The organism is Streptomyces cylindrosporus, assembly GCF_022698165.1.
Taxonomy (GTDB): domain Bacteria; phylum Actinomycetota; class Actinomycetes; order Streptomycetales; family Streptomycetaceae; genus Streptomyces; species Streptomyces cylindrosporus.
The window spans coordinates 57,008-112,233 of the sequence record NZ_JALDAY010000017.1; the positions used below are offsets into that span (position 1 = coordinate 57,008).

Annotated in this window: 54 protein-coding genes (2 of these 54 running past the window's edge); 21 read left to right on the forward strand and 33 right to left on the reverse strand. The window is 71.4% G+C overall.

Annotated features, from left to right (window positions below; translation table 11 throughout):
* Positions 1 to 479, reverse strand: partial view of an extracellular solute-binding protein gene (locus MQP27_RS43635; RefSeq protein ID WP_242776141.1) — the 5' portion only. 778 nt of this gene lie to the left of the window's left edge; the window shows 479 of its 1,257 coding nt (coding positions 1-479); the start codon lies at positions 477 to 479; its stop codon lies beyond the left edge, outside the window.
* 230 nt (positions 480 to 709) lie between these two features.
* On the opposite strand from MQP27_RS43635, the gene MQP27_RS43640 reads away from it, so the two are divergent.
* Positions 710 to 925, forward strand: coding sequence for a dodecin (locus MQP27_RS43640; protein ID WP_242776144.1), 216 nt, complete (start codon positions 710 to 712; stop codon positions 923 to 925).
* 18 nt (positions 926 to 943) lie between these two features.
* Here the strand turns inward: MQP27_RS43640 and MQP27_RS43645 are convergent, their stop codons facing one another.
* Complete coding sequence (locus MQP27_RS43645; RefSeq protein ID WP_242776147.1) at positions 944 to 1,435, reverse strand: phosphatase domain-containing protein; 492 nt, start codon at positions 1,433 to 1,435, stop codon at positions 944 to 946.
* 112 nt (positions 1,436 to 1,547) lie between these two features.
* Between MQP27_RS43645 and MQP27_RS43650 the strand changes: the two genes are divergently transcribed.
* The 3 genes from MQP27_RS43650 (at position 1,548) to MQP27_RS43660 (ending at position 5,491) form a co-directional block, all read left to right on the forward strand.
* Complete coding sequence (locus MQP27_RS43650) at positions 1,548 to 1,970, forward strand: (2Fe-2S) ferredoxin domain-containing protein (protein WP_242776150.1); 423 nt, start codon at positions 1,548 to 1,550, stop codon at positions 1,968 to 1,970.
* 55 nt (positions 1,971 to 2,025) lie between these two features.
* On the forward strand, positions 2,026 to 3,027 hold the full coding sequence (locus tag MQP27_RS43655) for an LLM class flavin-dependent oxidoreductase (protein ID WP_242776153.1): 1,002 nt from the start codon (positions 2,026 to 2,028) through the stop codon (positions 3,025 to 3,027).
* Between the two features lie 109 nt (positions 3,028 to 3,136).
* A complete protein-coding gene (locus tag MQP27_RS43660; RefSeq protein WP_242776156.1) occupies positions 3,137 to 5,491 on the forward strand; it encodes an ATP-binding cassette domain-containing protein in 2,355 nt (784 codons plus the stop codon).
* Here the strand turns inward: MQP27_RS43660 and MQP27_RS43665 are convergent, their stop codons facing one another.
* Positions 5,492 to 5,695: a hypothetical protein gene (locus MQP27_RS43665; RefSeq protein ID WP_242776159.1), complete on the reverse strand. Its 204-nt coding sequence runs from the start codon at positions 5,693 to 5,695 to the stop codon at positions 5,492 to 5,494. It lies immediately after the preceding gene.
* 76 nt (positions 5,696 to 5,771) lie between these two features.
* On the opposite strand from MQP27_RS43665, the gene MQP27_RS43670 reads away from it, so the two are divergent.
* Positions 5,772 to 5,957: a hypothetical protein gene (locus MQP27_RS43670; RefSeq protein ID WP_242776161.1), complete on the forward strand. Its 186-nt coding sequence runs from the start codon at positions 5,772 to 5,774 to the stop codon at positions 5,955 to 5,957.
* 49 nt (positions 5,958 to 6,006) lie between these two features.
* Positions 6,007 to 8,355, forward strand: coding sequence for an ATP-binding cassette domain-containing protein (locus MQP27_RS43675; RefSeq protein WP_242776164.1), 2,349 nt, complete (start codon positions 6,007 to 6,009; stop codon positions 8,353 to 8,355).
* A 9-nt stretch (positions 8,356 to 8,364) separates the two neighbouring features.
* On the opposite strand, the gene MQP27_RS43680 is transcribed toward MQP27_RS43675, so the two are convergent.
* A complete protein-coding gene (locus MQP27_RS43680; protein WP_242776167.1) occupies positions 8,365 to 9,132 on the reverse strand; it encodes an SAM-dependent methyltransferase in 768 nt (255 codons plus the stop codon).
* A gap of 167 nt (positions 9,133 to 9,299) precedes the next feature.
* On the opposite strand from MQP27_RS43680, the gene MQP27_RS43685 reads away from it, so the two are divergent.
* On the forward strand, positions 9,300 to 10,640 hold the full coding sequence (locus tag MQP27_RS43685; protein ID WP_242776170.1) for a jacalin-like lectin: 1,341 nt from the start codon (positions 9,300 to 9,302) through the stop codon (positions 10,638 to 10,640).
* An 18-nt stretch (positions 10,641 to 10,658) separates the two neighbouring features.
* On the opposite strand, the gene MQP27_RS43690 is transcribed toward MQP27_RS43685, so the two are convergent.
* The 9 genes from MQP27_RS43690 to MQP27_RS43730 form a co-directional block, all read right to left on the reverse strand.
* A complete protein-coding gene (locus MQP27_RS43690; protein ID WP_242776173.1) occupies positions 10,659 to 11,831 on the reverse strand; it encodes an alanine--tRNA ligase-related protein in 1,173 nt (390 codons plus the stop codon).
* A 231-nt stretch (positions 11,832 to 12,062) separates the two neighbouring features.
* The gene (locus MQP27_RS43695; protein WP_242776176.1) at positions 12,063 to 12,440 is read right to left on the reverse strand and encodes a peptidase inhibitor family I36 protein; all 378 of its coding nucleotides are present in this window, start codon (positions 12,438 to 12,440) and stop codon (positions 12,063 to 12,065) included.
* A gap of 58 nt (positions 12,441 to 12,498) precedes the next feature.
* A complete protein-coding gene (locus MQP27_RS43700; protein ID WP_242776179.1) occupies positions 12,499 to 13,392 on the reverse strand; it encodes a hypothetical protein in 894 nt (297 codons plus the stop codon).
* 135 nt (positions 13,393 to 13,527) lie between these two features.
* The gene (locus MQP27_RS43705; RefSeq protein WP_242776182.1) at positions 13,528 to 14,337 is read right to left on the reverse strand and encodes a lysophospholipid acyltransferase family protein; all 810 of its coding nucleotides are present in this window, start codon (positions 14,335 to 14,337) and stop codon (positions 13,528 to 13,530) included.
* A complete protein-coding gene (locus MQP27_RS43710; RefSeq protein WP_242776185.1) occupies positions 14,337 to 15,110 on the reverse strand; it encodes a GNAT family N-acetyltransferase in 774 nt (257 codons plus the stop codon). The genes MQP27_RS43705 and MQP27_RS43710 overlap by 1 nt, the downstream gene beginning before the upstream one ends.
* Before the next feature lie 137 nt (positions 15,111 to 15,247).
* Entirely contained in the window at positions 15,248 to 15,664 is a 417-nt protein-coding gene (locus MQP27_RS43715) for a protease complex subunit PrcB family protein (RefSeq protein ID WP_242776188.1), read from the reverse strand.
* Between the two features lie 15 nt (positions 15,665 to 15,679).
* Positions 15,680 to 16,429 carry a succinate dehydrogenase/fumarate reductase iron-sulfur subunit gene (locus MQP27_RS43720; RefSeq protein WP_242776191.1) on the reverse strand — a complete coding sequence of 250 codons (750 nt, stop codon included), beginning with the start codon at positions 16,427 to 16,429 and terminating at the stop codon, positions 15,680 to 15,682.
* Complete coding sequence (locus MQP27_RS43725) at positions 16,426 to 18,375, reverse strand: fumarate reductase/succinate dehydrogenase flavoprotein subunit (protein ID WP_242776194.1); 1,950 nt, start codon at positions 18,373 to 18,375, stop codon at positions 16,426 to 16,428. Before MQP27_RS43725 ends, MQP27_RS43720 begins: the two co-directional genes overlap by 4 nt.
* Before the next feature lie 2 nt (positions 18,376 to 18,377).
* Positions 18,378 to 19,049 carry a succinate dehydrogenase gene (locus MQP27_RS43730; RefSeq protein ID WP_242776491.1) on the reverse strand — a complete coding sequence of 224 codons (672 nt, stop codon included), beginning with the start codon at positions 19,047 to 19,049 and terminating at the stop codon, positions 18,378 to 18,380.
* Positions 19,050 to 19,169: 120 nt separating this feature from the next.
* Between MQP27_RS43730 and MQP27_RS43735 the strand changes: the two genes are divergently transcribed.
* Entirely contained in the window at positions 19,170 to 20,057 is an 888-nt protein-coding gene (locus tag MQP27_RS43735) for a LysR family transcriptional regulator (RefSeq protein ID WP_242776197.1), read from the forward strand.
* 4 nt (positions 20,058 to 20,061) lie between these two features.
* Here the strand turns inward: MQP27_RS43735 and MQP27_RS43740 are convergent, their stop codons facing one another.
* The 4 genes from MQP27_RS43740 to MQP27_RS43755 form a co-directional block, all read right to left on the reverse strand.
* Positions 20,062 to 20,841, reverse strand: a complete 780-nt coding sequence (locus MQP27_RS43740) for an SDR family NAD(P)-dependent oxidoreductase (RefSeq protein ID WP_242776200.1) — start codon at positions 20,839 to 20,841, stop codon at positions 20,062 to 20,064.
* Between the two features lie 45 nt (positions 20,842 to 20,886).
* Entirely contained in the window at positions 20,887 to 23,022 is a 2,136-nt protein-coding gene (locus tag MQP27_RS43745) for a putative bifunctional diguanylate cyclase/phosphodiesterase (protein WP_242776203.1), read from the reverse strand.
* A complete protein-coding gene (locus tag MQP27_RS43750; RefSeq protein WP_242776206.1) occupies positions 23,019 to 23,831 on the reverse strand; it encodes an SAM-dependent methyltransferase in 813 nt (270 codons plus the stop codon). The genes MQP27_RS43745 and MQP27_RS43750 overlap by 4 nt, the downstream gene beginning before the upstream one ends.
* A 251-nt stretch (positions 23,832 to 24,082) precedes the next feature.
* Complete coding sequence (locus MQP27_RS43755) at positions 24,083 to 25,039, reverse strand: SCO0930 family lipoprotein (RefSeq protein ID WP_242776209.1); 957 nt, start codon at positions 25,037 to 25,039, stop codon at positions 24,083 to 24,085.
* A 316-nt stretch (positions 25,040 to 25,355) separates the two neighbouring features.
* Between MQP27_RS43755 and MQP27_RS43760 the strand changes: the two genes are divergently transcribed.
* The 3 genes from MQP27_RS43760 (at position 25,356) to MQP27_RS43770 (ending at position 27,416) form a co-directional block, all read left to right on the forward strand.
* Complete coding sequence (locus MQP27_RS43760) at positions 25,356 to 25,904, forward strand: hypothetical protein (RefSeq protein WP_242776493.1); 549 nt, start codon at positions 25,356 to 25,358, stop codon at positions 25,902 to 25,904.
* Positions 25,905 to 25,921: 17 nt separating this feature from the next.
* On the forward strand, positions 25,922 to 26,686 hold the full coding sequence (locus tag MQP27_RS43765; protein WP_242776212.1) for a bestrophin-like domain: 765 nt from the start codon (positions 25,922 to 25,924) through the stop codon (positions 26,684 to 26,686).
* A gap of 199 nt (positions 26,687 to 26,885) precedes the next feature.
* Positions 26,886 to 27,416: a hypothetical protein gene (locus tag MQP27_RS43770; RefSeq protein ID WP_242776215.1), complete on the forward strand. Its 531-nt coding sequence runs from the start codon at positions 26,886 to 26,888 to the stop codon at positions 27,414 to 27,416.
* 102 nt (positions 27,417 to 27,518) lie between these two features.
* On the opposite strand, the gene MQP27_RS43775 is transcribed toward MQP27_RS43770, so the two are convergent.
* Entirely contained in the window at positions 27,519 to 28,007 is a 489-nt protein-coding gene (locus MQP27_RS43775; RefSeq protein WP_242776218.1) for a hypothetical protein, read from the reverse strand.
* A 331-nt stretch (positions 28,008 to 28,338) separates the two neighbouring features.
* On the opposite strand from MQP27_RS43775, the gene MQP27_RS43780 reads away from it, so the two are divergent.
* The gene (locus tag MQP27_RS43780) at positions 28,339 to 28,998 is read left to right on the forward strand and encodes a class F sortase (RefSeq protein ID WP_242776220.1); all 660 of its coding nucleotides are present in this window, start codon (positions 28,339 to 28,341) and stop codon (positions 28,996 to 28,998) included.
* A 29-nt stretch (positions 28,999 to 29,027) separates the two neighbouring features.
* On the opposite strand, the gene MQP27_RS43785 is transcribed toward MQP27_RS43780, so the two are convergent.
* Positions 29,028 to 29,867 carry a polysaccharide deacetylase family protein gene (locus MQP27_RS43785; protein ID WP_242776223.1) on the reverse strand — a complete coding sequence of 280 codons (840 nt, stop codon included), beginning with the start codon at positions 29,865 to 29,867 and terminating at the stop codon, positions 29,028 to 29,030.
* 138 nt (positions 29,868 to 30,005) lie between these two features.
* Here MQP27_RS43785 and MQP27_RS43790 point away from each other — a divergent pair, with 138 nt between their 5' ends.
* Positions 30,006 to 30,842 carry a hypothetical protein gene (locus MQP27_RS43790; protein ID WP_242776226.1) on the forward strand — a complete coding sequence of 279 codons (837 nt, stop codon included), beginning with the start codon at positions 30,006 to 30,008 and terminating at the stop codon, positions 30,840 to 30,842.
* Here the strand turns inward: MQP27_RS43790 and lysX are convergent.
* Positions 30,787 to 34,065 (reverse strand): bifunctional lysylphosphatidylglycerol synthetase/lysine--tRNA ligase LysX, encoded by a 3,279-nt coding sequence (lysX, locus tag MQP27_RS43795; RefSeq protein ID WP_242776229.1) that lies wholly within the window; start codon positions 34,063 to 34,065, stop codon positions 30,787 to 30,789. The two genes, MQP27_RS43790 and lysX, sit on opposite strands and share 56 nt — an antisense overlap.
* 89 nt (positions 34,066 to 34,154) lie before the next feature.
* Here lysX and MQP27_RS43800 point away from each other — a divergent pair, with 89 nt between their 5' ends.
* Positions 34,155 to 34,616: a universal stress protein gene (locus MQP27_RS43800; protein ID WP_242776231.1), complete on the forward strand. Its 462-nt coding sequence runs from the start codon at positions 34,155 to 34,157 to the stop codon at positions 34,614 to 34,616.
* On the opposite strand, the gene MQP27_RS43805 is transcribed toward MQP27_RS43800, so the two are convergent.
* Positions 34,600 to 35,439 (reverse strand): alpha/beta fold hydrolase, encoded by an 840-nt coding sequence (locus MQP27_RS43805; protein WP_242776233.1) that lies wholly within the window; start codon positions 35,437 to 35,439, stop codon positions 34,600 to 34,602. The genes MQP27_RS43800 and MQP27_RS43805 overlap by 17 nt on opposite strands.
* Positions 35,440 to 35,511: 72 nt before the next feature.
* Here MQP27_RS43805 and MQP27_RS43810 point away from each other — a divergent pair, with 72 nt between their 5' ends.
* Positions 35,512 to 35,982 (forward strand): MarR family winged helix-turn-helix transcriptional regulator, encoded by a 471-nt coding sequence (locus MQP27_RS43810; RefSeq protein ID WP_242776234.1) that lies wholly within the window; start codon positions 35,512 to 35,514, stop codon positions 35,980 to 35,982.
* A 3-nt stretch (positions 35,983 to 35,985) separates the two neighbouring features.
* Here the strand turns inward: MQP27_RS43810 and MQP27_RS43815 are convergent, their stop codons facing one another.
* Positions 35,986 to 37,131: a CapA family protein gene (locus tag MQP27_RS43815; protein ID WP_242776236.1), complete on the reverse strand. Its 1,146-nt coding sequence runs from the start codon at positions 37,129 to 37,131 to the stop codon at positions 35,986 to 35,988.
* 190 nt (positions 37,132 to 37,321) lie between these two features.
* Here MQP27_RS43815 and MQP27_RS43820 point away from each other — a divergent pair, with 190 nt between their 5' ends.
* The 4 genes from MQP27_RS43820 (at position 37,322) to MQP27_RS43835 (ending at position 40,766) form a co-directional block, all read left to right on the forward strand.
* Positions 37,322 to 37,867 carry a sigma-70 family RNA polymerase sigma factor gene (locus MQP27_RS43820; RefSeq protein WP_242776238.1) on the forward strand — a complete coding sequence of 182 codons (546 nt, stop codon included), beginning with the start codon at positions 37,322 to 37,324 and terminating at the stop codon, positions 37,865 to 37,867.
* A gap of 158 nt (positions 37,868 to 38,025) precedes the next feature.
* Entirely contained in the window at positions 38,026 to 38,541 is a 516-nt protein-coding gene (locus MQP27_RS43825; protein ID WP_242776240.1) for a hypothetical protein, read from the forward strand.
* A 151-nt stretch (positions 38,542 to 38,692) separates the two neighbouring features.
* Positions 38,693 to 39,349 (forward strand): zf-HC2 domain-containing protein, encoded by a 657-nt coding sequence (locus tag MQP27_RS43830; protein WP_242776242.1) that lies wholly within the window; start codon positions 38,693 to 38,695, stop codon positions 39,347 to 39,349.
* Positions 39,350 to 39,482: 133 nt separating this feature from the next.
* A complete protein-coding gene (locus MQP27_RS43835; RefSeq protein WP_242776244.1) occupies positions 39,483 to 40,766 on the forward strand; it encodes a serine/threonine-protein kinase in 1,284 nt (427 codons plus the stop codon).
* Positions 40,767 to 40,780: 14 nt separating this feature from the next.
* On the opposite strand, the gene MQP27_RS43840 is transcribed toward MQP27_RS43835, so the two are convergent.
* From MQP27_RS43840 to MQP27_RS43850, 3 genes are all read right to left on the reverse strand, one after another.
* Positions 40,781 to 41,644 (reverse strand): Fpg/Nei family DNA glycosylase, encoded by an 864-nt coding sequence (locus MQP27_RS43840; protein ID WP_242776246.1) that lies wholly within the window; start codon positions 41,642 to 41,644, stop codon positions 40,781 to 40,783.
* A 41-nt stretch (positions 41,645 to 41,685) separates the two neighbouring features.
* Positions 41,686 to 43,773, reverse strand: a complete 2,088-nt coding sequence (locus tag MQP27_RS43845) for a SpoIIE family protein phosphatase (RefSeq protein ID WP_242776248.1) — start codon at positions 43,771 to 43,773, stop codon at positions 41,686 to 41,688.
* 75 nt (positions 43,774 to 43,848) lie between these two features.
* The gene (locus MQP27_RS43850; protein ID WP_242776250.1) at positions 43,849 to 45,054 is read right to left on the reverse strand and encodes a DUF6777 domain-containing protein; all 1,206 of its coding nucleotides are present in this window, start codon (positions 45,052 to 45,054) and stop codon (positions 43,849 to 43,851) included.
* A gap of 135 nt (positions 45,055 to 45,189) precedes the next feature.
* On the opposite strand from MQP27_RS43850, the gene MQP27_RS43855 reads away from it, so the two are divergent.
* Positions 45,190 to 46,611 carry a lipase maturation factor family protein gene (locus MQP27_RS43855; RefSeq protein ID WP_242776252.1) on the forward strand — a complete coding sequence of 474 codons (1,422 nt, stop codon included), beginning with the start codon at positions 45,190 to 45,192 and terminating at the stop codon, positions 46,609 to 46,611.
* Here the strand turns inward: MQP27_RS43855 and MQP27_RS43860 are convergent.
* The 8 genes from MQP27_RS43860 to MQP27_RS43895 are packed head-to-tail and all read right to left on the reverse strand — an operon-like array spanning position 46,599 to position 54,487.
* Positions 46,599 to 47,435 carry an amidohydrolase family protein gene (locus MQP27_RS43860; protein WP_242776254.1) on the reverse strand — a complete coding sequence of 279 codons (837 nt, stop codon included), beginning with the start codon at positions 47,433 to 47,435 and terminating at the stop codon, positions 46,599 to 46,601. The genes MQP27_RS43855 and MQP27_RS43860 overlap by 13 nt on opposite strands.
* Positions 47,432 to 47,746 (reverse strand): L-rhamnose mutarotase, encoded by a 315-nt coding sequence (locus tag MQP27_RS43865; RefSeq protein WP_242776256.1) that lies wholly within the window; start codon positions 47,744 to 47,746, stop codon positions 47,432 to 47,434. Before MQP27_RS43865 ends, MQP27_RS43860 begins: the two co-directional genes overlap by 4 nt.
* Entirely contained in the window at positions 47,743 to 48,690 is a 948-nt protein-coding gene (locus MQP27_RS43870; protein WP_242776258.1) for an aldo/keto reductase, read from the reverse strand. The genes MQP27_RS43865 and MQP27_RS43870 overlap by 4 nt, the downstream gene beginning before the upstream one ends.
* Positions 48,687 to 49,442, reverse strand: coding sequence for an SDR family NAD(P)-dependent oxidoreductase (locus MQP27_RS43875; RefSeq protein ID WP_242776260.1), 756 nt, complete (start codon positions 49,440 to 49,442; stop codon positions 48,687 to 48,689). Before MQP27_RS43875 ends, MQP27_RS43870 begins: the two co-directional genes overlap by 4 nt.
* Positions 49,439 to 50,779 carry an L-fuconate dehydratase gene (locus MQP27_RS43880; protein ID WP_242776262.1) on the reverse strand — a complete coding sequence of 447 codons (1,341 nt, stop codon included), beginning with the start codon at positions 50,777 to 50,779 and terminating at the stop codon, positions 49,439 to 49,441. Before MQP27_RS43880 ends, MQP27_RS43875 begins: the two co-directional genes overlap by 4 nt.
* Positions 50,780 to 50,815: 36 nt before the next feature.
* Positions 50,816 to 51,841 carry an ABC transporter permease gene (locus MQP27_RS43885; RefSeq protein WP_242776264.1) on the reverse strand — a complete coding sequence of 342 codons (1,026 nt, stop codon included), beginning with the start codon at positions 51,839 to 51,841 and terminating at the stop codon, positions 50,816 to 50,818.
* The gene (locus MQP27_RS43890) at positions 51,834 to 53,420 is read right to left on the reverse strand and encodes a sugar ABC transporter ATP-binding protein (RefSeq protein WP_242776265.1); all 1,587 of its coding nucleotides are present in this window, start codon (positions 53,418 to 53,420) and stop codon (positions 51,834 to 51,836) included. The genes MQP27_RS43885 and MQP27_RS43890 overlap by 8 nt, the downstream gene beginning before the upstream one ends.
* Positions 53,417 to 54,487 carry a sugar ABC transporter substrate-binding protein gene (locus tag MQP27_RS43895; protein WP_242776267.1) on the reverse strand — a complete coding sequence of 357 codons (1,071 nt, stop codon included), beginning with the start codon at positions 54,485 to 54,487 and terminating at the stop codon, positions 53,417 to 53,419. The genes MQP27_RS43890 and MQP27_RS43895 overlap by 4 nt, the downstream gene beginning before the upstream one ends.
* 165 nt (positions 54,488 to 54,652) lie before the next feature.
* Between MQP27_RS43895 and MQP27_RS43900 the strand changes: the two genes are divergently transcribed.
* Positions 54,653 to 55,226, forward strand: partial view of a FadR/GntR family transcriptional regulator gene (locus tag MQP27_RS43900; protein WP_242776269.1) — the 5' portion only. 128 nt of this gene lie beyond the right edge of the window; 574 of the gene's 702 nt are visible here — the first part of the coding sequence; it begins with the start codon at positions 54,653 to 54,655; its stop codon lies beyond the right edge, outside the window.

Genomic DNA, 55,226 nt, shown 5'->3' on the forward strand with positions numbered 1-55,226 from the left:
TTCACGCCGGCCCGGGCGAAGAGGTCCTTGCGGTAGACGACGACGCGGTTGGCGGCGTACCAGGGGATGCCGTACTGGTGGGACAGGGACTGTCCGGGTTCGGCGAGGCCCGGCAGCCAGTCGTCGCGGCCCCAACGCAGCGCGGACTCCAGGGTCAGGTCGAGCAGCCGGTCGCCCTCCACGTACTGCGGGACCTGGGTGTTGCCGACCTCGATGACGTCGGGCCCCTGTCCCGAGTCGGCGTCGAGCGCGGCCTGCACCTTCTGGCCGATGCCGGTCCACTGCTGGATGCGGATGTCCAGCCGCAGGTTCGAGTGCTCGTGCTCGAAGGCCTCGGTGAACCGGCGCAGGAAGGCCGGTGAGGCGCTGTCCTTCATCAGCCACATGGTGACGGTGCGGCGGTCGGACCCGTGCGGTACGAGTCCGCACGCGCCGACGAGACCGAGCGGGGCCAGGGCGAGGAGGCTGCGGCGTCTCACGTTGGGTCCTGTTCTGTCTGGCGGACAGGGCGAGGGGCCCGACATGGGGGGACGAGCACAGGGCTCGAACGGGTGTGCTGGATTTTGGTATGGACCAATGCCGGGGGTCAAGGGGTGCCGGGCCCACGGAACCGACGTCTCGCGCTCCGTCGCAGCTTGGGGCACGGTGGAGTGACGCGTGACACACGTGACGCTCCGGTCATCACGGACGTACGGAGAGGAGCACCCGCATGTCGAACCACACCTACCGGGTCACCGAGATCGTCGGTACCTCGCCCGAAGGTGTCGACGAGGCGATCCGTAACGGCATCAGCCGCGCCTCGCAGACCCTGCGCAATCTGGACTGGTTCGAGGTGACCCAGGTCAGGGGGCAGATCGAGGAGGGGCGCATCGCGCACTGGCAGGTCGGCCTGAAGGTGGGTTTCCGGCTGGACGAGTCGGACTGACCGCCGCCGCCCCGCGGTTCAGGTCCGCCCCTCCCCCTCCTGCGCCGCCTCCAGCGCGGCCGACGGGGCGGTCCACCGTGCCCGTACGACCGTGAACCCGGCCCGTTCGGCGTCCTCGCAGACCAGCTCGTCGTCGTCCACGAGCACCCGGATCTCCCGGGTACGGGCGAGGCGGCTCAGGATCTCCAGCTTGGTGCGGCGGGCGGGTCTGCGGTCGTCGTTGCGCCGCATGTGGACCCGCCCTTCGGGCAGCCCCTGCGCGGTGAGCCAGTCGAGGGTGTCGCGCCGGCAGCGCTCGGGCCGCCCGGTCAGATAGACGATCTCGCACTCCTCGGCGTTCGCCAGCACCAGCTCGACGCCCTCCGGGATCGGCGGGTCGGCGGGCGCGGCGGCGAAGAACCCGTCCCAGTCCCGCGGCCTGCGCTCCAGGAACCGCTGCCGATGACTGGTGTCGGCAAGGGTGTTGTCCAGGTCGAAGACGGCGACGGGGCGAGCGCTGCGATCGGTCACACACCCACCCTAGACAGCCACCACCACCGCGGACGGCGGCAGCGGCGAGCGCGGCTGCGGTCCGACGGACCCGGTGGCGCGGGCCGTGCGGTGTATCGATCATGCTTCTCCCATGCCATCCGCCTTCCCCTCCCCCCGCCGGTCCCTGATCGGTGCGGCCGGGCAGCGCCCCTGCACGCTCGTCGTGTGCCGGGGCTGCTGCTGCGGCGACCCGCGCAAGCACCCCGGAACCGACCACGCCTGGCAGCTGGAACGGCTGCGCGCCGCAGCGGCCGAGCACGGCTTCCTGGTCCGTACGACCGACTGCCTCGGCCCCTGCGATCAGGCCAACGTCGTCGTCGTACAGCCCTCGGCCGCGGGCCGCCGGGCCGGCGGCAGGGCCACCTGGGTCGGTTTCGCCATGGACGACGACTGCACGGACGAGCTGATCGGCTGGGCGGCGGCGGGCGGACCGGGCCTGGCGCAGCCGCCGGTGGCACTGGAGCTGCAGTTCGTCCGGCCACCGCGGGACGCCCGGGTGCGCAGCCGCCGCTGATGCGGCCACAGGTCCGAGCGAGGAATCCTGGGAGCTCCTGAGCGTTGAACCCTGCATGAGCTCCCTGATCAGCCGGACCCGCTTCTCCGTGCTCGACCGTTCCCGCACCCGCGAAGGGCACACGAACGCCGAGGCGTTGCGGGACACCGTCGGGCTGGCCCGGGAGGTGGAGCGGCTCGGGTATCACCGGTTCTGGGTGTCCGAGCACCACGGCGTGCCCGGGGTCGCCGGGTCCGCGCCGACCGTGCTGGCCGCCGCCGTCGCGGGGGCGACGCGGGCCATTCGGGTCGGTACGGGCGGCGTGATGCTGCCCAATCACCGGCCGCTGGTGGTCGCCGAGCAGTTCGGGGTGCTGGAGTCCCTCTTTCCCGGGCGGATCGACATGGGGCTCGGGCGGTCCGTGGGCTTCACCGACGGCGTGCGCCGGGCGCTGGGCCGGGACAAGGGAGACGCCGAGGACTTCGCCGGGCAGCTCGGCGAACTGCTCGGCTGGTTCCGGGGCACCTCGCCGACCGGGGTGCACGCCCGCCCCGCCGAGGGCCTGACCGTGCCGCCGTTCGTGCTCGCCATGGGCGAGGGCGCCGGCATCGCGGCCCGCGCGGGCCTGCCCATGGTCATCGGCGACCTCCGCGACCGGGAGAAGATGCAGCGCGGCATCGACCACTACCGCGAGCACTTCCGGCCCTCCGAGTGGGCCCGGGAGCCGTACGTCGTCGTCTCGGGGACGGTCGCGGTGGCCGCCACGCCCGAGCAGGCCCGGCGGCTGCTGGTACCGGAGGCCTGGTCGATGGCGTACTCCCGCACCCACGGCACCTTCCCGCCGCTGCCGCCCGCCGAGCGCGTCGAGGGCCTCGCCCTGAGCGACAAGGAACGCGGCTTCTACGAGGCGGGGCTCGCCGGGCACATCGCGGGCACCGAGGAGCAGGTCGCGCACGAGCTGGAGACCGTGCTGAAGGAGACGGGGGCGCAGGAGGTGCTGGTGACGACCAGCACGTACGACCGGGCGGCGCTCGTGGAGTCGTACCGGAGGCTGGCGGGGATCTTCGCCGGGAGCTGACGCCTCCGATCAGTATTCGAGAAGCGCCGGCCCCGGGGGCCCGGCTAGCGTGGCGGTCGTGTGCGGCACCCTGCACACGAGCCTCTTCCCCGCAGCCGATGGAGACACCATGAGCACGTCCCCGCACGTCGCCGACAGTCACGGTCTGATCCGCGTGCACGGCGCGCGCGAGAACAATCTCAAGGACGTCAGCATCGAGATCCCCAAGCGCCGGCTGACGGTGTTCACCGGAGTCTCCGGCTCGGGCAAGAGCTCGCTGGTGTTCGACACCATCGCGGCGGAGTCGCAGCGGCTGATCAACGAGACGTACCCGGCCTTCGTCCAGGGCTTCATGGCGAACCTGGCGCGGCCCGAGGTCGACGTGCTCGACGGGCTGACCACGGCGATCAGCGTCGACCAGCAGCGGATGGGCGGCGACCCGCGCTCGACCGTCGGCACCGCGACCGACGCCAACGCGATGCTGCGGATCCTCTTCAGCCGCCTCGGCAAGCCCCACGTCGGCCCGCCCGGGGCGTTCGCCTTCAACGTGCCCTCGGTCTCCGCGGCCGGTGCGATCTCGGTGGGCGGCGGCGCCAAGCAGAAGGTCACCTTCAACAAGGTCGGCGGCATGTGCCCGCGCTGCGAGGGCCGCGGCTCGGTCTCCGACCTCGATCTGAGCCAGCTCTACGACGACACCAAGTCGATCAACGAGGGCGCCTTCACCATCCCCGGCTACACCGGCGGCGGCTGGAACTCCCGGCTGTACGCGGAGTCCGGCTTCTTCGACCCGGACAAGCCGATCAGCAAGTTCACCAAGAAGGAACTGCACGACCTGCTGCACCGCGAGCCGACCCGGATGAAGATCGCCGGGATCAACATGACCTACGAGGGTCTGATCCCGCGCATCCAGAAGTCGATGCTGTCCAAGGACAAGGAGGCGATGCAGCCGCACGTGCGGGCGTTCGTGGAGCGCGCGGTCACCTTCGCCGTCTGCCCCGAGTGCGAGGGCACCCGGCTCGCCGAGCACGCCCGCTCCTCGAAGATCGGGAAGATCTCCATCGCGGACGCCTGCCGGATGGAGATCCGGGACCTGGCCGACTGGGTGCGCGGGCTCAAGGAGCCGTCGGTGGCGCCGCTGCTGAGTGCGCTGCGGCAGACTCTCGACTCGTTCGTCGAGATCGGCCTCGGCTATCTCTCGCTGGACCGGCCCGCGGGCACGCTGTCCGGCGGTGAGGCGCAGCGCGTCAAGATGATCCGCCACCTCGGCTCCTCGCTCACCGACGTCACGTACGTCTTCGACGAGCCGACCGCGGGTCTGCACCCGCACGACATCCAGCGCATGAACGACCTGCTGCTGCGACTGCGGGACAAGGGCAACACGGTGCTCGTCGTGGAGCACAAGCCGGAGGTCATCGAGATCGCCGACCACGTCGTCGACCTCGGCCCCGGCGCGGGCACCGCGGGCGGCACCGTCTGCTTCGAGGGCACCCTCGACGGGCTGCGCCGCAGCGACACCGTGACCGGCCGCCACCTCGACGACCGGTCCAAGCTCAAGGACGCGGTGCGCGAGTCCACCGGCGCCCTGGAGATCCGCGGTGCCACGGCGAACAACCTGCGCAACGTCGACGTGGACGTGCCGCTCGGCGTGCTCACCGTGATCACCGGCGTCGCGGGCTCCGGCAAGAGCTCGCTCGTGCACGGGTCGATCCCCGCGGAGCTCGGCGTGATCTCGGTCGACCAGAGCCCGATCCGGGGTTCGCGGCGCAGCAACCCGGCGACGTACACCGGTCTGCTGGAGCCGATCCGCAAGGCGTTCGCCAAGGCCAACGACGTCAAGCCCGCCCTGTTCAGCGCGAATTCCGAGGGCGCGTGCCCCACCTGCAACGGCGCGGGGGTGATCTACACCGACCTGGCGATGATGGCGGGGGTCGCCAGCACCTGCGAGGACTGCGAGGGCAAGCGGTTCGACGCCGCGGTGCTGGAGTACCGGCTCGGCGGCCGGGACATCTCCGAGGTGCTCGCGATGCCGGTGTCCCAGGCCCTGGAGTTCTTCGCCGCGGGCGAGGCACGCACCCCGGCCGCGCACAAGATCCTCGAACGCCTCGCGGACGTCGGCCTCGGTTACCTCACCCTCGGCCAGCCGCTGACCACTCTGTCCGGCGGTGAGCGCCAGCGGCTGAAGCTGGCCACGCACATGGCGGACAAGGGCGGCGTCTACGTCCTCGACGAGCCGACGACGGGTCTGCACCTGGCCGATGTGGAGCAACTCCTCGGTCTGCTCGACCGGTTGGTGGACTCCGGCAAGTCCGTGATCGTGATCGAGCACCATCAGGCGGTCATGGCGCACGCCGACTGGATCATCGACCTCGGTCCGGGTGCCGGCCACGACGGCGGCAGGATCGTCTTCGAGGGCACCCCGGCCGACCTGATCGCCGCCCGCTCGACCCTGACGGGCGAGCACCTCGCGGCGTACGTCGGCGCCTGATCAGTCGCGCAGTCCGTCGACGACCAGGGCGAGGATGCGGACGGCCCGCTCCTCGCCGTGGCGGTCCGGGGCGATTCGCGACATCCGCTCGCTGAGCCGCAGCAGTACGTCCTCGGGGTCCAGGCCCGGCTTGGGGGAGCCGTCGGCGGCGCCGAATTTGAGCCGCCCGTAGCGGGCGACCTCGTCGAACCAGCGCCGGAGCACTTGAAGCGGCTCCCCTTCGGGACGGCGGACCTGGGCCCGGATCCCGCGCGACGGCCTGGGCGAGCACGGGCGCCGGGTGTCCACCCGGCAGGTCCCGGACTTCACCGTCCGGCTCGCGGCCCGCTTCCGGGACCCGTCCCTCCGCGAGATCGCCCCCGCGCTCGGCCGCCGCAACCGGCACAGGACCGAGAAGGCGCGCACGGCGCCCGCTGAGAGCCGTCGGGGCATCGCCCGACGAGCGCCGCGCACCCGGCTCGCATAGACTCGCGTGGTTTGTCCCGCCGCAGTCGACGACGTGTACGGAGTTCCCCATGCCGAGCCCACACGACCCGTACGTCCGGGTCCGCGGCGCCCGTGAGCACAACCTCAAGGGCGTGGACGTCGACATCCCGCGGGACGTGCTGACCGTGTTCACGGGCGTGTCGGGGTCGGGGAAGTCGTCGCTCGCGTTCGGCACGATCTACGCCGAGGCCCAGCGCCGCTACTTCGAGTCGGTCGCCCCGTACGCCCGCCGTCTCATCCACCAGGTCGGCGCCCCGAAGGTCGGCGAGATGACCGGTCTGCCCCCCGCGGTCTCCCTCCAGCAGCGCCGCTCGGCCCCGACGTCCCGCTCGTCCGTCGGCACGGTCACGAACCTCTCCAACTCCCTGCGCATGCTCTTCTCCCGCGCCGGCGACCATCCGCCCGGCGCCGAGCGTCTCGACTCCGACGCCTTCTCCCCCAACACGGCCGCCGGAGCCTGCCCCGAGTGCCACGGCCTGGGCCAAGTGCACGGTACGACCGAGGAGTTGCTGGTCCCCGACCCGTCGCTGTCGATCCGCGAGGGCGCGATCGCCGCGTGGCCGGGCGCCTGGCAGGGCAAGAACCTGCGGGACATCCTCGACACGCTGGGCCACGACGTGGACCGGCCGTGGCGCGAACTCCCGGCCCGCGACCGCGAATGGATCCTGTTCACGGACGAGCAGCCGGTCGTCACCGTCCATCCGGTGCGGGACGCGGACCGCATCCAACGCCCGTACCAGGGCACGTACATGAGCGCCCGCCGCTATGTGATGAAGACGTTCTCCGACACCAAGAGCCAGACCCTGCGGACGAAGGCGGAGCGCTTCCTGACCAGCACCCCGTGTCCGGTCTGCGGCGGCAGCAGGCTGCGCCCGGAGGCGCTGGCGGTGACCTTCGCCGGCCGTACGATCGCCGAGCTCGCGGCCCTGCCGCTGGTGGAGCTGGCGGCGTGCCTGGACGGCACCTCGGAGGCGGCCCGCGTCCTGACCGACGACCTCAAGTCCCGTATCGCGCCGGTCCTCGAACTCGGCCTGGGCTACCTCAGCCTGGACCGCGCGGCCCCCACCCTCTCGGCGGGCGAACTCCAACGCCTGCGCCTGGCAACGCAGTTGCGCTCCGGCCTGTTCGGCGTGGTGTACGTCCTGGACGAGCCGTCGGCGGGCCTGCACCCGGCGGACACGGAGGCCCTGCTCACCGTACTCGACCGCTTGAAGTCGGCCGGCAACTCGGTCTTCGTCGTCGAGCACCACCTCGACGTCGTACGCGGCGCCGACTGGCTGGTGGAGGTGGGCCCGCGCGCCGGCGAACACGGCGGCGAGGTGCTGCACAGCGGCCCGGTGGCGGACCTGGCCACGGTCGCGGACTCGGCGACGGCCCGCTTCCTCTTCGCCGACTCCCCCGCCGCCGTACGCCAAGTACGCACTCCCGGCGGCAACTTGAAGGTCGGCCCGGTCACGCGGCACAACCTGCGCGGGGTGACGGCCCAGTTCCCGCTGGGCGTGCTGACGGCGGTCACCGGCGTCTCGGGATCGGGCAAGTCGACGCTGATCGGCGAGATCACGGAAGACCTCCCGGGCGTCGGCCGCCTGGTCTGCGTCGACCAGAAGCCGATCGGCCGGACCCCGCGCTCCAACCTGGCCACCTACACCGGCCTCTTCGACGTCGTACGCAAGGTGTTCGCGGCCACCGCCGAGGCACGCGACCGCGGTTACGGGGTGGGCCGCTTCTCCTTCAACGTGGCGGGCGGCCGCTGCGAGACCTGTCAGGGCGAGGGCTTCGTCAGCGTGGAGCTCCTCTTCCTGCCCAGCACCTACGCGCCCTGCCCGGACTGCGGCGGGGCCCGCTACAACCCCGAGACGCTCGAAGTGACCTACCGGAAGCGGAACATCGCCCAGGTGCTCGACCTGACGGTGGAGTCGGCCGCGGCCTTCTTCGCGGACGCCGACACCCCCGCCGTCACCCGCAGCCTGAAGGCCCTCCTCGACGTCGGACTCGGCTACCTCCGGCTTGGCCAGCCCGCGACGGAGCTCTCCGGTGGAGAGGCCCAACGCATCAAACTCGCCACGGAGTTGCAGCGTGGCCGCCGGGGCCACACCCTCTACCTCCTCGACGAACCGACGACCGGACTGCACCCCGCCGACGTCGAGGTCCTGATGTGCCGGCTCCACGGCCTGGTCGACGCCGGCCACACGGTCGTCGTCGTCGAGCACGACATGACGGTGGTGGCCGGCGCGGACTGGGTCATCGACCTGGGGCCGGGCGGCGGCGACGCGGGCGGCCGGATCGTGGCCACGGGGACGCCGGTGGAGGTTGCCGGGGCGGGCGAAAGCGCAACGGCGCGGTATCTGGCGGGGGTTGTGGGGCGAGGACGGCCGTAGGACGGGACGTCAGTCCACGGGCACCAGGGTCAGATACGCCAGCCCCAGCACGCCTCGATAACCCCGCAGCCACATGCTCCGGTGCCGGTCGACGCGTTCACGCGTCTCCTTCGCCGACGGGTGATCGGCGTGGGTGGCGAGCCACTCCTCCACGTCGGACTGGTACGCGGACTCGAACTCCTCCCATTCGTCGTCGTTCGCCGTCTCGATCCAGGCGGGACGGAAGCCCGCGGCGACGGCGAGGTCCACGAGACCGGCGAGGTCGTGGTGCTCGGAGGCCGAGGCGCCCGGCCACATGGCCGCCAACTCGGCCCGAGTGGGCGGGCGTTGCCAGAAGCCCTCGCCCAGGAGGACGCGGCCGTTCGGGGTGACCAGGCGGCGCAGGGCGTGCAGGGCGGCCGCGGTGTGGGCGGGAGCCTCCGCGTCACTGAGGGCCTGGGTGGCGCCGAGGCACAGGACGAGGTCGGCGGGACCGTGAGCGGTGCCGACGGCCGACTCCCGTACGAAGCGGACGCGCCCGGAGACTCCGCGGGCCTCGGCGTTCGCCCGGCCGCGCGCCAGGTCGTCCTCGCTCAGGTCGAGCCCGACGCCCGTCGCGTCCGGCGCCGCTTCGAGGACGCGGAGCATCAACTCGCCCCAGCCGCAGCCGATGTCGAGCACGGTGGCCGGGGGCGCGGCGGCGGTGAGGCGGCGGACCAGCGCGGCGGCGCGGGCCTCGGACAAGGGGCCGTGGAAGGTGAGCCGGGTCAGGCGCGGCGGGGCATCGGTGGCGTCCATGACCCCGAACAGTAGGGACGCCCGCGGCACGTTCGCCAACAATTAACTCCGCTTCCACTCGTGTGGAACGAGCCCCTGTCGGACCCACGACAAGCTTGGGTAACCAGCGGTAACTTCTGTCTTGTTCCTCCACCACAACCGCTTACTAGCCCAGGAGCAACACCCCCATGCGCAGACTCCTCGCCTGCCTGGCGGCGGCAGCCGCCGCCCTCGGCGGGCTCACCGCGGCCGCCCCCTCCGCGGCGGCCGCCGACTCGGGCACCTTCAGCGTCCTCAGCTACAACGTGGCCGGCCTCCCCGAAGGCCTCTCCAGCGCGCCGACGCCCCGCCAGTCGAGCACCACGACGATCGGGCAGCGCATCGCGCCGTACGACATCGTCCAGGTGCAGGAGGACTTCAACTACCACGCGTACCTGTACGCGGCGGACACCGCGCACGCTTACCGCACCGCGACCAGCGGCGGCGCCGGCATCGGCAGCGGCCTCAACACGCTCTCGAAGATCCCGTACGACGAGGACGACTTCGAGCGGGTCGGCTGGAACTCCTGCCAGGTCGACTCGGGCGACTGCCTGACCCCCAAGGGCTTCACCTTCATGCGGGAGCGTCTCGCCGAGGGCGTGTACGTCGACTTCTACAACCTGCACACCAACGCCGGTACCAACGACGGCGACGAGGCCTCCCGCGCGGACAACCTCAACCAGCTGACGGACTTCATCAAGACCCACTCGGCCGGCAACGCCGTCGTGGTGATGGGTGACACCAACACCCGCTACACCCGCGCGGCCGACACCATCGCCGAGTTCGGCGCGGCCAACGGGCTCACCGACGCCTGGGTGCAGCTGATACGCGGCGGCACCCCGCCCGCGAAGGGCAGCGACGCGCTGGTCTGCGACCAGTCCGGGGCCACCGTCCCGAACACCTGCGAGGTCGTCGACAAGGTCCTGTACCGCAGCAGCAAGCTGGTCTCGCTCAACGCGACCTCGTACAACAACGAACACGCCAAGTTCCTCACCGACGACGGGCTCATGCTCTCCGACCACGACCCGATCACGGTCGGCTTCTCCTGGTCGCGCAACTCGGCGTTCCAGCTCAGCGACCAGTTCGGCGGGCCGCACGGCGACTACTACAACGACATCGACAGCGTGCCGGCCGCCGCCCGCGCCACCACCATCGCGCTGCGGTCGGGGTCGCGGGTCGACCAGATGAGCGTCACCCTGGCCAACGGCACGACCCTCGCCCACGGCGGCACGGGCGGCACCGCCTCCTCCCTCACCCTGGGCAGCGGCGAGTACGTCACCACCGCCTACCTGTGCCAGGGCGTGAAGGACGACCACACCCGCATCTTCTACGCGAAGTTCACGACCAACCTCGGCCGCACCCTGGCCGGCGGCACCACCACCTCCGACTGCGTGACCCGCACCGCGCCCTCCGGCTGGCAGATCGCCGGATTCCACGGGCGCTCGGGCGACGAGGTCGACAAGGTCGGCTTCATCTACACCCAGCGCTGAGCCACCGGCCTGGGCACCTCACCTGGCGGACAGCAGCCCCGTGACGAGGTCGCGGGGCAGGCCGTGGGTGTCGTGGAGGTATCCGTAGTCCTCCTCGGTGAGGTGCCCTCGGAAGCGCGGCCGGGAGAGCACCCGCCGACCGCGTTCGAGCAGGCTGGTGAACCGCCTTTCCTCGTCGAGGAGTTGCTCGCGGACCGGGCCGGTTCCGACGGGCTGCTCGAAGTGGTCGAGGGTGTGCCGGAGGAGTTCCTCCGGCAGGTCGGTCAGGGTGCGCGTCGGGTCGTCGCGCTTCAGCGTGGTGAGCAGACGGCGGATCAGGCGGCGCAGGACATGGCCGCGTCCCGTGTTGGACGGCCGTACCCCGTCGCCGAGCACGACGATGCTCGACCGCAGGTGGTCGCAGACCAGGCGGGTGGAGGGCTCGTCGTCGAGGTGCCACAGGGAGGGCACCGTCCGCGTCCAGGGCTCGAACAGGTCGGTCTCGTAGACCGAGTCGCGGCCCTGGAGGACGGTGACGAGTCGCTCCAGGCCCATGCCCGTGTCGATGCCGGGCTGCCGGAGGGGGACGAGGGTGCCGTCCTCGTCGCGGTGGTAGCGCATGTGCACGTGGTTCCAGATCTCCACCCAGCGGGGGTCCGTGGTGGGAGTGCCCTCGGGCGGGGTGTCGCCGGTCCAGACGAAGATCTCCGAGTCGGGTCCGCAGGGGCCGACGGGTCCGTTGGACCACCAGTTGTCGTCGCGGGTGAGCTCCACCGGCACTCCCAACTCGTCCCAGGTACGCAGGGATTCGGAGTCGGGGCCCACCTGGTCGTCGCCGCCGAAGACCGTGACGTACAGCTCGCTCTGCGGGATGCCGAAGCCGTCGCGCAGCAGCTCGTGGCCCCAGCGCAGGCTCTGCGGATGGCCGTAGTCGCCGAGCGACCAGGAGCCGAGCATCTCGAAGACCGTGAGATGCGTCGGATCGCCCACCTCTTCGAGGTCGGTGGTGCGCAGACAGCGCTGCAAGTTGACCAGACGCCGGCCCTGGGGATGGGGACGGCCGAGGAGGTACGGCGTGAGGGGGTGCATGCCGGACGTGGTGAACAGGACCGGGTCAGAGGGCGGCGGCAGGAGGGTGCCGCCGGTGATGAGGTGGTGGCCGCGCTCCCGGTAGAAGTCGATGAAGGTGCGTACGGTCTCGTCGGTGTTCATGGCGGTGTCCGTTCGGGTCGTGGGACCGGAAAGGACCGCGCGGCGAAGACGTGGGCGGGCACGAAGAACCCCGGCGGTCCGTCTCCGGCCGCCGGGGAATCCGGTTGAGGTCAGGCGTCGGCAGCCGGCGAGCTGGTCGCTCGCGCCGCCGTGCCGTGGGTTCGCCTCATGACCTCCATGGACTCGACGCTAACAGGCCCGCCGCCGGCCGTCCCGTGATTTTCCGGCGGCTCAGCAGCCGGTGGTCCAGATGTGGGAGTCGCCGCGGTCGTTGGCGTTCGCGTCGTAGCCGACCTCCTGGCCGGGTGCCAGGCAGATGGTGACGCCGCCGTTCTGCCAGGCGCTGGCGTAGACCTTGACGTGGTCCTTGATCCCCGGACCCGAGATCCCGTGGTTGGCCCACGAGCTGTCCTCGTCCGCGATGTTGCTCTCCCACCAGCCGTCGTCCCCCGTCCAACTGACCGACAGCCCGCCGAAGTTGGCGTCGGTGTAGGCGCAGAAGCTCCCGGAGGCACAGGTCGCGGCGGCCTGGGCGGTGCCCGGTACGGCGGCCAGGGCGGTCCCGGCGGCGAGGAGGACACCGGCGGTGGCGATGAATGACTTGCGCATGATGGCTTTCCTTTCGATGGGCATGGTTGTGCCGTGCGGTTGTGCGGGTGATGTGGACTCAGAGGCCGTGCTGTACGGCGTAGCGCAGGCCGTGCTCGCGCAGCCGACGGTGGTCGTCGAGCTGGTCGGCGTACTGTGCGCGCAACTCGGCCGTGTACCACCGCTCCAGCCGGACGCCGGTGCCCGCGAGGCCGGTGCGGCGCACGCAGCGGGCCTCGGCGACGGCGTAGCGCCGTTGCAGGGCGGCGGCGCGGCGGGCGTCGAGGTCATGTGCGCCGCGCTGCCAGGCGCTGCGCAGTTCGGCGGGGTCCGTGGCCTTGTGCACGGGCGCGATGCAGCGCGACCAGTCGGCGAGGGCGGCGCGGTAGGCCGGGTCGCGGGTGACGCGCTGGTGTGCGGCGGCGGCGAGGTTGTTGACCGTGACGTCGGTGCGGAACCAGGCGGCCTGGTCGCCGTAGAGGACGCGCTGCGCCTGCGCCAGGCAGCCGTCGCTGTTGGCCTTGACGAGGAGGCCGGTGGCCGTACGAGTGGACAGTTCGCGGCGTCCGGTGCCGAACAGGGCGTCGGACAGCCGCTGTTGCTCGGCCGCCGCCTTCCTGTCGAGCTTCGGCGTCGCCGGCCCGCCCTGTCCCGTACTGCCCGCCGTGATGCCGAAGCCGTGTTCGGCCGCCCAGGCGGGGTCGTCGATGCCGTACGGGAACTGGCGTTGCCCGCCTGCCGGTTGAGGTGCGGCGGACGTGGTGACCGGCGCGGGTGCCTCGACCTCACGGTCCGTCAGGCAGCGCCGTACGAGCTCGTTCTGGGCGCTCTTCAGCAGGTCGTCCCGGGCCTGGGCGGTGCGCGGCACGGAACGTACCGCGTCCCCCGACCCGTCACCGCCCGCGCAGCCGCCCACGAGGCCCGCCACGCACATCGACAGCGCCACCGTGGACACGATCCTGGAAGCCCGCACCGGGGCCACCCCCTGCCTTCAGCCGTCTTCCGACTCCCCCGTCGGCTCGGTCTCCATTAGAGGGGGAGGGACAGGCGGTTGTGATCCTCTGAAGTCATAGGGCGGATCTTGCGCGGGCTTCACCTGACACGGGCTTCAGGCCACCAACGCGGCGTGCGTCCAGTCGGGTTGGGGCGTGGCTCCGGGCTGGGCGGCGCGGGCGAGGGAACGGCGGTCGGGGTGGGTGCCGGCCGGGATGACCGGCCGTACGTCCACCTCGGCGACGAGCCCGCGCACCGACACCACGCGCCACACCGAGGCGAGCAGCGAGTCGTCGCCGATGAAGGCGGGCGCCGTGCTGGCGGCGCCGCCGGCGAGGCGGTAGCGCAGGCGTACGGGCTGGACGGGGACGTCGGCGTCGAGGGCGGCCTGGAAGACGGCCCGCCGGAAGTTGCCCTGGGCGCGGCCGCACCAGGTGCTGCCCTCGGGGAAGACGCCGACGGCCTGTCCGGCGCGCAGGGCCTCGGCGATGCAGGCGACCGTGCCGGGCAGCGCCCGCAGCCGGTTGCGGTCGATGAACAGGACACCGCCGCGGGCGGCCACCGGCCCGGCGACCGGCCAGTCCCGGATGTCCGACTTGGCGAGCATCCGGGCCGGGCGGACGGCCCCCAGCAGCGGGATGTCCAGCCAGGAGATGTGGTTGGCGACCAGCAGCAGACCGCCGGTGGGCGCGGTGGCGCCGGTGATACGGACCCGCACCCCCGCGGCCCGTACGATCCACCGGCACCAGCGCTTCACCAGCTCGGCGGGGATCCTCCCGCCGAGCGGTGCCAGGGCGATCCCGACGAGCATCAGGACCGCGACAGCCGTGATCCGCAGTACGGCCAGGGGTACGGCCGTGACGGATCCCGTCGCCTCTATGCACGCCCGGGGGGTGCAGGGCGCGCTGGGCTGCCAGACGCTCATCAGGCCGGGACGAGCGAGAGGAAGTGCCGCAGATAGCGCGGGTTGACCCGGCGCATCGACAGCAGCACGTACAGGTCGGCGACCCCGAAGTCCGGGTCGTGGGCGGGCTCGGCGCACACCCAGGCGCCGAGGCGGAGGTAGCCGCGCAGGAGGGCGGGGAGTTCGGCCCTGGCCGCGGGGGCGGCGGCCGCGGCGGGGATCCACGGCAGCAGCGGACGTACCCGGTACTCCTCCGGGGCAAGGTACTTGGCCCGCACCCGGTCCCAGGTCGCGGAGGCGAGCGCGCCGCCGTCGGCCAGCGGGATGGAGCAGCAGCCGGCCAGCCACTCGTGCCCGCCCGCCACCATGTAGCGGGCGATACCGGCCCAGATCAGGCCGATGACGGCGCCGTCGCGGTGGTCGGGGTGCACGCAGGAGCGGCCGACCTCGACCAGGCCGGGGCGGATCGGGGCGAGCGCGGAGAGGTCGAACTCGCCCTCGGAGTACAGCCGTCCGGCGACCGCGGCCCGCTCCGGGGGCAGCAGCCGGTAGGTGCCGACGACCTGGCCGGTCACCTCCTCGCGCACCAGCAGGTGGTCGCAGTACGCGTCGAAGGCGTCGATGTCGTGGCCGGGCTGGGGAGTGGCCAGCAGGGCGCCCATCTCACCGGCGAACACGTCGTGCCGCAGCCGCTGGGCGGCGCGCACGTCCGCCTCGTCGCGGGCGAGGGAGACGGTGTAGCGGGTGGGGGCGGCGGGCTGCGGGGGACGGTCGAGCGTGGTTACGCCGGTCATGGCTCTCTCCTGGTCACCGGGGTCGGCGGTACTGCGAGCGGGGCCGGTGTCCGTGTGTCCGGCCGCAACAGTTCTTCCGATGCCGGTTGGCGAGCGCGTGACCTGTGCCAGGAGAGCGGATGTGCGGATGTTGAACGTCACACTCGCGGGCGGTGCACGACGACGTCGAGGCGGAGATCGAAGCGTACGCCGTCCGGCTGCCGGGGCAGGGTGACGGCGTGGAAAGGCTCGGTAATGGCGCACGTGACGACGTCCCGCGGGCCTGGTCGGGTCTCCCGCGCCTCGACCCGCACGACGTCGTCCTCACGGATCAGCCGGGTGATCTCCACCGTGTAGCCGCCGGAGTTGCGGGTGCCGATGGCCACGAACAGCACCATGGAGGAGGCCCAGTCCACAGCCGGTGGCTCCGGCGGCGGGATGTGGTTGCCCGAGACGTTCCGCCACAGCACGGCCCAGCTCTCCGGATCCTTCACGGCCTCGGCGAACGGTGTCCGCGCGGTCGACCAGTGTGTCCGCACCAGTTCGTGGAACGGAATCTCGACGGGACGTCCCATGGCTCCCTCCCTGGTCTACCGCTTCGCCGCCTTCCGAGTAGCCCGCAGCCACTCCTTGTTCATGCTCGTGATGGACACCAGCGGGATGCCCTTCGGGCAGGCCGTCGCGCACTCCCCGGTGAGGGTGCAGCCTCCGAACCCTTCCTCGTCCATCTGCGCCACCATGTCAAGCACCCGCGTCTCCCGCTCGGGCGCCCCCTGCGGCAGCACGTTCAGATGGTTGACCTTGGCCGAAGTGAACAGCATCGCCGCCCCGTTGGGGCACGCGGCCACGCACGCCCCGCAGCCGATGCACTCGGCGTGCTCGAAGGCGAAGTCGGCGTCCGGCTTGGGTACGGGCGTGGCGTGGGCCTCCGGCGCGGAGCCGGTCGGCGCGGTGATGTAGCCGCCGGCCTGGATGATCCGGTCGAACGCGGACCGGTCCACGACCAGGTCCTTGATCACCGGGAACGCGGACGCCCGCCACGGCTCGATGTCGATCGTGTCGCCGTCCTCGAAGGACCGCATGTGCAGCTGGCAGGTGGTCGTGCGCTCCGGCCCGTGCGCGTCGCCGTTGATGACGAGCGAACACGCGCCGCAGATGCCCTCGCGGCAGTCGTGGTCGAAGGCGACCGGGTCCTCGCCCTTGAGGATGAGTTCCTCGTTGAGGGTGTCGAGCATCTCCAGGAAGGACATGTCGGAGGAGATGCCGTCCACCTCGTACGTGGACATGGCGCCGTCGGCGTCGGCGTTCCGCTGCCGCCAGACGCGCAGGGTGAGCTTCATGCGTAGCTCCGCTGGGTGGGGTGGACGTACTCGAAGACCAGGTCTTCCTTGTGCAGGGTCGGAGCCTCGCCGGTGCCGGTGAACTCCCAGGCCGCCACGTAGCCGAACTCCTCGTCCCGGCGGGCCGCTTCGCCGTCCGGAGTCTGGGACTCCTCGCGGAAGTGGCCGCCGCAGGACTCGGCTCGATGCAGCGCGTCGAGGCACATCAGCTCGGCGAGTTCGAGGTAGTCGACGATCCGGTTGGCCTTCTCCAGCGACTGGTTGAACTCCTCGCCGGTGCCGGGCACCTTGATGCGCCGCCAGAACTCCTCGCGGATCTGCGGGATGCGCTCCAGCGCCTTGCGCAGACCGGCGTCGGTGCGGGCCATCCCGCAGAACTCCCACATGAGTTCGCCGAGTTCACGGTGGAAGGAGTCGGGCGTACGGTCGCCGTCGACGGCCAGGAGCAGGTTGATGCGGTCCTCGGTCTCCGCCAACACGTCCTGGACCACGGGGTGTTCGTCGGTCACCGGGTCCTGGTGCGGGTGGCGGGCGAGGTAGTCGTTGATGGTCGCCGGGAGGACGAAGTAGCCGTCGGCCAGGCCCTGCATCAGGGCACTCGCACCCAGCCGGTTCGCCCCGTGGTCCGAGAAGTTGGCCTCCCCGATCGCGAACAGGCCCGGGATCGTGGTCTGCAGGTCGTAGTCGACCCACAGTCCGCCCATCGTGTAGTGCACGGCGGGGTAGATCCGCATCGGCACCTCGTACGGATCCTCGTCGGTGATCCGCTGGTACATGTCGAAGAGGTTGCCGTACTTGGCCTCGACGGCCTTGCGGCCCATCCGCTTGATCGCGTCGGCGAAGTCCAGGTAGACGCCCTGCCCGCCGGGCCCGACGCCCCTGCCCTCGTCGCAGACGTTCTTCGCGGCGCGGGAGGCGATGTCACGCGGGACCAGGTTGCCGAAGGACGGGTAGATGCGCTCCAGGTAGTAGTCGCGCTCGTCCTCGGGGATCCGGTTCGGCGGGCGGTCGTCGCCCTTGGCCTTCGGCACCCAGATCCGGCCGTCGTTGCGCAGCGACTCGCTCATCAGGGTGAGTTTCGACTGGTGGTCGCCGGTGCGCGGGATACAGGTCGGATGGATCTGGGTGAAGCAGGGGTTGGCGAAGTACGCCCCGCGCCGGTGGGCCCGCCAGATGGCGGTGGCGTTGGAGTTCATGGCGTTCGTCGACAGGTAGAAGACGTTGCCGTAGCCGCCGCTGGCGAGTACGACGGCGTCCGCGAAGTACGTGTCGATCCTGCCCGTGATCAGGTCCCGGGCCACGATCCCGCGCGCCCGCCCGTCGACGACGATCAGGTCCAGCATCTCGGTGCGCGGGTGCATCTCGACGTTGCCCGCGGCGATCTGCCGGCTCAGGGCCTGGTAGGCGCCCAGCAGCAGCTGCTGGCCCGTCTGGCCGCGGGCGTAGAAGGTCCGCGAGACCTGGACGCCGCCGAAGGAGCGGGTGTCGAGGAGACCGCCGTACTCCCGGGCGAACGGGACGCCCTGCGCGACGCACTGGTCGATGATCTCGACGGAGATCTGCGCGAGGCGGTGGACGTTGGACTCCCGCGCCCTGAAGTCGCCGCCCTTGACGGTGTCGTAGAAGAGCCGGTGGATGGAGTCGCCGTCGTTGCGGTAGTTCTTGGCCGCGTTGATGCCGCCCTGGGCGGCGATGGAGTGGGCGCGGCGCGGCGAGTCCTGGTAGCAGAACTGGACGACGTGGTAGCCCTGTTCGGCGAGGGTGGCGCCCGCGGAGCCGCCCGCGAGGCCGGTGCCGACGACGATGACGGTGTGCTTGCGCCGGTTGGCGGGGTTGACGAGCTTGGCCTCGAAGCGGCGCTTGTCCCAGCGCTCGTTGATGGGGCCGGAGGGGGCTTTGCCGTCGGTGAGCGGCTCGCCCGTCCCGTAGTCCACGAAGGTAGTCATGTTCAGCTCACCACTCCGGTCATGACGCCCACGGGTACGGCGATGAAGCCGGCCGTGAGCAGCAGCGCGAGGACGTTGGCCGTGGCCTTGAGGGCGCGGTCGCGGGTGCGGCTGCCGGCGCCGAGGGTCTGGGCGGCGCTCCAGAAGCCGTGCCGGACGTGCAGGCCGAGCGCGAGCATCGCGACGATGTAGATGACGTTGCCGTACCAGGTGGAGAAGGTGTCCACGACGTTCTGGTAGGGGTGCCCCTCCTGGAAGCCGCCGGAGTGCACGGTGCCGGTGGTCAGGTCGAGGATGTGCCACACGATGAACAGGCCGAGGATGATCCCGCCCCAGCGCATGGTGCGCGTGGCGTAACTGGCCCGGGGCCTGCTGTGCACGTACTTGGTGGGCCGCGCCCTGATGTCACGGCGGCTGAGCTGGTACGCGGAGGTGGCGTGCGCGACCACGGCGACGACCAGCACCACACGGATGAGCCACAGCGTCCACTCGTAGTGCATGAACGGTTCGCCGATGGTGCGCAGCCAGTGCGCGTAGTGGTTGAACTCGCCAGGCCCGAAGTAGATCTTCAGGTTGCCGATCATGTGGACGACCAGGTACAGCAGCATGATCAGTCCGCTGACCGCCATCACGGTCTTCTTGCCGACGGAGCTGTCCCACACGGTGCGTGCCATGGACGGCCGTCGGTCCGTCCGCGTTGCCAGAGCCATGGGTCAAGACGCTAGGGCCGAACGGCCCCATCGGTCCAAGACATGGTCCGGCTGGATTCAATAGGCGGAAGCTATCGTGACACCATGCAGTTCCAGCAGCTTCAGTATTTCGTCGCCGTCGCCGAGACCCGGCACTTCACCCGGGCCGCCGATCTGGTGCACGTGGCCCAGCCCTCCCTGTCTCAGCAGATCAAGGCGCTGGAGCGGGAGCTGGGGGCCGATCTGTTCCTGCGGGCGCGCGGGAACATCACCCTCACCGACGCGGGCGAGGCGCTGTTGCCGCTGGCCCGGCGGATCCTGGCCGACGCGGACACGGCCCGGCACGAGGTGCAGGAGCTGGTGCAGCTGCGCAGCGGGCGGGTGCGGCTGGGCGCGACGCCGAGTCTGTGCACGGGTCTGCTGCCGGACGTGCTGCGCGCCTTCCACGACCGCTATCCCGGCATCCGGCTGCTGATCGAGGAGGGCGGCTCGCACGACCTGGTCCGGGAGCTCGCGCGCGGAGCGCTGGACCTCGCGCTGGTCGTACTGCCCCTTCCGACGCCGTCGCCCGCGCTGACCACGGTGGAGCTGCTGCGCGAGGACCTGGTGGTGGTGTCCTCGCCGGAGGCACCGGCGCCGGGCGGCCCCGGCCGGCGGACCGTGCGCATCGCCGACCTGGAGGGCGAACGGCTCGTGATGTTCCGGCACGGCTACGACCTGCGCGAGCTGACCGTGGCGGCCTGCCGCGCGGAGGGGTTCGAGCCGGCGTTCGCGGTGGAGGGCGGCGAGATGGACGCGGTGCTGGGCTTCGTGCGGGCGGGGCTCGGCGTGGCCGTCGTACCGCGCATGGTCGCGACCCGGACCGGGCGCGGGCTACGGGTCACCCCGCTCGCCCGCCCCGGCCTGCACCGCACGATCGCCCTGGCCCACCGCAGCGACGTGGCTCCACCGCGGGCGGCACGGGAGTTGCAGCGGATGCTGCTGGAGCGCTGAGGGCTCACCAGGTCGGGATGAAGCCCCCGTCGACCACCACATCGCTGCCGGTGATGTTGGCGGCCCGGTCGCCGGCCAGGAACAGGACCGCCTCGGCGATCTCCGCGGGCGTCGAGAACCGGCCGGTGACCATGGCGCCGCGGGCTTGGGCCACCACCTCGTCCGGGGTGATCCCGGCCGCGGCCGACACGGTCTGCGCCACTCCCCCGCCGCCGAGCCACAGCTCCGTCTCGACCGGACCGGGACTGACGGTGTTGACGCGGATGCCCCGCGGGCCGACCTCCTTGGACAGCGCCTTGGAGAAGGCGACGAGGGCGGCCTTGCCCGCGCTGTAGTCGATGACCAGCGGGTCGGGAAGCGTGGCGTTCACGGAGGCGACGGTGATCACCGAGCCCCGGCCGGCCGCCAGCATCGTGGGCAGCGCGGCACGCGTGACGCGCACGGCGGCGAGCAGGTTCAGGTCGACGGTACGGCGCCACTCCTCGTCGGTGACCGAGAGGAAGCCGCCGGTGCGGGCGGGGGCGGTGCCGACGTTGTTGACCAGCACGTCCACACGGCCGTCGGCCGCCGCGACCAGTTCCCCGGCCGCCTCCGGCCGCGCGAGGTCGACCGGCACCCAGGTCGCCGCCCCTTCCTTCACCAGCGTGTCGAGGCGTTCGGAGGTGCCGCGCGACCCCGCCACGACATGGGCGCCGGCCCGGGCGAGGGCCTCCACGACCGCGAGGCCGATGCCCTTGCTGGCGCCCGTCACCACGGCGGTCCTGCCCCGAAGTTCGCTGCTCATCGAGTCCAACTCCCTTGGTCCGCGGGGGTCGGCCCCGGCCGCCGCTCAGCCCGTCGCGTCCACCAGGGCCAGTTCGTGCAGTCGCTCCGGTGGGCCCGGGCGGGCGTAGTACCAGCCCTGGGCCGTGTCGCAGCCCAGTATGCGCAGCTGCTCGGCCTGGGCGCCCGTCTCCACGCCCTCCACCGTGACCGCGAGGTCCAGGCTGTGGGCGAGGGAGACGATCCCCTCGACGATCTTGAGGTCGACGGGGTCGGCGGGGAACTGCTGCATGCTCTGAGTGAAGGAGCGGTCCAGCTTGAGAATGCTGACCGGGAGCCGGCGCAGGTTCGCGAGGTTCGAGTAGCCGGTGCCGAAGTCGTCGAGGGCGATGTCGACGCCCATCTCCGCGAGGCGGCGCAGCGGCTTGAGGAGGTCGTCGTCGGCGCCGATGAGGGCCGACTCGGTGACCTCCAGGCACAGCGCGTCCGGCTCGACGCCGGCGCGCTCCAGGATGTCGACCGTGTCCTGGACCAGCCCGGGGTGCGTGAGCTGGCAGGGCGAGAGGTTGACGTTGATGCGCAGCGGGCCCGCGTCGTCGTACCGCTCTCGCCACTCGCGCGCCTGGCGCACGGACTGTTCGAGCACCCAGCGGCCCAACGGGACGATCAGGCCGGTGTGTTCGGCGAGCGGGATGAAGCGGTCGGGGCCGAGGACGCCGTGCTGCGGATGGAGCCAGCGGACCAGTGCCTCGGCGCCGCGGACGCTGCCGTCGCCGAGGTGGACCAGCGGCTGGTACTCGATGAAGAACTCGCCCCGGTCCAGGGCCGCCGGCAGCGCCGTGGTCAGCCCGTGCCGGGTGATGGCGCGGGCGTCGGCCTCCTCGTCGGCCAGCTCGAAGCGGTTGCCGCCCGCCGACTTGGCCCGGTACATGGTGATGTCGGCGCTGCGCAGCACCTCCGCCGGGCCGCGCTCCCCCGCCGGGCCCTCGACGATGCCGATGGAGCCGCGCACGGTGAGCTCGCGGCCGTCGATGCTGATCGGGGCGACCAGGGCGTTCATGATGCGAGCGGCGAGCTCGTCGACCTCGCGCTCGGTGTCGGGGCCGGTGGTCAGCGCCACGAACTCGTCGCCGCCGAGCCGGGCGACCATCTCGCCGGGCGCGGTCGTGCACGCCTGCAGCCGGTCGGCGACCTCGACGAGCAGCCGGTCACCGGCCGAGTGGCCGAGGCTGTCGTTGACGGTCTTGAACCCGTCTAGGTCGAGGTAGCACAGGCCGAAGCGCTGGCCCTTGCCCGCGCCCAGTGCCTTCTCCAGGCGCTCGAAGAAGAAGGTGCGGTTGGGCAGGCCGGTGAGCGCGTCGTGGGTGGCCTCGTAGCGCAGCCGGAGGTTGAGCAGCCGCCGCTCGGTGGTGTCCTCCATGAGGGCGAGCTGGTACTGCGGTTCGCCGTCGGCGTCGCGCAGCAGGGAGACCGTCAGATTGGTCCACAGGACCGTTCCGTCGGGCCGGTAGAAAGCTTTCTCGAGGTGGTAGTGCTCGCGCTCGCCGCGGACGAGTTCCTCGTAGAGCGTCCAGGTCTGCGGGGCGTCCTCGGGGTGGGTCCACTCCTTGACGTTGCGGGAGCGCAGGTTCTGCTCGGAGAGCCCGAACATGCGCAGCAGCGCGCCGTTCACCTGGAGGATGTTGCCGTCCAGGTCGGCCATGCCGATCCCTATGGCCGCGCCCTCGAACACCGCGCGGAAGCGGGCCTCGCTCGCGTGCAGCGCCTGCGCGACCACGCCCTGCGCCTGCAGGGCGGCGGCGGAGATGGCCTCCTGCTCGGCCAGCGTCCGCTCGCGCAGCGCCTGCGCGAACCCGGCCGCCATGGCGTGCTGGAGCCGCGCGGCGCGCACCCGCAGCTCCTCCTGGTCGCCGTCCTCGCCGCAGTAGAGCACCAGATAGGCGTCGACGCAGTCCAGGGTGCGGCTGAGCGCCTCCGGGTCGGTGCAGTGCGCGGCGACCAGCGCGGCGCCCACCGCCCTGCCCTCGTCCGCGTCGAGCGTCCGGGTGTGCAGGGCCTCGCTCAACCGCCGGGCCAGCGGCAGGAGTTGCTCCTCCAGCTCGGGGCGGGTCAGGGACGTCGAGGTCACCGGGAACACCGCCCGGCTCCAGATCGTCGCGAACCGGCGCAGTCTGTCCTCCGGCCCGTCCGGCTCGGCGCTCACGCGGTACGCCCCACGCCGGCGAACCCGGAGAAGGCATAAGGATCCTCGTCCTCCGGTGCCGTTTCCGGCCGCCAGTGCGGCATCGGCACCAGTCCCGGTTCCACCATGTCGTACCCCTCGAAGAACCGCGCGATCTCCTCGCGCGAACGCATGATCAGCGGGTTGCGGATGTCCTTGTACACGTCGACCGTGCCCGCGGCCCGCTGTGACGGCAGCGGGATTCCCTCGTACGAGGCATGCGTGAGGACGAGCAGGCTGCCGGGCGCGAGCGCGTCGCGCAGCTCGGCCACCGCCTCGTACGGGTCGTCCGCGTCTTCCACGAAGTGCAGTATGGCAACGAGAAGCAGCGCCACCGGCCGGTTCAGGTCGATCAGCCGCTCCACTGCGTCGCCGCCGAGGATCTCCTGGGGCTTGCGGAGGTCTGCTGCGACAACTCCCGCCCGCTCGTTGCCGGTCAGGACCGCCTCGCTGTGCGCGACGGCGACCGGGTCGTGGTCGACGTACACCACCCGCGCCTCGGGGTCCGCGGCCTGGGCCACCTCGTGGACGTTGCCGAAGGTCGGGATGCCGGAACCGACGTCCAGGAACTGGGTGATGCCCTCCCCCACGGCGAAGCGCACCGCGCGGCGCATGAACGCCCGGTTCGCCTGCATGATCTTGGGGAGCCCCGGCATGAACTCCATGGCCTTGCGGGCCGCCTCCCGGTCGACCTCGAAGTTGTGCGAACCGCCCAGGTAGTAGTCGTACATCCGCGAGACGCTGGGCACCGAGATGTCGATGCCCCGGGGGGCCCAGGCGGGACGCTCCATCTATCTCTCCAAGGCGTAGGCGATCCGGTGTTCGAGCTGAGGCTACTGATCGCCTGCCAACGGGGCGAGCCGAAACGGAAATTGACCGTCCGTTCCCGGTCACTGCCTGCGGCACGTGCCGTTCCGCACCTGCTGAAAAACGACAAAAACGGCGCCACGCCGAAAGCGGTCCGCCCCCTCCGTGCGGTGCGGAGGGGGCGGACCTGCGATCGTGCGCGCGTCCGGTGCGATCAACCCTGGGGAGGTGATGCCTACTTCTTCGGCGCGCCGATCGGCTTTCCGTCGGGCGACATGACGTACCAGGTGCCGCCGACGCCCTGGCCGTTGGTGTCGCCCGGCTTGGTGTCACCGGAGAAGGTGTACGCCGGCCAGCAGTCGACGGTCATCTGCTTGACGCCGTCGGGCCGGGTGAAGCCCATCAGGCCCTTCTTCTCGATGCCCTCGGTGTCGTTCGCCGCGACCGGCGCGACGGCCGGCCACTTCTCCAGGCAGGAGCCGGTGCAGTTCGAGATCGGGTCGGGCCAGGCGACGTCCTTGATGAAGCGGTAGACCGTCATGCCGTTCTTGTCGACGACGATCTTGCCCAGCTTGGGGTCGTTCTTGACCGACAGGCCCGGCAGGCTCGCGAGGGTCGCCTTCTTGCCGGTGGGGGCCAGCGCGAACCACTTGCCGCCCACGCCCTGACCGGCGACGTCGCCGGCCTTGGTGTCCTTGGCGTAGCGGTACGCGGGCCAGCCGGCGATGGTCAGCTGCTTGGTGCCGTCGGCCCGGGTGACCTCGCCGAGCAGTGCCTTGTCGATGCCGGCGCCCGCCGTGGCGTCGTCCGCGGGGACGGGCGGCCAGGTCTTGGCGCAGTCGCCGTCACAGTTCGACTTCGGCGGCTCGGCGGTGTCCGCGTCGAAGCGGTAGAGGGTGAGCCCGGCACCGTCGGTCAGCACCTTGCCGAGCTCGGCGTTGTCGGTGACGGCGAGCTTGCCCGCGGGGGTGGTCTGGGTGGCGGCGCCCTGCTGGCCGTCGGCGCCGTAGCCGTTGCTCGGGCTGGCGCTCGCACCGGCACCGACGCTGCCGTAGTCACCGGCCGCGGCCGTGGCGCCCACGTTCTGGCTGCCCACCCCCGAACTGGTGCTTTCCTGGCCGCACGCCGTAGTAAGGGCCAGCACGGCCGCGGCGCCCACCACGAACGAGGCGCTCCGCCAGGAGGTCTTCATCGTCAACAACTCCCCATAATCGCAAGGGTGTTGCAGCGCCCTGCTGCGCCGCCGCACGAGCATGGGTACGCATGGGAGCTGCGGTTGTGTTCAACCGCCCCACAAATTTCTTTCCAGAACCTGTGACACCGACGCTCCGACTCGCACACCCGTGCGCCGTTACGCGCCCACGGGCGCACGCCGGTCAAACCTCCGCACACCCCCAATCCCCCGTTCGGATCAATCCCGGCGCGCTCGGGCGTGCCCGGGCGCGCGAGGGCTCATGATCTCCGTCGTGCATGGACCCGAACCGACCCAAACCACCCGCGTGGCAAGGGTGTTGGCGTTGACGACGCTCACCTGGCTGCTCGTCGGCGCACCGGCCGGCGCGGCCAGGGCCGACGCCTGCGCGTACGCCTCGACCGGCCCGGACGGCACCCGGGCGGTGGCGGTCGCCGGAACCCTCTCCTGGCCGACGCCGCCGGCCTGCCCGAAGCCCACGCCGACGCCCACGCCCGAGCCACCGTGCCCGAGCCCTACGCCGACGCCCACGCCGACTCCGACGCCCAAGCCGCCCCCCAAACCGAAGCCGACTCCCAAGCCCACGCCGAAGCCGGTGCCGCCGCCTCCGCCGCGGCCCGCGCCACCGAAACCGACCCCCACTCCCCCGCCCGCGGCGGCGCCGGCCCCCACCCCGCCACCGCCCCCCACGCCGAAGCCATCGGCCAAGCCCACCCCGCACCCCTCCGCGACGCCGGTCGCCTACCCGCGCTACCGCTCGCCCGCACCCGACAGACCCACCCACGACGCCACGTCGCCGCTCACCTTCGTCCTGCTCATCACCGCGCCCGCCGCGATCGCCGTCGCCGCACTGCGCCCCCGCTGACCCTCAGGAGGCACCTCTTGCCGGAATGGCTTGTTCTCATCCTCGCGATGCTGGCCGCCTGCGCGGTGGTGGTCGTCATCACCCTCGTACGGCACCGCGCCGCCCCCGACGACGAGGACACCACCGAGACGCCCGACGTCATCGAGTACATGACGATGTGGATCGGGGTCGTCTACGCCATCGTCCTCGGCCTGGCCATCGCGGGGGTGTGGGAGGGGCGCAGCGCCGCCCAGGACCACGTCCAGGCGGAGGCGGCCGCGCTGCACGAGATCTCCGAGCGGGTACGGGTCTATCCGCCCGACACCCGTGAACGCATTCGGGACGATGTCAACGCCTATGTCGGACAAGTCGTCAACACGGAGTGGAAGGTGATGGCCGACCACGGGAAGATCACCGTGCGCGGCGACGAGCTCTTCGAGCGCATCCGGCGGGACGTCACCGACTACCAGCCCGGGAACGACTTCGAGGCGCAGGCCTATCAGCCGCTGCTGGACCAGGTGACCGCGGCCAACCAGGCCCGCGCTGCCCGGGCCGACTCCCTGGGGGCGACCATGCCGGGCGTGGTGTGGTTCGGGCTGCTGGGCGGGGCCGTGATCACCATCGGCATGATCTTCGCGCTGCAGATCCGGCGCACGATGCGCGAACTGGCGCTCGCCGGGCTGTTCTCCGCGCTGATCGCCTTCCTGCTCTTCCTCATCTGGGACTTCGACGCCCCCTACTCCCGCGGCATCACGGCCTCTGCGGAGCCCTTCCTGAACCTGTTCCCGCACATCGGGGCCTGACTCGCCCTCACCTGACGGGCCGCCGGGAGACGGGTGCCACGCCGCCTCCGTCCCCTGGGTGGCCCACACTCTTGCCCCATTCGCCCGACTGCGATCGCGCAGACGCACACGTGTTCCTAGCGTTTCGGTCATCGAGGTGCATTTCAGGCGCATGCGGAAAAGGTCCGCAGCTGCTCCTCGGGGACCCGGAGGATTCACCATGCGCGCGATACGCGTCGCTTCGGCCGCACTGTTGGGCGCCTGTGCCCTCGCCGTTTCCGCGCCGGCCGCCGTGGCCGGCAACATCACGCCGTTCGGCTTCAGCGTCCTGCCCTCGACCATCGCGGCGGGCGGCCAGGTCACGCTGCAGCTCAACCGGGACGGCGGCTGCAAGGGGCCGGCGACGGTCACCTCGGCGGTGTTCGACACGGTCACCATTCCCACGGGACAGTCGTCGAGGACGGCGATGGTCGACTGGGACGCCAAGCCGGGCGCGGTGTACCAGGTGACGTTCACCTGTGACGGGGTGAGCGGATCCACGGATCTGACCATCGCCGGCGGCCGCCCGGTGGGCCCCACGCCGGTGCCGATCAATCCGGTCAGCCCCAACCGGGGTGTGCATGCCGGTGAGGGCGGCAGCATCGCCGGGTTCGACCTCCGGGAGATCGGGCTCGGGGCCGCGCTCATCGCGGGCTCGGTCGGGGCGGCGTACCACTTCTCGCGCCGCCGTACCGGCCAGGACGGCGCCTGACGGAGAGAGGGCCTCGGCCCCGGATTCCTGACGAGGAATCCGGGGCCGAGGCCTTTTGACGTGCGATCCGCTCTCCGAAGGGGTGAAGCCCGGATCAGTGGGTCAGATGCGCTTCTCCGACCGCCGGCGCATCCAGAACAGCCCACCGCCGACGACGGCCGCGGCCACGAGCCCGCCGCCGATCGCCATGTCGGTCGGCGTGGCCCCGCTGGAGCTGCTGCCGCCGAGACCGCCGCGGACGCCGCCGATGACGGTGAACGCGGTCGGGTTGGTCACCGAGCCGTTCTGGCACATGACCGTGATGCTGTGCGAGCCCTGGCGTGCGTTCCGGTGGACCGTCGCGGTGCCGGTCGCCAGGTTGTTGACCCCCGTGCTGAGCGTGGTCGTCGGGAACGCGTCCGAGCTCGCGGTGGCGGTGCCGGTGCAGTTGTTGACCGTGATGGTCAGCTGTCCGCCGCGGGCGATGACGCTGGGCAGGGCGACGACGTTGCTCGGGGTCAGGTTCATACCGTCCGCGACGGCCGCCGGGGCGGCGGCTGCGAGGACGGCGACCGCGGCGGCAGAGGCCGCCAGGGCACGAGTGGTACGCATGTGATCCTCCGCGGAAGACGCCCCGGGGCCCGTCCCCGGCATGTCGGCGAGAAAGCGCCTCCCAGAAAGACCCTCAGTTGCCGTGCACGTGCCCGCATTTCGGCGATGGTCCGTCCTGGTGAGAGGACACGCCGAGAGACAACCGCACAATCGGATATCACCGCAGGTCACGGACCGTCAGAAAATTCCTGTGCGCGGCAACTCGGATGGCGCACCAAGGGAGTCGGGGCCACCCGTTCGCGTCTGTCCCGTCGCCGGTTTTGCCCGCCGCATTTAGCGTTCACGTATGCGCGAATGACGTGGCGACGGCCACGTCGAGAGGGGAAAGCGAATGTCTGCGTTCGAGCTGGCCGAAGAGGAGGAGCCGCAGCCGAAGAAGCGTGCTCCTTGGGGCGTGATAGCGCTTGTTCTGCTGACCGGCCTCGCGCTCATTCGGAATGGTTCGGGGGAATTCGACGTGGGTCCGCCGCAGCCCGCCTCGGCGGCCGCGGCGGACAGCCGCGTCCCCAGCACCTTCGCGAAGGCCCAGCCGCTGCCGTTCTCTCAGCCGGACCGGGTGCGGATCCCGGCGATCCGGGTGGACGCGCCGGTCATGCCGGTCGGTCTGGACACGGACGGCTGGGTCGGGGCACCGCCGCCGGACGACCCGAACCTGGCAGGCTGGTTCACCGGCGCGGTCTCACCCGGCGAGAAGGGCACGGCGGTGGTGGTCGGCCACGTGGACAACATGAGGGGCCCCGCCGTGTTCTACGGACTCGGGGCCCTCAAGAAGGGAAACCGCGTCGACATCGCCCGCAAGGACGGAAAGACGGCCGTGTTCGAGATCTACGGAATCGAGGTCTTCTCGAAGAGCGACTTCCCCGGCGACCGCGTCTACGGTTCGAAGGGCACCCCGGAATTGCGGGTCATCACCTGCGGGGGCGGTTTCTCCAAGCAGCATGGTTACGACGGGAATGTCGTCGTCTTCGCCCGCCTGGTCGAGGTCCGCTGAGCGTTCCCCGACCGGGCGGGCGGAATCGGTTACGCGTAACGCCGTGTCGGCACGGTCATGTGATAGCCGGAGTCCAGCAGCTGCGGCAGATAGTCCTTCAGCGCCCGGACACTCTGGGAGCGGTCGCCCCCGGCGTCGTGCGAGAGCACCACGACGCCGGGGGCGGCGCCTTCCTCGACCCGGTGGACGATGGTGCGGGTGCCGGGGGTGGTCCAGTCGAGGGTGTCGACGGTCCAGGCGAGCGGTTCCATGCCGAGTTCGGCGCCGAGTTGGAAGGCGGCGCGGTTCCAGGCGCCATAGGGCGCGCGGAACCACTGCGGCCGCTCGCCGTACGCCTCCTCGATGACGTCGCTCGTGCGCTCCATCTCCGAGCGGATCCGGGACCGGGTCAGGCGGGTCAGCAGCGGATGGGACCAGGTGTGGTTGCCGACGACGTGCCCCTCGTCGGCCATCCGGCCCAGCAGGTCCCGGTTCCAGTCGGCCTGCTCCCCGCACACGAAGAACGTGGCGCGCACGTCGTACTCGGCGAGGGTGTCCAGGATGTGCGGGGTGTAGCGGGGATCGGGGCCGTCGTCGAAGGTCAGCACCATGGTGCGACCACGGCCGGACATCCGCAGGAACGGCTCGTGCCGGACGACGGTGCGGCCGGGCGTGGAGCGGGGCGGGCCGTATCCGGTCAGGGGCTGGAGCCGGTACGCGGAGGGCTTGAGCGCGGGACGCGCCTGGGGTCCGGCGGCGGGCAGGGTATGAGGCGCGGCGGCCTCGTCGCCCCCACCGAGCCCGAGCGCCGCGGCGGTACCGGCCGCTCCCACAGCACCGGCTCCGGCGATCAACACCCGGCGCCGCGTGAACAACTGATCCTTCTTCATGACTCATCAGTCGCCCGAGGAGAGCCCGACGCACCCCAGCAACACCGGGGCGGCGGCAGGAAAACACCCACACGGCCCAAGCGAGCGGGGATTATTCGCTTTCGGCGGGCGGGCGTTCGGACGTAGCGTCGTCGTCTCATGTCCACGCCACCGCCGCTCCTCGGCGCCACCCCCGACGAGACCCTGGCCGCCTTCGTCACCCGTGCGCGGGCCGATCCCGGCGTCGTCGGGCTGGTCCTCAGCGGTTCACAGGTGCACGACGGGATGGTGACCGCCCTGTCCGATCACGATCTGCATGTCGTGCTGCGTGATCGCGACGCCTCGCCGCTCAGCGGGCTGGACTGGTTCCGGTCCGGGCACCTGGACCTGGTGGTGCTCACCCTCGACGAGTTCCGCCGGCGCGGGCTGCCCGGCGATGCGGCGGCGTTCAGCCGGTACTCGTACGTGCACGCCAAGGTGCTGCTCGACCGGCTGGACGGGGAGATCGGCGCCGTCCTCGACCGCAAGCGGGTGCTGGAGCCCGACGAGGCCCGGGCCGCCGCGGCCGGACATCTCGACGCCTATGTGAACCAGACCTATCGCTCGCTGAAGAGTTTCCGGGACGGGCGGGACGCGCTCGGGCATCTCGACGCCGCCGAGAGCGTGCCGTACGCGCTGGAGGTCGTGTTCGCGCTGCACCGGCGGGTGCGGCCGTACAACAAGTACCTCCGGTGGGAGTTGGAGCGGCAGCCCCTCGGGGACCGTCGCGAGTGGAGTGCCGAGCGGCTGCTTGACGTGCTGCGCCGGATCCTCGCGGACGGGGACCCTGCCGCCCAGCGCGCGCTGTTCCAGGACATCGAGCGGGCCGCCCGGGGCGCCGGGCACGGCGATGTGCTCGACGCCTGGGGAGACGATCTGCGACTGCTGCGGCCCCCGTCCCTCAGTGGCGGCGGACCAGCGGGAAGGGAAGGGTCTCGCGGATCGTCCGGCCCGTGAGGAACATGACGAGCCGGTCCACGCCGATGCCCAGGCCGCCGGTGGGCGGCATCGCGTATTCGAGGGCGTCCAGGAAGTCCTCGTCCAGTTCCATCGCCTCCGGGTCGCCGCCGGCGGCGAGGAGGGACTGGGCGGTGAGGCGGCGGCGCTGTTCGACCGGGTCGGTCAACTCCGAGTACGCGGTGCCCAGTTCGGTGCCGAAGGCGACCAGGTCCCAGCGTTCGGCGAGGCGCGGGTCCGTGCGGTGCTGACGGGTGAGCGGCGAGACGTCCGTGGGGAAGTCCTTGTAGAAGGTGGGGAGTTGGGTCCTCTCCTCGACCAGGCGCTCGTACATCTCGAGGACCACGTCGCCCCTGCCGTCGTCCGCCGTGTAGGGGACGCCCGCGCGGTCGCAGAGGGAGTGGAGGGCATCCAGCGGTGTGTCCGCGTCGACCTGCTCCCCCAGTGCCTCCGAGATCGCGCCGTACACCGTCTTCACCGGCCACGCGCCCGAGATGTCGTACTCCTTGCCGTCCTTGTGCGCGACGGGCGTGCCGAAGGCCGCTGCGGCCGCGCCCTGGATCAGTTCGCGGGTGAGGTCGAGCATGACGTCGTAGTCGGCGAAGGCCTGGTACGCCTCCAGCATCGTGAACTCGGGGTTGTGCTTGTAGGAGACGCCCTCGTTGCGGAAGGTGCGGCCCATCTCGAAGACCTTCTCCAGGCCGCCGACGCACAGCCGCTTGAGGTACAGCTCGGGGGCGATGCGCAGATAGAGGTCGAGGTCGTAGGCGTTGATGTGGGTGGTGAAGGGGCGGGCGTTGGCGCCGCCGTGGATCTGCTGGAGCATCGGCGTCTCGACCTCCAGGTAGCCGCGCTCCAGGAGGCCCTGGCGCAGGGCCTGTACGGCGGTGGAGCGGGCGCGGACGACGTCGCGGGCGACGGGGCTGGACATCAGGTCGACGTAACGCATGCGGACCTTGGCCTCCGGGTCGGCCAGGCCCCGGCGTTTGTCGGGCAGCGGGCGCAGGCACTTGCCGGTCAGCTGCCAGGAAGTGACGAAGACGGTCGGTTCGCCCTTGTCGCTGAGGCCCGCGCGGCCTGTCGCGGTGATGTGGTCGCCGATGTCGATGTCCGACGTGAAGCGGTCGAGGGCGGGGCCGGAGTCCGCGCGGGTGAGGGCGAGTTGGCGGTCGCCGGACCAGTCGCGCAGGACCGCGAAGACGATGCCTCCGAAGTCGCGGACGAGCATCACCCGGCCCGCGACGGTGACTTCGCCGCTCTCCGGGATCTCGGCGAGGACGTGGGTGCGGGCGGGGACGCCGACCGGGTAGGGGTCGGTGCCGTGGGCGCGCAGCCGGTCCAGCTTGTGGTGCCGGACGCGGACCTGTTCGGGCAGGCCGGAGAGGGGATCGCCGGGCCCGGCCTCGTCCCCTCCCTCGAGGCCGAGCGCCGACAGCGACGGCAGGCCCTCGGTGGTCGCGGGCCTGGACGCGCCCTTCGGGTGCCCCTTTCCCCAGAGTTTGCGCAACGACGGTACGGAGACGAAGCCTTCGGCGATCGCGGAGGCCAGGCCGATCCGGGCGAGGGCGCCGGTGTCGCCGTAGCAGATGAAGCGCGGGTACCACTCGGGCTGGTACTTGGCGTTGGAGCGGTACAGGGCCTCCAGTTGCCACCAGCGGGAGAAGAACAGGAGCAGGCGGCGCCACAGGCGCAGGACCGGGCCCGCGCCGATGCGGGCGCCCTCCTCGAAGGCCGAGCGGAAGACCGCGAAGTTGAGCGAGATCCTGCGCACTCCCAGCTTGGGGGCGGCGGCGCAGAGTTCGGCGACCATGAACTCCATGACGCCGTTGGGGGCGCTGCGGTCACGGCGCATCAGGTCGAGGGAGACGCCGTCGCGGCCCCAAGGGACGAAGGAGAGCAGGGCGAGGAGGCGGCCGTCCGCGCCGATCGCCTCCACCAGGAGGCAGTCGCCGTCGGCCGGGTCGCCGAGGCGGTCCAGGGCCATGGAGAAGCCGCGTTCGGTCTCGGTGTCGCGCCAGGCGTCGGCCTTGTCGATGATCCCCTCCATTTCCTGGTCGGTGAGGGAGGCGTGGCGGCGGATGCGGGTGGTGGCGCCGGTGCGGCGGACCCGGTGCACGGCCTGCCGGGTGACGCGCATGTCGCGGCCGTCGAGGTCGAAGTCGGCGGCGTTCAGGATCGCCTCGTCGCCGAGCTGGAGGGCGCCGAGGCCCGCGCGGGCGAAGGCCTTGGCGCCGTCCTCGGAGGCGCCCATCGCGGCCGGTGCCCAGGCGTGCCGGCGGGCCACGTCCAGCCAGGCGGCGATGGCGTGCGGCCAGGCCTCCCGGTCGCCGACGGGGTCGCCGCTGGCGAGGCAGACGCCGGCCTCGACGCGGTAGGTGACGGCGGCCTTGCCGCTGGGTGAGAAGACGACGGCCTTGTCGCGGCGGGTGGCGAAGTAGCCGAGGGAGTCCTGGTCGCCGTACGCCTTGAGGAGGGCGCGGATGCGGGACTCCTCGTCGCCGTGCAGGGCGGCCTCCATGCGCTGCGAACGGAACATCGTGGCGGCCGCGTTGAGCAGGGCGAGCGCGCCGAACAGGCCGAGCAGGAAGAACAGGGCGCGGGGTGGGCGACCGTCGAAGGACCGGTTCGAGACCAGGCCGCCGAGGACGCGGTTGGCGGCCCAGCCGAGGCGCTGGCCGTGCGGCAGGGTGCCGGGGAACAGCTCGACCAGGCCCCAGCCGAGCAGGATGCCGAGGGCCAGGCCGACGAACAGGACGAGGAGGGCGCGGCGGACGGCGCCGCGGCGGGAGGCGGCGTAGAACTCCCCGCGGGCGACGATCAGCACGACGAGCGCGAGGGTGCAGACGACGAGGGAGGGGATCGAGTCGGCGTACAGGCCGAGGGCGACGCCCAGGGCGTCGGTGAGGACGAGCAGGCCGAGGTAGACGACCACCAGCCACCAGGCGATCTTCTTGCGGGCGGCGGTGGCGGCGGCCAGCAGGAAGAGGAAGACGGCGTAGGCGAGGTTGGCGCTGACCGGGACGATGAGCAGGTCCAGGAAGCGGACGACCGGGCGGAGCAGTGCGCGCAGCGGTGGGACGAGGGCCAGCAGGACGCACAGAAGGCCGAGGGCGCCGAAGAAGGTGGCGAACACCTCCGGCACCCTGCTCAGCCGGCCGCTGCCGGGCGGCCGTATCGGACCCGCCGTGTCCCTGGGCGGGGAGGCGGCCGCGGTGGCACTCATGTTCCGACTGTAGGAAGGCCCCGGCCGCGGCGCCCGTCGAGCGGCCCCGCCCGGCGTCGGGACCTGCGGTTTCCGATAGCCTCACAGCCGTGACGGAACAGCACTCGCACCAGTTCGAGCGGGGTACGGACGGGCCCAAGGTCATCGTGGTCGGAGTGGACGGCTCCGACTCCTCGCTGCGCGCGGCGGCATATGCCGGTGGCCTGGCCCGGCGCCAGCACGCGCTGCTCGCCGTGGTCTACGTCCAGCCGGTGATGGCGGCGGGCGCGGCCATGGGGGCGCCGGTGGCGGAGACCACGGACGAGATCGCCGAGGACCTCAAGGCGTACATCCTGGACGCGACCGAGCGCCTGAAGGGGATATTCGACGTGCGCTGGGAGTTCCACACCTTCCGCGGCGACCCCTACAGCGGCCTGGTGAAGGCGGCGGACGAACTCAAGGCGGACGCGGTGGTGGTGGGCGCGTCGGAGCAGGCGGGCCACCGGATCGTGGGCTCGGTGGCGGTACGCCTGGTGAAGGCGGGGCGCTGGCCGGTCACGGTCGTGCCGTAGACGCGCCACCGGTGCGGAGGAAGTCCAGCAGGAGCGCGTTGAACTCCTCGGGCTTCTCCAGGTTCGGGTAGTGCGAGGTGCCCTCCACCCGTACGGCCCGTCCGTCGCGGACGGTACGGGCGAGCCGTTCCGCGTCCTCGATCAGGTCCGGTGAGTCGAGCGCGCCGTTGACGACGAGGACCGGGACCTCGACCTCGGGGACGCGCGGCCAGGTGTCGGTCATGGGCACGTGCCAGTCGCGCTCTCCCGGCGTGTGCTTGGAGATGGTGTGCAGCGCCATCTCGCGGAGCCGGTCGAGGATGGCGGGGTCGATGTCGTCGGCGGTGCGGAACGGCCCGGCGACGCCCCGCAGGAACACGTCGAGCCAGCCGTCGATGTCGCCCGAGTGCAGGGTACGGAGGGAGTCCGCCAGGACCTGCTGGGTCGCCTCGTACGTGTACTTGAAGTCGCTGACCGAGGCGCCGCTGAGGACGATCCCCCGGACCAGTTCGGGATACTCGATCGCGGTGTCGCCGGCGATGGCCCCGCCCATCGAGACGCCGACCAGGACCGCGGGGCCCGCGTCGAGGTGCTGGAGCAGGCCCGCGAGGTCGTCGGCCCAGCGGAAGGGCTCGCTCGCGTTGGCGGACCAGCCGTGGCCCCGGACGTCCGCCGCGATCACGCGGTATCCGGCCTCGACGAGCGCTGGCGTCTGCCCCTCGAAGAGGCGGTGGTCGACGTAGCCGGAGTGCAGGAGGACGACCAGGTCGCCCGTGCCGCTGTCGCGGTAGGCGAGGTCGCCGTCGGTGGACGCGTAGTGGCTCAGTTCGGAAGTGACCGTCATGACAACCAAGGTGTCATCTTCACGCGACTTTGACAACCCGGTTGTCATGATGATCCGGTGCATGATGTCCGGGTGAACGACGACGCCCCCCTCTCCCCCGACGAACTCGGCCACCGCGTCTCCGAGGTGTTCGATCTGATCGGCGCGCTCTACCGGCGCGGCCTGCGCAAGGTCGAGCAGGGCGAACAGGTCGAGGGCGTCTCCGTCGGCGTGCGCTCCGTGCTCGTCCTGCTGCGCCGGTACGGGTCCATGACGGTGCCCCAGATGGGCCGGATCATGGCGCTCACCCGGCAGTTCGTGCAGCGCATGGTCAACGACGCGGTGGCCGAGGGCTGGGTCGAGGTCACGCCCAATCCCGCGCACCAGCGGTCCTCGCTGATCCGGATCACGAGGGCGGGCGAGGCGATGATCGACACGATCCTGGAGCGCGAGCACGCCCTGAACCGGCAGGTCGGCGGTGATCTCACCGACGCCGAACTGCGGGCGTGCGTGCGGGTGCTGAAGGAGATGCTGCGAACCTTCGACCACGAGGAGACCGACTGAGGTCTACTCCCCCATCACCAGCCCGTCCTTCGCCGCGCCGCGGCTGAGCACGACGTCCCGGATGCGGTCGCGGACGCCCTGCACGTCGGCGCCCTGCTTCAGCGCCTGGTTGAGGTTGACGACCCGGCCGGCGTCGATGTCGAAGAGCTGCGGGATGAACTCGGCCTTGGTGACCTCCCAGCGTCCGCCCGGCCGGGCCGGCGGGGCGAAGATGAAGCGGCCGATGGTGGACTGGTTGCCGCGCGGGTCCTGGACGCCCTCGTGGTTGTACATCTCGCCGGCGATCTGGTCACCCATGCCGTAGACGACCCAGGTGCCGTTGACCTTCTCGTACGCCTGCGGGATGTGGGCGTGGGTGCCGAGGACGAGGTCGATGTCGGGGCGGCCGTTCGTGCGGGAGGCGGTGAGCGCGCGGGCGAGGGTGAGCTGCATCTCGTCGGGCGCGTCCTGCCACTCGGTGCCCCAGTGCAGGGAGACCACGACCACGTCGGCGCCCGCCTGCCGGGCGGCCCGGGCGTCCGCGACGACCCGGTTCTGGTCGATGAGGTTGACGGCCCAGGGCTCGCCCTGCGGGAGCGGGAAGCCGTTGGTGTCGTAGGTGTACGCGAGGTGCGCCACCTTGGCCGCGCCCGCCCGCAGGATCGTCACGGTGCGCGCCTCGGCCTCGGTGCGGGCGGATCCGGCGTGCCGTACGCCCGCGCGGTCGAGGGCGTCGAGGGTGCGGCGGATGCCTTCGGGGCCGTCGTCGAGGGTGTGGTTGGAGGCGGTGGAGCAGCCGTCGTAGCCGGTGGCCGCGAGACCCTGGGCCACCTCGGGCGGGGACTTGAAGGTGGGGTAGCCGGTGTAGGCGCCGTCCGCCCCGTAGACGGTCTCCATGTGACACAGCGCCAGATCGGCGCGGGAGACGACGGGTTTGACGCCGGCGAGCATCGGGCGGAAGTCGTAGCCCGTCCCGCCCGCGTCGAACTGCGCGCGGTCGATGATCGAGCTGTGCGGGAGGACGTCACCGGAGGCGACGAGCGTGAACCCGCGGGCGGGGGCCGGGGCCGGGGCGCCGGCCGCCCTGTCGTGGTGCTGTGCCTGGCAGGCGGCGCCCCCGGCGAGGACGGCCGTCAGAGCCAGGGCGACCTGCTGTCTGCGTGCAATCATCAGCTCACCCCACTGTTGTCATATTTACTGACAAACCGTACGAAGCGGGATGGCCTCCCACGTGACTCCGGCACGCCGATTAGCCCGTCCGGGACCGTTCGTCGAACCGTTCGTCGACGCGATCGACCGTCCGCCGCAGATCCCCGTACGGGCCCTGTCCCGAAACGGCCCCCTGCGATGCCATACGCGCATGACGGCCGGAACCACCCTCACGAACGGGACGACCGCCGAGCACGAGCTCGCCGCACTGCAGCGGGAGCACGGCCGGCCCCTCTTCGCGCTTCTCCTCCGGCTCTGTGACGGCGACCGGCAACGCGCCGAGGACCTCGTGCAGGAGACCCTCGTCCGCGCCTGGCAGCACCCCGAGGCGCTGCGCGCCGACGACTTCGAGTCCGTACGGCCGTGGCTCATGACCGTGGGCCGGCGACTCGCCATCGACGCCCGGCGGGCCCGGCAGGCGCGGCCGGCCGAGGTCGGGGACGCGATCCTGGAGAACGCGCGGGTGATCGCCGACCATGCCGAGCGGGCCGCCGCCGCCCTCGACGTGCGCGAGGCTGTGAAGACACTCACTCCGGAACACCGTGAAGTCCTGGTGCTCGTGTACTTCCAGGGTGCGAGTGTTGCGGAAGCCGCGGAAGCCCTCGGCATCCCTCCCGGTACCGTGAAGTCCCGCGCGTTCTACGCGCTGCGCGCCCTGCGCCGGGTGCTTCCCGGATATGCGGCCGACCTGCGGTGAAACCAACGGATCAGTCAAACCTCCGTAAAGCGCCTTGCTGAGGACCCCGGTTGAGTAATCGGCTGTCCTCATCCGTGTTCCGGACTGGGGGCTCGGGGCTCCGAGAACGGGGCCCGGAGTCGGGCGACGCGCACGCACCGGAGGAAGGGCAGGAAGGGATGCTGCACAGAGGTCAAGAGAGCACGGACGGCACCGGCGGCGGTGAACTGGTCGTCCCGATGGCCTGGTTGTACGCCGAGTACATCGCCGACGAGCTGCTGCGGACCGGCGATCTCATGCCGCCGACGTCCATGGAGTTCCGCGCCGGGCGCGACGCCCTCGCGCTGACCGTCTTCCTCTCGGACACGGACGGCGAACTCTCGGGCATCCGGGTGGTCTCCCAGCTGGAGACCTGGCTGTCGCTCACCGCGTACGACCAGCCGTGGCAGGACTGGGTGCGCGAGCGGATGGCGGACCTCGCGGCCCGGGCGGTCGAATCCGGCGCCCCCGCACCCGACCTGGATCTGGCCGCGGCGGCCTGGCGCTGGCTGGAGGAGACCGAGTTGCTCGCGCCGGATCTGAACGCGGTGCCGGGCGGCGGTGCCGGGATCGGTGAGGACGAGGGTCCAAAGGTGTGGACGAAGGCCTGGCAGCTCGGGCTGCCCCTCGGCCATCTCGCCATCCACCTTTTTTAGATTCGTTTCGATCCGCACCAATCCTCGGGCCGGGCCGCTACGAATCCCTTGGTTGCGATTCTGTGTGTGCCTTGAGTGATTCGGCGGTCTGGTGCGTACCGGTGGGAGCAAGGAGTAACCCAACCCGCACCCAACGGCACGAGGATTCGGCATGAGGTCCCAGGAGAGGCATCGCGACGTCGCCGCGTACGCGCTCGGCGTGCTGGACGAGGCGGACGCCTTCCGCTTCGAGGACCATCTGATGGAGTGCGCGCGCTGCGCGGCGCACGTGACCGAGTTCGGTCCCGTCACCCGGCAGCTGATGCTGTATCACCGGGCGACACCGCGGTTCGTGCATCCCATGACGAAGCCCGGGCCGCAGCTGCTGGAGCGGCTGATGGCCGCGGTGGCGACGCGGCATCGGGCCGGCCGGCGCAAGGTGCTGTTCGCACTCGCCGCGTCGGTGGCGGTCGCCGTGGCCGGGCCCGGGATCGCGATGATGGCGGGCGGCGGTGACGGCGGGAACGCCGTGCGGCTCACCGCGACCGACGCGACCTCCGGGGTGTGGGCCCGCGTGACGACCCAGGACGCGGACTCCGGCAGCCAGGTGGAGCTGGAGGTCAAGGACGGCGCGGGCCCGCGCTCCTGTCGTCTCGTCGCCGTGGGCCGTGACGGCTCCGAGCAGATCCTGACCAGCTGGACCGTGCCGAGCCACGACGCGCATGCGATCACCATGCAGGGCAGCTCGGCGATGCACGTGAGCGAGATCGCCCGGTACGAGGTGCGCACGGCCGACGGCGAGCACCTGGTGACGCTGCGGGCCCACTAGCCCGCTGTGACGTTGTGAACGACCGCTGCGCTGTACCGAGTACGCCCCAGGTACGCTGACGCCCCCCGGCCCAAATGATCATCAATGGTGAGATTTCGGGTCGCGCGGGAGTGAGATGTCGTAGTACTGCGGGGTGGGAGTACAGGTGTTGTTGGCGGAGCGCTATCGGCTGGACGAGCTGCTGGGGCGCGGCGCGATGGGCGACGTGTGGCGGGCCACCGACCAGGTCCTCGGGCGTGGTGTCGCGGTCAAGCTGCTGCGGGCCGAGGAGGCCACGGACAGCGAGCGGTTCCGGCTGGAGGCACGGACCGCGGGGAGCCTCAACCACCCCAATGTCGTGGGGGTTTACGACTTCGGCGCGCATGGCGGGCAGCTGTATCTGGTCATGGAGCTCGTCGACGGGTGGAGTCTGGCCCAGGAGCGGTCGCTGCGCGGGGTTCTGCCGCCGGGCGAGGTGGCCGCGGTCGGCGCGCAGCTGGCGGCGGGGCTCGCGGCGGCGCATCGGCAGGGCGTGATCCATCGGGACGTCAAACCCGCCAACGTCATGCTCACCACGGACGGTACGGCGAAGATCACCGACTTCGGCATCGCGCGGTTCGCGGACGAGGCGGCCGCCGGGATGACGGCGACCGGGAAGGTGCTGGGCACCGCCGACTATCTGGCTCCGGAACGGGCGTTGGGGCGGCCCGCGCAACCCGCGGTCGACGTGTACTCGTTGGGGTGCGTGCTGTACGAACTGCTCACCGGGCAGCCGCCGTTCCGTGGTGCGACCTCGCTGGCGGTGGTGCAGCAGCATGTGGACGCGACACCGGTGCCACCGGCGCGGCTCCGCCCGGAGACCCCCCGACCGCTCTCCGACTTCGTCCTGCGCCTCCTGGCGAAGGACCCGGCGGCGAGACCGACCGCGGAGGAGGCGGCGGCGTGGTTGGCGGGGGTGGATCGGAGGGGGACGCGGGGCGAGCGCGCCGACGCGGGTGGCGGGTCCGTTCCGGGTGATGCGTCCGACCCGGGCCGTGCGTCCGTCCCAAGTCGTACGTCCGTGCCGGGTGCTGTGTCCGTTCCGCCCGCCCCGGCGATGTCGCCGCCGCCTCCTGTCGGTGTGCGTGCCTCGCGCTCCCGGCGGCGCGGGCGAGGACGCCTTGCCGTGAAGGCGGGGGTGGGCGCCGGTGCGGTGGCTTTGTTCGCCGGTGCGGCAGCCCTCGGCGCATCCCTCAACGCCGGGGACGGGACGCCCTCGACGCCCGTCTCACCGACGCCGACCGCGTCCGCGCCCACGCGTGCCGACCAGACGCCGACGGCCGGCAGCCCGGCTGCCGCTCCGTCCACCTCGGCGCCTCCGGCGAAGGACCCCGGTGCGAAGGAACACCACAAGGGCAAGGGGAAGGGGGAGGGGAAGCACGGCAAGGGGGACGGCTAGGACTCCGACGAGCGCTACTTCAGCAAGCGGGACATGCGTCTGTCCGCCAGCGGCTTGCCGCCCGTCTGGCACGTCGGGCAGTACTGGAGGGACGAGTCGCTGAAGGAGACCTCGCGGATGGTGTCGCCGCAGACCGGGCAGGGTAGGCCGGTGCGGCCGTGGACGCGCAGGGCGCTCTTCTTCTCCGCCTTGAGGCGGCCGGCCGCGACACCCCGGGAGCGCTCGACCGCTTCCGTGAGCGTGGTGCGCAGGGCGTCGTAGAGGCGGGTCGTCTCCTCCGGTGTGAGGGACGCGGCGAGTTTGAAGGGGGACATCCTCGCGGCGTGGAGGATCTCGTCGCTGTACGCGTTGCCGACCCCGGCGATGAGGCTCTGGTCGCGCAGGGCGCCCTTGATCTGGCGTCTCTCGCGGACGAGCAGCGCGGCGAACGACTGCTCGTCGAAGTCGTCCGCGAGCGGGTCGGGGCCGAGGCGGGCCACGCCCGGGACCTCCTGGGGGTCGTGGACGACGTACACGGCGAGGCGCTTCTGCGTGCCGGCCTCCGTGAGGTCGAAGCCCTCTCCCGTCTCCAGGGCGACGCGCAGCGCGAGGGGGCCCTTGCCGGGGCGGGGCGGCCCGTCGGGCAGCCGGTCCTTCCACTGGAGCCAGCCCGCGCGGGCCAGGTGGGTCACGAAGTGCGGGCCGCCGTCGGTGGCGAGGTCGAGGAACTTGCCGTACCGGTGCACGGCGGTGACCTCGCGGCCTTCCAGCGCGGCGAGCGGAGGGTCGTACGTCTTCAGGACACTGATCGCGACGGGCAGCACCCGGACGATCTCGTGACCGACCAGGTGCTCGGTGAGGAAGTCCTTGAGGGCTTCCACCTCGGGGAGTTCCGGCATACGTCCAGAGTGCCACCCGGCACCGACAACGCCACGCGGGTTCAGTCGGGCACCGCTGCCACGAACTCGCACCACACGCACTTGCCGCCGCCCCGCGCCTCCACGCCCCACACGTCGGCCAGCAGGTCGACCAGCATCAGGCCACGGCCGGAGACGCCCTGCTCCCCCGCCTCGCGGCGGCGTGGCAGGGCGCTGGAGGAGTCCTCGACCTCGACGCGCAGGCGGCGTTCGCTGCCGGTGAGGGCTCTGAGGGTGACGATCGCGGCGCCCTCGGTGTGCATCAGGGCGTTGGTGATCAGTTCGTCGGCGACGAGTTCGATCTCGTCCGCCCGGTCCTTGGCGCCCCAGGCGCGGACGGCCGCTCTGATCATGTGCCGGGCCTGGGTGAGCGCCTCGGGGTCGCCCGGTGCCACGTGCTGCTGGAGCCGGCCGCCGGACTTCGGGGTGTCGAGGCCGCGGCGGCGCAGCAGGAGCAGGGCCACGTCGTCGTCCCCGCCGCGCTCCTCGGCGACGTCGATGAGGCGGTCCGCGAGGTCGCGTACGTCGTCGGGGCCGGTGGCGACGAGGGCGGTGAGGGTCTGCATGCCGTCGTCGAGGTCGGCGCCGGGCTGTTCCACCAGGCCGTCGGTGCACAGCAGGAGGGTGTGGCCGGGGTCGAGTTCGATGGTGCCGACCGGGTATTCGAGGCTGCCGAACTCGGCGGACAGACCGAGCGGCAGCCCGCCCTCCACGGAGACGCGCCGGCTGCTGCCGTCGGCCGCCCGGATCAGCGGGTCGATGTGCCCGGCCCGGACCACCTGCACCACGCCGGTCGCCAGGTCCGCCTCGGCGTACAGGCAGGTCGCGAAGCGGTCGGTGTCGAGTTCGTGGAGGAACACGGAGGCGCGGGCCATCACGGTGGCGGGAGTGTGGCCCTCGGCGGCGTAGGCGCGCAGCACGATCCGCAGCTGCCCCATGACGGCGGCCGCGTGGGTGTCGTGGCCCTGGACGTCGCCGATGACGGCGCCGACCCGGCCGCCGGGCAGCGGGATCAGGTCGTACCAGTCGCCGCCGATGTCCCGGCCCAGCGAGCCCGCGGCGGTGCCTGCGCGGTAGCGGACGGCGACGTCGGCGCCGCGCACGCTGGGGATGGTGCGCGGCAGCATGGCCTGCTGGAGCCCGGTCGCGAGGTCCTTCTCCTGTTCGTAGAACATGGCGCGCTGGATGCTCTGCGCGATGCTGCTGCCGAGGGCGACCAGGACGTTGCGGTCCTCGGGCGAGAAGCCCCGGCGGTCGCTGTAGAGCAGGCCCATGGCGCCGATGGGACGGGCCTGCACGATCAGCGGGAGGTAGGCGGCCGAGGTGATGTTGAGGTCGGTGATGTGCGGCCACAGCACGGGGAAGCCCTCGGCGAACTCCTCCGGGGACTCGATGAAGCGCGGGCTGAGGGTGCGCACGACCTCGCTCATCGGGTAGGGCTCGTCGATCCGGGTGACGAGGGTGCCGGGGACGAAGCTGCCCTCGGGACCCTCGGCGATCAGCCGGATCCGGCCGGCCTCGACCAGGCCCATGACCAGGCTGGTGGCGCCGAGGTGGGTGAGGCCGTGGGTGTCCTTGAGCACGTCGATGACGTCCTGGACGGTACGTGCGTGCGCGAGGGCGGCCGTGGTGAGCTGGACGACGTTGGTCTGCTCGCGCCGGGCCGCGTCCTGGGCGGCCTGCTCGTGCCGGGCGGCGCTCTCGCTGAGCTCCTGGGTGGCGTCCCGGACGATGCCGATGATCCTGCGCGGCCGGCCGGTCTCGTCGCGCCGGATGTAGCCCTGGGTGTGGGTCCAGCGCAGGCTGCCGTCGCGGCGGCGGATGCGGAAGTAGGCGCCGTAGTTCTCGCTGCCGTCCTTCATGGCCTGGGCGACCAGGGCGTCGAGCCGGTACCCCTCGGCGCGCGGGACCCGGACGGCGAGGGTCTCGGGGCGGTCGTCGTACTCCTCGGGGCGCAGGTCGAAGACCTCGTGGGCCTGGGCGTCCATGTGGAACAGGCCGGTGTCCAGGTCCCAGTCGAAGCTGCCCATCTGGTTGAGCGCCAGGATCGGGTCCGGGTGGGCGGGCCAGTCTTCCGGGAGTGACAGGGCGCTCGCTCCCCGATCAGCCATGGGGCCACCTTGCCAGGGTTTGCCCGATTCTTCGACCGGGACGACAGGATGGTTAGCCGGAGTTCCGGTGCGCGGTCAGCCGTCGAACACGTCGGTGGGGCTGTCGAAGATGCTGCCGGTGTCGTCGGGGATCAGCCCGCCGCCGTCGGGGAGATCGGGGGTGTCCGGCACGGTCTCCGGGCCGATCTCGTCCGAGTCCGACGGGGACTGCGGCTGCCCGGGGACCGTCGTGGCGGTGAGGCCGGGGGTGCGGGGCGTCGGCGGGCCGGTCGGCGGCGTTGCGGTCACCGTGGCCGTGGGGCAGACGGTGGGTCCGACGACCGGCTCCCCGGTCTGTACGTCGTCGGTGGCGCCCGGGGTGACGGTCACGGTCGGCGTGACGCAGTCGGTGGGCGATCCGGAGGGGCTGGAGCTCGCGGGGCTGGAGCTGGAAGGGTTGGAGCTGGAGGGGCCGGTGCTCGTGTCGCTCGGCGTGAGGGTGGGCGTGGGCGTCGGTGTCCGTGTCGGAGTCGGGGTCACCGGGAGCGGCGGTGGCACGACGTGGTCCTGGTGCACGCCGTGCCCCATGGGCCGTTCGATCCAGGTGTTGTTCACGATGTCGATGATCGTGATGTTGGTGATCACCTGGGGTGCCGGGGTCACCACGATCACCTCGGAGGGCCGGTAGCCGGACCAGGCGCGGCCGGCGGTGCCGTGTCCGCCGTGCTGGGCGACGGCGGGCCTGAGCGGGTTGCCGCAGGCGCAGCGGACGCGCGGTGTGCCGCGGTTGTCGACGAGGACGGCGGTGCCGGCCTGGAGGACCGACTGGAAGCCGTTCGCCCGCCCGCCGCGGAAGCCGTGGTTGGTGACGCGGGTGTCCGCGCGCAGCACGACCGGGGCGAGGCCCCGCAGATACGAGGGGATCGACGCGGCCGCGATGCCCTCGGCCTCGGCGAAGGCGCGGGCCTTGGCCCGGTCGGAGGTCAGGCGGTCGATCTGTTGGTTCACGTCGCAGCTGCCGACGCGTTCGGTGCCGCCGTAGAGACCGGGTGTGCCGCCCGATATGGACCGCACGCCCCGGGAGGCGCCGGTCGGTTGCTGCGTTCGGGTGACCGGGGGCGGGGCGGGTGTGGAGGTGGCCGTGGACTCCGTGAAGGGGTCCGGTCCCTGTGCCGCGACCGGCTGCAGGAAGACCTCTCCGCTCGACTTCGTGTCCTTGCCGCCGTCACCGCCGCAGCCGGCGACGAGGAGCGCCGCCGAGAGCGCGCAGGCGGTGGCGAGGGTCTTGGTGACTGTGCGCACCTCGTCCTCCTGCCTCACTTCAGGCAATGCGCCACCATTGTCTGCTTCACTCGCTTGGGTTACGCAAGCGGAGGAGGGTTACACGCAGAGTGACATAGAGTTCCGGCGCGACAATGGAACGAGGAGCGCACGGCCGTGGACTGGTTCACCGCACCCGAGTACTGGACGAGCCGGCTGGTCTTCCAGCGGGCTCTGGCCGGCGTGTATCTCGTGGCGTTCCTGACGGCGGCGCTGCAGTTCCGCGCGCTGATGGGCGAGCGCGGGATGCTGCCCGTGCCCCGCTTCGTCGAACGGGTACCGTTCAAGCGGGCTCCCAGCCTCTTCCAGCTCCACTACTCCGACCGCTTCTTCGCCGCCTGCTGTTGGACGGGCTGCGCGGTCTCGGCGGCGCTGGCCGCCGGTCTGGACTCCGAACTCCCTCTGTGGGCGGGCATGTTGCTGTGGCTGGCCCCCTGGGCGCTGTACCTGTCGATCGTCAACGTCGGCCAGACCTGGTACGCGTTCGGCTGGGAGTCGCTGCTCCTGGAGGTCGGCTTCCTCGCCGTGTTCCTCGGCAACGACGAGGTGGCGCCGCCGGTCGTCGTGCTGTTCCTGCTGCGCTGGGTCCTGTTCCGCGTGGAGTTCGGGGCCGGTCTGATCAAGATGCGGGGCGACGCGTGCTGGCGGAAGCTGACGTGCCTGGACTACCACCACGAGACCCAGCCGATGCCGGGTCCGCTGAGCTGGTTCTTCCACCATCTGCCGCGGCCGTTGCACCGGGCGGAGGTGGCGGCGAACCACTTCACCCAACTCGCCGTCCCGTTCCTCCTGTTCACGCCGCAGCCGGTCGCGACGGCGGCGGCGTCCCTGATGATCGTCACCCAGCTGTGGCTGGTCCTGTCGGGCAACTTCTCTTGGCTGAACTGGATCACCATCGTCCTGGCGGTCTCGGCACTGCGACTCCCGTCCGACGCACCCTCCTTGCCCGACACCCCGCTCTGGTACGAGGTGGTGGTCCTGGCGGTCGCCGCGCTCCTGCTCGGCCTCGGCTACCACCCGGTCCGGAACATGATCTCCCGCCGCCAGATCATGAACCGCTCCTTCGACCCGCTCCATCTGGTCAACACCTACGGGGCGTTCGGGAGCGTGAGCAGGATCCGCTACGAGGTGGTGATCGAGGGCACGGCCGACACGGTGCCGCACGAGGACTCGCGGTGGCTGGAGTACGAGTTCAGGGGCAAGCCGGGCGACCCCCGGCGCTGGCCGCGCCAGTTCGCCCCGTACCACCTCCGCCTGGACTGGCTGATGTGGTTCGCCGCGCTCTCCCCCTCGTACGCCGGTGCCTGGTTCGGCGCCCTGGTGGAACGGCTCCTGGAGAACGACCGCGACACCCTGCGGCTGCTGCGCCGCTCCCCCTTCCCGCCCGACGCCCCGCCCCGTTTCGTCCGCGCCCGCCTCTTCCGCTACCGGTACACGAGCTGGCGCGAACTGCGGGAGACGGGGGCGTGCTGGGAGCGGACGTTCGTGCGGGAGTATCTGCCGCCCACGCGGTTGGCCGGGGTGGCTCAGAGGTCGTAGACGCGGGTGGCCGTCGCCTCGAAGAGCTGCGTGCGCTCGGCCGGGTCGAGACCGCCCGTCAACTCCTGTGTGGCGACGAGCACTTCGGCGTACGAGGCCCTCTCCGTGCACACCGGCCAGTCCGAGCCGAACATCAGGCGGTCGGGGCCGAAGGTCTCCAACGCCGTGTCGGTGTACGGGCGGAGGTCGTCCGTCGCCCAGGAGGCGGGGTCGGCCTCGGTGATCAGGCCGGAGAGTTTGGCGACCGTGTTGGGGAGAGCGGCGAGGGCCCGGAGGTCCGAGGACCACGGGGTGAGGGTGCCCGAGGCGATCGGCGGTTTGCCCAAGTGGTCGAGGACGAACGTCAGTTGAGGGAGAGTGGCGGCCGCCTTCGTGCAGGCCGGGAGTTGGCGGGGCAGGACGACCAGGTCGTAGACGAGGCCTGCCTCGGCGACCGCTGTGAGGCCTCGGTGAACGTCGGGGCGCAGGAGCCAGTCCGGGTCGGGTTCGGCCTGGACCTGGTGGCGGATGCCCTTCAGGTAGGAGCCGCCGGGGAGTTCGCTCAGGCGGGCGAGTTCGTCGGCGATGTCCGGGCGGGTGAGGTCGGTCCAGCCGACCACGCCGGCGATCAGGTCGTGGGTGGCGGCCAGGGCGAGGAACTCCGGGGTCTCCTCCGGCACTGTGATCGTCTGGACCAGGACCGTGCGGTCCACCCCGGCCGCCCGCGCCTCGGGTTCGAGGTCGGTGACGGTGAAGTTCCGGCGGAGCGGACTGTGTTCGGGGATCCAGTCCTGGTCCCGGACCGCGAGGTCCCAGACGTGGTGGTGGGCGTCCACGAGCGTCATGGCAGCTCCCAGACCACGGGCAGGCCCGCGTTCGCGCCCTCGTCGGAGTAGTCGTGGACGACGTCGAGGAGTTCGGCCATGCGGGCCTGCCAGGCGATGTTGACCGGGAGTTGCTCCAGTTCCGCGAGGAGGCGGGCGTAGTCCTCGCACTCCAGGAGGTGGAAGAGGTCGGTGCCGCTGCGCCAGATGGTCCAGGAGGTGGCGCCGGCCGCCCGGATCGCGTCGGTGAGTTCCTTCGGTACCTCGCGGTGGGCGGCCTCGTACTCGGCGACGCGGTCCGCGCGGACCTTGGTGTGCAGGGCGACTCTCATGACGGCTCCTCGGTCACCAGGAGGCCGGCCTCCCGCAGCTCCTGCCAGAAGGCGGCGGGCACCGGTGTCGCGAACTGGTCGGCGCAGTCCTGGACCTCCGCCGCCGAGCGGGCTCCCACCAGCACGCTCGTGACGGCCGGGTGGGCCGCGCAGAAGGCGAGGGCGGCGGCCCGCAGGGTGATGCCGTGCCGTTCGGCGATCTTGTTCATGCGCAGGGCCCGGTCCAGCAACTCGGGTGACGCGGCGGCGTAGTTGTAGGTCGCCCCTGGCTTCGGGTCCGCCAGCAGCCCCGAGTTGAAGGCGCCGCCGATCACCACCGACACGCCCCGTTCGACGGCAGCGGGGAGGAGTTCCGTGAGCGCGCTCTGGTCGAGCAGGGTGTAGCGGCCCGCGCACAGCACCACGTCGACGTCGGTCTCGCGGACGAAACGGGTGAGCATCTCGGCCTGGTTCATGCCCGCGCCGATCGCGCCGACCACGCCTTCCGAGCGGAGCTTCTCCAGCGCGGGATAGCCCTCCCTGAAGGCCTGTTCGGCGTGGTCATCGGGGTCGTGCAGGTAGACGATGTCGACGCGGTCGACGCCGAGCCTCTCGAGACTGGCGTCGAGGGTGCGGCGGATGCCGTCCGCGGTGAAGTCCCAGATCCTTCGGTGGGTGGCGGGGACGGCGAAGCCGTTCGCCAGGTCGTCTCCGCCGCCGTCCCGTGGCTCGAGGCGGCGGCCGACCTTGGTGGAGAGGACGTACTCCTCGCGCGGGTGCTCTCGGAGGGCCGCGCCGAGGCGGCGTTCGGACAGGCCGAGGCCGTAGTGGGGCGCGGTGTCGTAGTAGCGGATGCCGCGCTGCCAGGCGGCGGAGACGGCCTCGTACGCCTGCTCGTCGGTGACCTCGGTGTAGAGGTTCCCGATGCCGGCGGCTCCGAGGCCGAGTCCGCGGGGCGCGGTCACCGGCCCACCGGGCGCAGCCGCAGGCCCTGCATCCCGCCGTCCACGGCGAGGGAGGTGCCGGTGGTGGCGCCGGACAGCGGACTGGCCAAGTAGGCGATGGCGCCCGCGACTTCGTCGGCCGAGACGAGGCGGCCGGTGGGCTGGCGGGCCTCCAGGGCGGCGCGTTCGGCGGCCGGGTCGGGGGCCTTGGCGAGGAGCCGGCCGATCCACGGGGTGTCCGCCGTACCGGGGTTGACGCAGTTGACGCGGATGCCCTCGCGGATGTGGTCGGCGGCCATGGCGAGGGTCAGCGAGTACACGGCGCCCTTGGTCGCGGAGTAGAGGGCGCGCTGCGGGAGGCCGGCCGTGGCGGCGATGGAGCAGGTGTTGACGATCGCCGCGTGCCGCGACTCGCGCAGGTGCGGCAGGGCGGCGCGGGCGGTGCGGACCATGCCGAAGAGGTTGACGTCGAAGACGCGCTGCCACTCGGCGTCGTCGTTGTCCTCGACGGTGCCCTGGGCGCCGATGCCCGCGTTGTTGACCAGGACGTCGAGGCCGCCGAGCTCGGCGACGGCGGCCGCCACCGCCTCCCGTACGGACGTGTCGTCGGTGACGTCGGCGCGGAAGCCGAGCAGGGGCTTGTCCACCGAGGAGGGGTCGAGGTCGAGGACGGCGACCTGGGCGCCGCGGGCGGCGAGGAGTTCGGCCGTGGCCCGTCCGATGCCGGAGGCTCCGCCGGTGACCAGTGCCTTCAGCCCCTGGAAGTCGGTCATGCCGCCCGTCCCTTCTTCTCGTCGAGGTCGGCGGCCCAGAAGGTGCCGCCGGGGAAGGTGTACCGCGTGATGGACTCCGGTCGCATGGCGGCCGAGAAACCCGGCGCGGTGGGTGCCGTGTAGTGACCCTCGCGGATCACCACGGGATCCTGGAAGTGGTCGTGCAGATGGTCGACGTACTCGATGACGCGGTTCTCGGTGGTGCCGGAGACGGCGACGTAGTCGAACATCGAGAGGTGCTGGACGAGTTCGCACAGGCCGACGCCGCCCGCGTGCGGACAGACCGGGACGCCGAACTTGGCGGCGAGCAGGAGGATCGCGAGGTTCTCGTTGACGCCGCCGACGCGGGCCGCGTCGATCTGGACGACGTCGAGGGCGCCCGCCTGGAGGAGCTGCTTGAAGACGACACGGTTCTGGACGTGCTCGCCGGTGGCCACCTTGACCGGGGCGACGGCCTCACGGATCGCGGCGTGGCCGAGGACGTCGTCGGGGCTGGTGGGCTCCTCGATCCAGTACGGTTCGAACTCGGCGAGGGCCTTGGTCCAGCGGATGGCCTCGGCGACGTCCCAGCGCTGGTTGGCGTCGATCGCCATGCGGATGTCCGGGCCGATCACCGAGCGGGCGACGCGGCAGCGGCGGATGTCGTCGTCGAGGTCGGCGCCGACCTTGAGCTTGATCTGGGTGAAGCCGTCGGCGACGGCCTGGGCGGCGAGGCGGGTGAGTTTCTCGTCGCTGTAGCCGAGCCAGCCGGCGGAGGTGGTGTAGCCGGGGTAGCCGCGCTCCAGCAGGCGCTGCGTGCGCTCGCCCGCCCCCGCCCTGCCGCGGCGCAGGATGTCCAGCGCCTCCTCGCGGGTCAGCGCGTCCGTGAGGTACCGGAAGTCGATCTGGGCGACCAGCCACTCGGGTTCGGCCTCGGCGAGCAGCCGCCACAGGGGCTTGTCGGCGCGCTTGGCGGCGAGGTCCCACACGGCGTTGATCACCGCGCCGATCGCCATGTGCATCACGCCCTTCTCGGGCCCCAGCCAGCGCAGTTGGCTGTCGCCGACGAGCTCCTGGTAGAGCGCCCCCGGGTTCGCGCACACCTCGTCCACGTCCCGTCCCACCACGTGGTGGCGCAGCGCGTGGATCGCGGCGACCTGGACCTCGTTGCCCCGCCCGATGGTGAAGGTGAAGCCGTGTCCCTCGATGCCGTCCTCGGCGTCGGTGCGCAGCACGACGTACGCGGCCGAGTAGTCGGGGTCCGGGTTCATCGCGTCGGAGCCGTCGAGCTCGCGCGAGGTGGGGAAACGGATGTCGAAGGTGTCGACCGCACTGATGCGGAGGGGCGTCGGGGACACGGAGGGCCTTTCGGTCGGGGGCAGGTCGGGCGGGGGTCAGTCCTGGGCGCGGCCCGTGGTCACCCGGGCGATCATGAGGGCGACCAGGATGATTCCGCCGTAGATGGCCTGGATCCAGAAGGACGGCACCTGGGCGAGGGTGAGCAGGTTCTGCACCACCCCGAGGAGGAGTACGCCGGTGAGGGCGCCGAACATGGTGCCCTTGCCGCCGTCGAGGCTCAGGCCGCCGATCACCGCGGCCGCCATCACCGTGAAGATCATGTTGTTGCCCTGGTTGGCGCTGATCGCGCCGACGTACCCGGTCTGCATGATCCCGCCCAGCGCGGCGAGGACGCCCGCGACGACGGACACCCCGAGCACCACGCGTTCGACGCGGATGCCGGCCGCGCGGGCCGCGTCCGCGTTTCCGCCGATCGCGTACAGGGCGCGGCCGACCCGGTGGTACTTGAGGATCAGTCCGGCGATGCCGAAGGCGGCCCCGGCCAGCCACACCGAGAGCGGGACGCGCAGGAAGGTGGAGGTGGCCAGGGTGAAGAATCCGTCGGGCATGCCGAACAGCGTCTTGCCCTTGGTGGCGCCCACCAGCAGCCCGCGCAGGACGATCAGCATCGCGAGGGTGACGATGAAGGCGTTGAGCTTGAACCGCACCACGAGGAAGCCGTTGAAGGCGCCGATCGCACCGCCCACGACGAGGATCGCGAGGAGGGCGAGCGCGGTCGGCCATTCCGTGCCCCAGCCGGACTCGGCGGTGGGCAGCACCAGCAGGGCGCCGACGGCGGGCGCGATGCCGACCACCGACTCCAGCGACAGGTCGATCTTGCCGGTGATGAGTATCAGGGACTCGGCCAGCACCACCATGGCGAGCGCGGCGGAGGAACCCAGGATGGAGATCAGGTTGCGTTCGGTGAGGAACGAGTCGTTGACGAACGCGCCGATCACCATGAGCACCAGCAGTGCCGGTACCAGGGCGAGTTCACGTGCCCTGCGCAGCAGCACGGCCCGGGCCGCCCGCACATCGGGCACGCTCACCGGCTTCACCGGCGGAGCCTTGGTGTCAGCCATGGTCCACTCCTTCGATGGAGGCGATCAGCTCGTGGTCGCGCCAGCCCGCCGGGTGCTCGGCGACGACGCGGCCGTGGAAGAGGACGAGGACGCGGTCGCAGCGCCGCAGGTCGTCGAGTTCGTCGGAGACGACCAGTACGGCGGTGCCGTCCTCGCGGGCGGTGTCCACGCGGGCGAGCAGTGACTCCTTGGACTTCACGTCGACGCCGGCGGTGGGGTTGATGAGGACGAGCAGTCGGGGGTCGGAGGCGAGGGCGCGGGCCATGACGACCTTCTGCGCGTTGCCGCCGGACAGGTCGGAGACGGGTTGTTCGGGGCCCTCGGTGTGGATGTCGAGGCGGTCGATCAGCTCGGTGGCGAAGCCGCGTCTGCGGTCGGTGCCGATGAAGCCGAAGCGGCCGAGCCGGTCGAGGACGCTCATGGTGGCGTTGTCGCCGATGGTCATGCCGGCGACCAGGCCCTGCTCGTGCCGGTCGCGCGGCACGCAGCCGACGCCGGCCTTGAGGGCGGCCTGAACGTCGCCGAACGGCAGCCGCTCGCCGTCGAGTTGGGCGGTGCCGGCGGTCGGTGTGTACAGCCCGGCGAAGGACTCGGCGAGTTCGATCTTGCCGCTTCCGCTGATGCCGGCGAGCCCGACGACCTCGCCCTTGCGGACGGTGAGGTCGACGTCCTGGTAGGCGTCCGAGGTGAGCCCGCGGGCGTCGAGGAGGACGGGGGCGCCGGCGTCGACGAGTTGTTCCTGTACGGCCTGTTCGGCGATCGTCTCGATGGACTCCCCCGCCATGGCCTCCACCAGGGCGGCGCGCGGCAGGTCGGCCACGGGGGCCGTGGTGATCCAACGGGCGTCGCGCAGCACCGTCACGGTCTGGCAGACCTCGTACACCTCCTGGAGGTGGTGCGAGATGAACAGGAAGGTGACGCCGGAGTCCTGGAGTGCGCGCATACGGCTGAACAGCCGCTCGATCTCGCGGTTGTCGAGCTGGGCGGTCGGCTCGTCGAGGACGATGAAGCGGGCGCCGAAGCTCAACGCCCGGGCGATCTCCACCATTTGGCGGTCCTCGACCTTGAGGTCGGCGGTGCGCGCGTCCGGGTCGACGCGTACGTCCCAGGTGTCGAGGAGCTGGGCCGCCTCGCTCCTGAGCCGGCGCCAGCTGATGAACCCGCGGTGCTGGGGCTGGCGGTTGATGCTGTGCTTGTCCGGGGGACAACCCCCGGACCCCCGGCCGACCCTGAAGCCGAGCCTTGCCGGCCTGGCGGCGTGGATCTCCGCCATGAAGAGATTTTCGGCGACCGTCAGTTCCGGGACGAGGGTGGGGTGCTGGTAGACGCAGGCCACCTTGCGGCGCCAGGCGTCCCGGTCGGCGAGTGGCGGCGCGGGCTCGCCGTCGAAGCGGACCGTGCCCTCGTCCGGAGCCTCCAGGCCGGTGAGGATCCGGACGAGGGTCGACTTGCCGGCGCCGTTGCGGCCGACGAGGGCGTGCGACTCACCGGACACCACGGTGAGCCGCCCGTCCGCGAGGGCCGTGGTGGGGCCGTAGCGCTTGACGACGTCCCGCGCCTCAACGAGTGGCGTACTCATTTGACCGTGTTGCCCCAGAGCTTGGGGTCGTCGACGTTGTCCTTGGTCACCAGCGGCGCGGGCAGCTGGTCCTCCAGGATGCCGCTGGGCAGCTTGACGATGGTGGAGTCGTGGTCCGTCGGGCCGGGCTTGAAGGTCTTCCCCTCCATCGCCGCCTTGATGTAGTACATGCCGTACTTGGCGTAGGCGTCGGCGGGCTGGGAGACGGTCGCGTCGATCTGGCCCTTGCGGATGGCGTCGTACTCCTGCGGGATGCCGTCGTTGGAGACGATGACGATGTGGCCCTTCTGGCCCGCCGTCTTCAGCAGGTTCTTCGACTTGAGGGTCTGCAGCGTCGGGGCGAGGTAGACGCCGCCGGCCTGCATGTAGATGCCCTTGATGTCGGGGTTGGCGTTCAGGAGCGTGTCGAGCTTGGCGGCCGCGGTGTCGGACTCCCACTTGGCGGGGATCTCCAGGACCTTCAGCTTCGGGTACTTCTTCTTGACGCAGTCCCGGAAGGCCTCGGAGCGGTCGCGGCCGTTGACCGAGGCGAGGTCGCCCATGATCTGCACGACCTTGCCGCTGGTGACGTGCTGCCCGAGGTAGTCGCAGGCCTTCGTGCCGTACGCGACGTTGTCGGCGCGGACGACCATCGCGACCTTGCCCTTGTCGGGCGCGACGTCGACGGCGACGACCGGGACGCCCTTGCGCTCGGCCTGGTCGAGGCCGGCCTCGATGGCGGCGCTGTCGAGCGGGGCGACGACGAGGCCCTTCACGCCCTGGTTGAGCTGGTTGTTGATGTCGGTGATCTGCTGCGAGGGGTCACTGTTGGAGTTGACCGTCTTCAGGGCGTCGACGCCCTCGGACTTGGCCATCTTGGGCACGTAGTCGTTGTACGACTGCCAGAACGGCGAGGTCAGCAGGGGCAGGATCACCCCGACCTTGCCGGTGCCGCCGCCTCCCGTGCTGCCGGAGCCGGTGTCCTTGGTGCTGCCGCAAGCGGTGAGGGCGAGCGAGGCGCCGACGAGCGTGGCCATCGCGCCGAGGATTCTTGACCTGTTCTGCTTCCGCGCTGTTGTGCCGGGCATGTGGGCGGCTCCTCGTTGAGCGTGTTCCAGCAGATGCCCGCATACTTATCAGACCACTTCCCCGGAGCAACACCCTCCGGCCGCAGATTTTCGCCGTTCCTGACGGTATTGGTCGGACCACCCCCACGGTTAGACTTCGGCGCACCGGTCGACGGGAGGAACGGCGTGGACGAGACCGCCCCACAGAAGGGCACGGTGACGCAGCGCGCCATCGAGCAGATCAAGGCGATGATCGCGGGGGGCCGGCTGGAGCCCGGCCAGCGGCTGCCCACCGAGCGCGACCTCGCGGTCCAGCTGGGCATCTCCCGCAGCTCGATGCGCGAGGCGATCCGGGCGCTGACGGTGCTGGGCGTGCTGGAGGCCCGCCACGGCTCCGGCATCTACGTCACCCAACTGGAGGCCGGCGACCTGCTGGAGACGTTCGGCGTGGTCGCCGACCTCTCCCGGGGGCCGCGGCTGGTGGAGCTCCTGGAGGTCCGCCGCATCCTGGAGTCGACGGCGACGGCCCTGGCGGCGGCCCGTATCACGCCCGACCAGCTGGCCGAGGTCGAGAAACACCTCACGGCGATGAACGCGACCGACGACCCCGAGGAGATCCTCGCCCACGACCTCGCCTTCCACCGCGAGATCGCGGCGGCCGCGGGCAACGAGACCATGGCGGCGATCCTGGAGGGCCTGTCGTCGCGCACCTTCCGCGCGCGGGTGTGGCGGGGCTACCAGGAGGAGGGCGCGTTCGCCC

Bases quoted from the DNA above. Each gene is read 5' to 3' on its own strand.
- MQP27_RS43640 (WP_242776144.1), top strand. From the start codon at position 710: ATGTCGAACCACACCTACCGGGTCACCGAGATCGTCGGTACCTCGCCC.
- MQP27_RS43650 (WP_242776150.1), top strand. From the start codon at position 1,548: ATGCCATCCGCCTTCCCCTCCCCCCGCCGGTCCCTGATCGGTGCGGCC.
- MQP27_RS43655 (WP_242776153.1), top strand. From the start codon at position 2,026: ATGAGCTCCCTGATCAGCCGGACCCGCTTCTCCGTGCTCGACCGTTCC.
- MQP27_RS43660 (WP_242776156.1), top strand. From the start codon at position 3,137: ATGAGCACGTCCCCGCACGTCGCCGACAGTCACGGTCTGATCCGCGTG.
- MQP27_RS43675 (WP_242776164.1), top strand. From the start codon at position 6,007: ATGCCGAGCCCACACGACCCGTACGTCCGGGTCCGCGGCGCCCGTGAG.
- MQP27_RS43680 (WP_242776167.1), bottom strand. From the start codon at position 9,132: ATGGACGCCACCGATGCCCCGCCGCGCCTGACCCGGCTCACCTTCCAC.
- MQP27_RS43685 (WP_242776170.1), top strand. From the start codon at position 9,300: ATGCGCAGACTCCTCGCCTGCCTGGCGGCGGCAGCCGCCGCCCTCGGC.
- MQP27_RS43690 (WP_242776173.1), bottom strand. From the start codon at position 11,831: ATGAACACCGACGAGACCGTACGCACCTTCATCGACTTCTACCGGGAG.
- MQP27_RS43695 (WP_242776176.1), bottom strand. From the start codon at position 12,440: ATGCGCAAGTCATTCATCGCCACCGCCGGTGTCCTCCTCGCCGCCGGG.
- MQP27_RS43705 (WP_242776182.1), bottom strand. From the start codon at position 14,337: ATGAGCGTCTGGCAGCCCAGCGCGCCCTGCACCCCCCGGGCGTGCATA.
- MQP27_RS43710 (WP_242776185.1), bottom strand. From the start codon at position 15,110: ATGACCGGCGTAACCACGCTCGACCGTCCCCCGCAGCCCGCCGCCCCC.
- MQP27_RS43715 (WP_242776188.1), bottom strand. From the start codon at position 15,664: ATGGGACGTCCCGTCGAGATTCCGTTCCACGAACTGGTGCGGACACAC.
- MQP27_RS43720 (WP_242776191.1), bottom strand. From the start codon at position 16,429: ATGAAGCTCACCCTGCGCGTCTGGCGGCAGCGGAACGCCGACGCCGAC.
- MQP27_RS43725 (WP_242776194.1), bottom strand. From the start codon at position 18,375: ATGACTACCTTCGTGGACTACGGGACGGGCGAGCCGCTCACCGACGGC.
- MQP27_RS43730 (WP_242776491.1), bottom strand. From the start codon at position 19,049: ATGGCACGCACCGTGTGGGACAGCTCCGTCGGCAAGAAGACCGTGATG.
- MQP27_RS43735 (WP_242776197.1), top strand. From the start codon at position 19,170: ATGCAGTTCCAGCAGCTTCAGTATTTCGTCGCCGTCGCCGAGACCCGG.
- MQP27_RS43740 (WP_242776200.1), bottom strand. From the start codon at position 20,841: ATGAGCAGCGAACTTCGGGGCAGGACCGCCGTGGTGACGGGCGCCAGC.
- MQP27_RS43750 (WP_242776206.1), bottom strand. From the start codon at position 23,831: ATGGAGCGTCCCGCCTGGGCCCCCCGGGGCATCGACATCTCGGTGCCC.
- MQP27_RS43755 (WP_242776209.1), bottom strand. From the start codon at position 25,039: ATGAAGACCTCCTGGCGGAGCGCCTCGTTCGTGGTGGGCGCCGCGGCC.
- MQP27_RS43770 (WP_242776215.1), top strand. From the start codon at position 26,886: ATGCGCGCGATACGCGTCGCTTCGGCCGCACTGTTGGGCGCCTGTGCC.
- MQP27_RS43775 (WP_242776218.1), bottom strand. From the start codon at position 28,007: ATGCGTACCACTCGTGCCCTGGCGGCCTCTGCCGCCGCGGTCGCCGTC.
- MQP27_RS43780 (WP_242776220.1), top strand. From the start codon at position 28,339: ATGTCTGCGTTCGAGCTGGCCGAAGAGGAGGAGCCGCAGCCGAAGAAG.
- MQP27_RS43785 (WP_242776223.1), bottom strand. From the start codon at position 29,867: ATGAAGAAGGATCAGTTGTTCACGCGGCGCCGGGTGTTGATCGCCGGA.
- MQP27_RS43790 (WP_242776226.1), top strand. From the start codon at position 30,006: ATGTCCACGCCACCGCCGCTCCTCGGCGCCACCCCCGACGAGACCCTG.
- lysX (WP_242776229.1), bottom strand. From the start codon at position 34,065: ATGAGTGCCACCGCGGCCGCCTCCCCGCCCAGGGACACGGCGGGTCCG.
- MQP27_RS43805 (WP_242776233.1), bottom strand. From the start codon at position 35,439: ATGACGGTCACTTCCGAACTGAGCCACTACGCGTCCACCGACGGCGAC.
- MQP27_RS43815 (WP_242776236.1), bottom strand. From the start codon at position 37,131: ATGATTGCACGCAGACAGCAGGTCGCCCTGGCTCTGACGGCCGTCCTC.
- MQP27_RS43820 (WP_242776238.1), top strand. From the start codon at position 37,322: ATGACGGCCGGAACCACCCTCACGAACGGGACGACCGCCGAGCACGAG.
- MQP27_RS43825 (WP_242776240.1), top strand. From the start codon at position 38,026: ATGCTGCACAGAGGTCAAGAGAGCACGGACGGCACCGGCGGCGGTGAA.
- MQP27_RS43830 (WP_242776242.1), top strand. From the start codon at position 38,693: ATGAGGTCCCAGGAGAGGCATCGCGACGTCGCCGCGTACGCGCTCGGC.
- MQP27_RS43840 (WP_242776246.1), bottom strand. From the start codon at position 41,644: ATGCCGGAACTCCCCGAGGTGGAAGCCCTCAAGGACTTCCTCACCGAG.
- MQP27_RS43845 (WP_242776248.1), bottom strand. From the start codon at position 43,773: ATGGCTGATCGGGGAGCGAGCGCCCTGTCACTCCCGGAAGACTGGCCC.
- MQP27_RS43860 (WP_242776254.1), bottom strand. From the start codon at position 47,435: ATGACGCTCGTGGACGCCCACCACCACGTCTGGGACCTCGCGGTCCGG.
- MQP27_RS43865 (WP_242776256.1), bottom strand. From the start codon at position 47,746: ATGAGAGTCGCCCTGCACACCAAGGTCCGCGCGGACCGCGTCGCCGAG.
- MQP27_RS43875 (WP_242776260.1), bottom strand. From the start codon at position 49,442: ATGACCGACTTCCAGGGGCTGAAGGCACTGGTCACCGGCGGAGCCTCC.
- MQP27_RS43885 (WP_242776264.1), bottom strand. From the start codon at position 51,841: ATGGCTGACACCAAGGCTCCGCCGGTGAAGCCGGTGAGCGTGCCCGAT.
- MQP27_RS43890 (WP_242776265.1), bottom strand. From the start codon at position 53,420: ATGAGTACGCCACTCGTTGAGGCGCGGGACGTCGTCAAGCGCTACGGC.
- MQP27_RS43895 (WP_242776267.1), bottom strand. From the start codon at position 54,487: ATGCCCGGCACAACAGCGCGGAAGCAGAACAGGTCAAGAATCCTCGGC.